At 70.9% G+C, this 57671-nt stretch carries 47 protein-coding genes, 2 tRNA genes and 1 pseudogene (1 of these 50 cut by a window edge); 27 read left to right on the top strand and 23 right to left on the bottom strand.

Annotation, left to right across the window (positions count from 1 at the left end):
- The 3 genes from BA175_RS28725 to BA175_RS28715 all read left to right on the top strand — a co-directional run.
- On the top strand, window positions 1-975 hold the 3' portion of the coding sequence (locus BA175_RS28725; RefSeq protein WP_069174489.1) for an APC family permease. 594 nt of this gene lie to the left of the window's left edge; the window shows 975 of its 1569 coding nt (coding positions 595-1569); the start codon falls outside the window, past its left edge; it ends in the stop codon at window positions 973-975.
- A gap of 100 nt (window positions 976-1075) precedes the next feature.
- Window positions 1076-1921, top strand: a complete 846-nt coding sequence (locus tag BA175_RS28720; protein WP_069174488.1) for an LLM class F420-dependent oxidoreductase — start codon at window positions 1076-1078, stop codon at window positions 1919-1921.
- Window positions 1922-2055: 134 nt separating this feature from the next.
- On the top strand, window positions 2056-3540 hold the full coding sequence (locus BA175_RS28715) for a peptidoglycan D,D-transpeptidase FtsI family protein (protein WP_069174487.1): 1485 nt from the start codon (window positions 2056-2058) through the stop codon (window positions 3538-3540).
- Between the two features lie 67 nt (window positions 3541-3607).
- Here BA175_RS28715 and BA175_RS28710 read toward each other — a convergent pair whose 3' ends face one another.
- Window positions 3608-4270 carry an HAD family hydrolase gene (locus BA175_RS28710; RefSeq protein ID WP_069174486.1) on the bottom strand — a complete coding sequence of 221 codons (663 nt, stop codon included), beginning with the start codon at window positions 4268-4270 and terminating at the stop codon, window positions 3608-3610.
- Window positions 4271-4390: 120 nt separating this feature from the next.
- On the opposite strand from BA175_RS28710, the gene BA175_RS28705 reads away from it, so the two are divergent.
- From BA175_RS28705 to BA175_RS28695, 3 genes are all read left to right on the top strand, one after another.
- Window positions 4391-6973 (top strand): bifunctional FO biosynthesis protein CofGH, encoded by a 2583-nt coding sequence (locus tag BA175_RS28705; protein WP_079159866.1) that lies wholly within the window; start codon window positions 4391-4393, stop codon window positions 6971-6973.
- Between the two features lie 296 nt (window positions 6974-7269).
- A complete protein-coding gene (locus BA175_RS28700) occupies window positions 7270-7743 on the top strand; it encodes a carboxymuconolactone decarboxylase family protein (RefSeq protein WP_069174485.1) in 474 nt (157 codons plus the stop codon).
- Window positions 7744-8003: 260 nt separating this feature from the next.
- A complete protein-coding gene (locus BA175_RS28695; protein WP_069174484.1) occupies window positions 8004-9128 on the top strand; it encodes an ADP-ribosylglycohydrolase family protein in 1125 nt (374 codons plus the stop codon).
- 199 nt (window positions 9129-9327) lie between these two features.
- On the opposite strand, the gene BA175_RS28690 is transcribed toward BA175_RS28695, so the two are convergent.
- The 4 genes from BA175_RS28690 to BA175_RS28680 all read right to left on the bottom strand — a co-directional run bounded on the left by BA175_RS28690 (window position 9328) and on the right by BA175_RS28680 (window position 13759).
- Window positions 9328-10908 carry a sodium:solute symporter family protein gene (locus BA175_RS28690; protein WP_069174483.1) on the bottom strand — a complete coding sequence of 527 codons (1581 nt, stop codon included), beginning with the start codon at window positions 10906-10908 and terminating at the stop codon, window positions 9328-9330.
- A 510-nt stretch (window positions 10909-11418) separates the two neighbouring features.
- On the bottom strand, window positions 11419-11625 hold the full coding sequence (locus BA175_RS30295) for a DUF397 domain-containing protein (RefSeq protein WP_079159865.1): 207 nt from the start codon (window positions 11623-11625) through the stop codon (window positions 11419-11421).
- Between the two features lie 339 nt (window positions 11626-11964).
- Window positions 11965-12822 (bottom strand): helix-turn-helix domain-containing protein, encoded by an 858-nt coding sequence (locus BA175_RS28685; RefSeq protein ID WP_069174482.1) that lies wholly within the window; start codon window positions 12820-12822, stop codon window positions 11965-11967.
- 217 nt (window positions 12823-13039) lie between these two features.
- Entirely contained in the window at window positions 13040-13759 is a 720-nt protein-coding gene (locus tag BA175_RS28680; protein WP_069174481.1) for a GOLPH3/VPS74 family protein, read from the bottom strand.
- Window positions 13760-13923: 164 nt separating this feature from the next.
- Here BA175_RS28680 and BA175_RS28675 point away from each other — a divergent pair, with 164 nt between their 5' ends.
- Together BA175_RS28675 and BA175_RS28670 are read left to right on the top strand one after the other, a co-directional pair.
- Complete coding sequence (locus BA175_RS28675) at window positions 13924-16737, top strand: hypothetical protein (RefSeq protein ID WP_079159864.1); 2814 nt, start codon at window positions 13924-13926, stop codon at window positions 16735-16737.
- Between the two features lie 298 nt (window positions 16738-17035).
- Window positions 17036-18886, top strand: a complete 1851-nt coding sequence (locus BA175_RS28670; RefSeq protein WP_069174480.1) for an MFS transporter — start codon at window positions 17036-17038, stop codon at window positions 18884-18886.
- A 73-nt stretch (window positions 18887-18959) separates the two neighbouring features.
- Here the strand turns inward: BA175_RS28670 and BA175_RS28665 are convergent, their stop codons facing one another.
- The 4 genes from BA175_RS28665 to BA175_RS28650 all read right to left on the bottom strand — a co-directional run bounded on the left by BA175_RS28665 (window position 18960) and on the right by BA175_RS28650 (window position 22269).
- Window positions 18960-19751: an ABC transporter permease gene (locus tag BA175_RS28665; protein ID WP_069174479.1), complete on the bottom strand. Its 792-nt coding sequence runs from the start codon at window positions 19749-19751 to the stop codon at window positions 18960-18962.
- Entirely contained in the window at window positions 19748-20749 is a 1002-nt protein-coding gene (locus BA175_RS28660; RefSeq protein ID WP_254668016.1) for an ATP-binding cassette domain-containing protein, read from the bottom strand. The genes BA175_RS28665 and BA175_RS28660 overlap by 4 nt, the downstream gene beginning before the upstream one ends.
- Window positions 20750-20820: 71 nt before the next feature.
- Entirely contained in the window at window positions 20821-21663 is an 843-nt protein-coding gene (locus BA175_RS28655) for a DUF4097 family beta strand repeat-containing protein (RefSeq protein WP_069174478.1), read from the bottom strand.
- 87 nt (window positions 21664-21750) lie between these two features.
- A complete protein-coding gene (locus BA175_RS28650) occupies window positions 21751-22269 on the bottom strand; it encodes a toxin-antitoxin system HicB family antitoxin (protein ID WP_069174477.1) in 519 nt (172 codons plus the stop codon).
- A gap of 1305 nt (window positions 22270-23574) precedes the next feature.
- Here BA175_RS28650 and BA175_RS28640 point away from each other — a divergent pair.
- Window positions 23575-24123 carry a hypothetical protein gene (locus BA175_RS28640; RefSeq protein WP_254668015.1) on the top strand — a complete coding sequence of 183 codons (549 nt, stop codon included), beginning with the start codon at window positions 23575-23577 and terminating at the stop codon, window positions 24121-24123.
- Window positions 24124-24654: 531 nt separating this feature from the next.
- Window positions 24655-24813: pseudogene (locus tag BA175_RS28635) on the top strand (site-specific integrase); the annotation flags it as partial.
- 68 nt (window positions 24814-24881) lie between these two features.
- On the opposite strand, the gene BA175_RS28630 reads toward BA175_RS28635, so the two are convergent.
- A tRNA-Arg gene (locus BA175_RS28630) sits at window positions 24882-24957 on the bottom strand.
- 623 nt (window positions 24958-25580) lie between these two features.
- Between BA175_RS28630 and BA175_RS28625 the strand changes: the two genes are divergently transcribed.
- The gene (locus BA175_RS28625; protein ID WP_438947381.1) at window positions 25581-27422 is read left to right on the top strand and encodes a class I adenylate-forming enzyme family protein; all 1842 of its coding nucleotides are present in this window, start codon (window positions 25581-25583) and stop codon (window positions 27420-27422) included.
- Between the two features lie 168 nt (window positions 27423-27590).
- On the opposite strand, the gene BA175_RS28620 is transcribed toward BA175_RS28625, so the two are convergent.
- A complete protein-coding gene (locus tag BA175_RS28620) occupies window positions 27591-28868 on the bottom strand; it encodes a M6 family metalloprotease domain-containing protein (RefSeq protein ID WP_069174475.1) in 1278 nt (425 codons plus the stop codon).
- 336 nt (window positions 28869-29204) lie between these two features.
- On the opposite strand from BA175_RS28620, the gene BA175_RS28615 reads away from it, so the two are divergent.
- Together BA175_RS28615 and BA175_RS28610 are read left to right on the top strand one after the other, a co-directional pair.
- On the top strand, window positions 29205-29822 hold the full coding sequence (locus BA175_RS28615; protein WP_438947383.1) for a TetR/AcrR family transcriptional regulator: 618 nt from the start codon (window positions 29205-29207) through the stop codon (window positions 29820-29822).
- Window positions 29823-30155: 333 nt separating this feature from the next.
- Complete coding sequence (locus tag BA175_RS28610) at window positions 30156-31688, top strand: MFS transporter (protein ID WP_069174473.1); 1533 nt, start codon at window positions 30156-30158, stop codon at window positions 31686-31688.
- 95 nt (window positions 31689-31783) lie between these two features.
- On the opposite strand, the gene BA175_RS28605 is transcribed toward BA175_RS28610, so the two are convergent.
- Window positions 31784-32296 carry a MarR family winged helix-turn-helix transcriptional regulator gene (locus BA175_RS28605; RefSeq protein ID WP_079159860.1) on the bottom strand — a complete coding sequence of 171 codons (513 nt, stop codon included), beginning with the start codon at window positions 32294-32296 and terminating at the stop codon, window positions 31784-31786.
- A gap of 162 nt (window positions 32297-32458) precedes the next feature.
- Here BA175_RS28605 and BA175_RS28600 point away from each other — a divergent pair, with 162 nt between their 5' ends.
- Window positions 32459-33241, top strand: coding sequence for a dioxygenase family protein (locus BA175_RS28600; RefSeq protein ID WP_069174551.1), 783 nt, complete (start codon window positions 32459-32461; stop codon window positions 33239-33241).
- Here BA175_RS28600 and BA175_RS28595 read toward each other — a convergent pair.
- On the bottom strand, window positions 33189-33770 hold the full coding sequence (locus BA175_RS28595) for a GNAT family N-acetyltransferase (protein ID WP_069174472.1): 582 nt from the start codon (window positions 33768-33770) through the stop codon (window positions 33189-33191). The genes BA175_RS28600 and BA175_RS28595 overlap by 53 nt on opposite strands.
- 147 nt (window positions 33771-33917) lie before the next feature.
- Here BA175_RS28595 and BA175_RS28590 point away from each other — a divergent pair, with 147 nt between their 5' ends.
- Window positions 33918-34916 carry a sigma-70 family RNA polymerase sigma factor gene (locus BA175_RS28590; RefSeq protein ID WP_069174471.1) on the top strand — a complete coding sequence of 333 codons (999 nt, stop codon included), beginning with the start codon at window positions 33918-33920 and terminating at the stop codon, window positions 34914-34916.
- A gap of 112 nt (window positions 34917-35028) precedes the next feature.
- Here BA175_RS28590 and BA175_RS28585 read toward each other — a convergent pair whose 3' ends face one another.
- Window positions 35029-36051, bottom strand: a complete 1023-nt coding sequence (locus BA175_RS28585; protein ID WP_069174470.1) for a helix-turn-helix transcriptional regulator — start codon at window positions 36049-36051, stop codon at window positions 35029-35031.
- A 61-nt stretch (window positions 36052-36112) separates the two neighbouring features.
- On the opposite strand from BA175_RS28585, the gene BA175_RS28580 reads away from it, so the two are divergent.
- Window positions 36113-37678 carry an MFS transporter gene (locus tag BA175_RS28580; protein WP_069174469.1) on the top strand — a complete coding sequence of 522 codons (1566 nt, stop codon included), beginning with the start codon at window positions 36113-36115 and terminating at the stop codon, window positions 37676-37678.
- Window positions 37679-37791: 113 nt separating this feature from the next.
- Here BA175_RS28580 and BA175_RS28575 read toward each other — a convergent pair whose 3' ends face one another.
- Window positions 37792-38538, bottom strand: a complete 747-nt coding sequence (locus BA175_RS28575; RefSeq protein WP_069174468.1) for a DUF6227 family protein — start codon at window positions 38536-38538, stop codon at window positions 37792-37794.
- A 120-nt stretch (window positions 38539-38658) separates the two neighbouring features.
- Window positions 38659-39738 carry a P1 family peptidase gene (locus BA175_RS28570; protein ID WP_069174467.1) on the bottom strand — a complete coding sequence of 360 codons (1080 nt, stop codon included), beginning with the start codon at window positions 39736-39738 and terminating at the stop codon, window positions 38659-38661.
- Between the two features lie 231 nt (window positions 39739-39969).
- Here BA175_RS28570 and BA175_RS28565 point away from each other — a divergent pair, with 231 nt between their 5' ends.
- Window positions 39970-40185 carry a hypothetical protein gene (locus BA175_RS28565; RefSeq protein WP_069174466.1) on the top strand — a complete coding sequence of 72 codons (216 nt, stop codon included), beginning with the start codon at window positions 39970-39972 and terminating at the stop codon, window positions 40183-40185.
- A 30-nt stretch (window positions 40186-40215) separates the two neighbouring features.
- Here BA175_RS28565 and BA175_RS28560 read toward each other — a convergent pair whose 3' ends face one another.
- The 5 genes from BA175_RS28560 to BA175_RS28540 all read right to left on the bottom strand — a co-directional run bounded on the left by BA175_RS28560 (window position 40216) and on the right by BA175_RS28540 (window position 45957).
- Entirely contained in the window at window positions 40216-40830 is a 615-nt protein-coding gene (locus BA175_RS28560) for an RcpC/CpaB family pilus assembly protein (RefSeq protein WP_069174465.1), read from the bottom strand.
- Between the two features lie 479 nt (window positions 40831-41309).
- Window positions 41310-42158, bottom strand: coding sequence for an S-methyl-5'-thioadenosine phosphorylase (locus BA175_RS28555; RefSeq protein ID WP_069174464.1), 849 nt, complete (start codon window positions 42156-42158; stop codon window positions 41310-41312).
- 159 nt (window positions 42159-42317) lie between these two features.
- The gene (locus tag BA175_RS30285) at window positions 42318-42656 is read right to left on the bottom strand and encodes an FmdB family zinc ribbon protein (protein ID WP_079159859.1); all 339 of its coding nucleotides are present in this window, start codon (window positions 42654-42656) and stop codon (window positions 42318-42320) included.
- A gap of 66 nt (window positions 42657-42722) precedes the next feature.
- Window positions 42723-44003, bottom strand: a complete 1281-nt coding sequence (locus BA175_RS28545; RefSeq protein WP_069174462.1) for an MFS transporter — start codon at window positions 44001-44003, stop codon at window positions 42723-42725.
- A 313-nt stretch (window positions 44004-44316) separates the two neighbouring features.
- The gene (locus BA175_RS28540) at window positions 44317-45957 is read right to left on the bottom strand and encodes a potassium/proton antiporter (protein WP_069174550.1); all 1641 of its coding nucleotides are present in this window, start codon (window positions 45955-45957) and stop codon (window positions 44317-44319) included.
- A gap of 275 nt (window positions 45958-46232) precedes the next feature.
- Here BA175_RS28540 and BA175_RS28535 point away from each other — a divergent pair, with 275 nt between their 5' ends.
- Window positions 46233-48983, top strand: a complete 2751-nt coding sequence (locus tag BA175_RS28535; RefSeq protein ID WP_069174461.1) for a penicillin acylase family protein — start codon at window positions 46233-46235, stop codon at window positions 48981-48983.
- A gap of 24 nt (window positions 48984-49007) precedes the next feature.
- Here the strand turns inward: BA175_RS28535 and BA175_RS28530 are convergent, their stop codons facing one another.
- Window positions 49008-49589, bottom strand: coding sequence for a 5-formyltetrahydrofolate cyclo-ligase (locus BA175_RS28530; protein ID WP_069174460.1), 582 nt, complete (start codon window positions 49587-49589; stop codon window positions 49008-49010).
- A 105-nt stretch (window positions 49590-49694) separates the two neighbouring features.
- Here BA175_RS28530 and galU point away from each other — a divergent pair, with 105 nt between their 5' ends.
- From galU to BA175_RS28490, 8 genes are all read left to right on the top strand, one after another.
- A complete protein-coding gene (gene galU / locus BA175_RS28525) occupies window positions 49695-50597 on the top strand; it encodes a UTP--glucose-1-phosphate uridylyltransferase GalU (RefSeq protein WP_069174459.1) in 903 nt (300 codons plus the stop codon).
- 4 nt (window positions 50598-50601) lie between these two features.
- On the top strand, window positions 50602-51912 hold the full coding sequence (gene glp, locus BA175_RS28520; RefSeq protein WP_069174458.1) for a molybdotransferase-like divisome protein Glp: 1311 nt from the start codon (window positions 50602-50604) through the stop codon (window positions 51910-51912).
- Between the two features lie 122 nt (window positions 51913-52034).
- Window positions 52035-52535 (top strand): cyclic pyranopterin monophosphate synthase MoaC, encoded by a 501-nt coding sequence (gene moaC, locus BA175_RS28515; RefSeq protein WP_069174457.1) that lies wholly within the window; start codon window positions 52035-52037, stop codon window positions 52533-52535.
- Window positions 52532-53056, top strand: a complete 525-nt coding sequence (locus tag BA175_RS28510) for a MogA/MoaB family molybdenum cofactor biosynthesis protein (protein ID WP_069174456.1) — start codon at window positions 52532-52534, stop codon at window positions 53054-53056. The genes moaC and BA175_RS28510 overlap by 4 nt, the downstream gene beginning before the upstream one ends.
- 17 nt (window positions 53057-53073) lie before the next feature.
- A complete protein-coding gene (locus tag BA175_RS28505; RefSeq protein WP_069174455.1) occupies window positions 53074-53694 on the top strand; it encodes a GNAT family N-acetyltransferase in 621 nt (206 codons plus the stop codon).
- Window positions 53695-53851: 157 nt separating this feature from the next.
- Window positions 53852-54952 carry a divisome protein SepX/GlpR gene (sepX, locus tag BA175_RS28500; RefSeq protein ID WP_438947380.1) on the top strand — a complete coding sequence of 367 codons (1101 nt, stop codon included), beginning with the start codon at window positions 53852-53854 and terminating at the stop codon, window positions 54950-54952.
- A gap of 86 nt (window positions 54953-55038) precedes the next feature.
- Window positions 55039-55112 (top strand) — tRNA-Ala (locus BA175_RS28495).
- Between the two features lie 213 nt (window positions 55113-55325).
- A complete protein-coding gene (locus tag BA175_RS28490) occupies window positions 55326-56111 on the top strand; it encodes an SAM-dependent methyltransferase (RefSeq protein ID WP_079159857.1) in 786 nt (261 codons plus the stop codon).
- Window positions 56112-56126: 15 nt separating this feature from the next.
- On the opposite strand, the gene BA175_RS28485 is transcribed toward BA175_RS28490, so the two are convergent.
- Window positions 56127-56603 (bottom strand): GNAT family N-acetyltransferase, encoded by a 477-nt coding sequence (locus tag BA175_RS28485; protein ID WP_069174452.1) that lies wholly within the window; start codon window positions 56601-56603, stop codon window positions 56127-56129.
- A gap of 50 nt (window positions 56604-56653) precedes the next feature.
- Here BA175_RS28485 and BA175_RS28480 point away from each other — a divergent pair, with 50 nt between their 5' ends.
- Entirely contained in the window at window positions 56654-57469 is an 816-nt protein-coding gene (locus BA175_RS28480; RefSeq protein WP_069174451.1) for an exodeoxyribonuclease III, read from the top strand.
- The last annotated feature ends 202 nt before the right edge of the window (window positions 57470-57671 follow it).

Raw genomic sequence — 57671 nt, 5'->3', positions numbered from 1 at the left:
GCCGTGTTCGTGGTCATGGCCGTGCGGAAGGCGGGCAGCGGCGACTTCGCCGCCACCTCGGTGGACTTCTCCTGGTCCTGGCTGAATCCGTTCGCCGTCCAGTCCTTCGCCGCCTTCACGGCCGGCCTCTCCCTCTCGATCTTCATGTTCTGGGGCTGGGACGCCTGTCTCACCGCCAACGAGGAGACCACCGGCAGCGAGAAGACCCCGGGCCGCGCCGCGCTCATCGCGATGGTCGTCCTGGTGGGCTCCTACCTCGCCACCGGCATCGCCGCCCAGATGGCCGTCGGCTCCGGGGGTTCCGGGCTCGGGCTCGCCAACCCGGACACCTCCGACAACGTCTTCGCCGCCCTCGCGGGCCCGGTCATGGGCCCCGGCCTCGGCATCCTGCTCTTCCTGGCGGTGCTGGCCTCGGCGGCGGCGAGCCTGCAGACCACGTTCATCCCGGTGGCGCGCACGGTGCTGGCGATGTCGGCCTACGAAGCCCTCCCCGCCTCCTACGCCCGCGTCCACCCGCGCTTCCGGACCCCGGGCAGGGCCACCGTCGTGGCCGGCATCGCCACGGGTGTCTTCTACACGGTGATGACCCTCGTCAGTGAGCACGTCCTGGTCGACACGATCTACGCCCTCGGCCTGATGATCTGCTTCTACTACGCGCTGACGGCTTTCGCCTGCGCCTGGTACTTCCGGGCCGAACTGACCCGCTCGGCCCGCGATCTGGTCCTCAAGGGCCTCTTCCCCGTCGTCGGCGGCATCCTGCTCACCGCCGTCTTCGGCAAGACCCTGTACGACATGTGGGACCCGGCCTACGGCTCCGGCTCCTCCGTCCTCGGCGTCGGCTCCGTCTTCGTGATCGGCGTCGGGCTGCTCCTGCTCGGTGTGGTGCTGATGGCCGCGATGCGGCGCCGCAGCCCGGCGTTCTTCCGCGGCGAGGTGCTCACGAAGGAGACCCCCGCCCTGGTCGTGCAGGACTGAATCACCCCCGGAATACGCCGAATTACCGGCAGGAGGCTCCGATCCGCCCACCTCACGGCATACGTTGGGACCGCCACGGACGACGACGGAGGTGCCTTCCATGCGGATCGCCACAACGATCTTCCTCACCGACGGGACGATCACGCCGGTACGGCTCGCGCGCGAGCTGGAACAGCGGGGCTTCGCCGGGCTGTACCTGCCCGAGCACACCCACATTCCGGTGAGCCGGGAGACCCCCTATCCGGCGGGCGGCGAGCTGCCGGAGGAGTACGGCCGCACCCTCGACCCCTTCGTCGCCCTGGGGCAGGCCGCGGCGGTCACCGAACGGCTGGAGCTCGGCACCGGCATCACGCTGGTCGCCCAGCACGACCCCATCGACCTGGCGAAGCAGGCCGCCACGCTCGACCACCTCTCGGGCGGCCGCTTCACGCTCGGCGTCGGCCTGGGGTGGAACGTGGAGGAGGCGGCGGACCACGGCGTCCACTGGCCGACCCGGCGGGCGCTCGTCCGTGAGCGGCTGGCCCTGATGCGGGCGCTGTGGGCGCAGGAGCCGACGGCGTACGAAGGCGAGTTCGGCTCCGTCCGGGCGAGCCACGCCCACCCGAAGCCGGTGCGGAAGCCGCGTGGTCCGGTGAACGGCCCGCGCACCCTCGTCGGCGGGGCGGCGGGTCCCAAGCTGTTCGAACAGATCGCCCAGGACGCCGACGGCTGGCTGCCCATCGGCGGGCGCGGACTCGCGGAGTCCGTGCCGCGGCTGCGTACCGCCTGGGAGGCGGCCGGCCGGAACCCCGACCACCTCCAGGTGGTGCCGTACGCCGTCGTGCCCAGCCCGGGCAAGCTGGCGCACTACGCCGGTCTGGGCATCTCGGAAGTCGTCCTCCAACTGCCCCCGGCCCCCGAGACGGAGGTGCTGCGGGCACTGGACGCGTATGCGGCGTATCTGTGAGGGAGCCGGGCCGGTGACCTGACGGGGGTGATCCCCGGCCGTGGGGGGCGGCGCTAAAATCGCCTCATCACCTCCGGACATCGATGGTGCGGCCCGTGTGCGTGTGTGCCCGGCTGCCTGGGAGCGGGAGCACGATGAACAGGCCGTTGCGGCACATAGCCGTCTTCTGTGGACTGCTGATGCTGGCTCTGCTGATACGGGCCAACTGGCTCCAGTACGCCGAGAGCGAGGAACTCGCGACCCACGAGCACAACCGGCGTGTCAAGATCACCCAGTTCGCCACCCCGCGCGGCGACATCATCGTCGGCGGCAAGGCGATCACCGGGTCGAAGGCGGTCGAGGGGACCGACTTCAAGTACCGGCGGACGTTCAAGCAGGGCGCGATGTACGCCCCGGTCACCGGCTACGCCTCCCAGGCGCAGGGCATGTCCCTCCTGGAGAAGACGTACGACAGCATCCTCAGCGGCCAGGACGAGCGCTTCGCCTTCCGCCACGCCAAGGACATCCTCACCGGTGAGGAGCGGCGCGGCGGTGATGTGATCACGACCATCGACCCGAAGGCCCAGGAGGCGGCCTACAAGGGCCTGACCGATCTGGGCGCCCGGGGCGCGGTCGTCGCCCTCGACCCGGCGACCGGAAAGGTCCTCGCCCTGGTCTCCACCCCCTCGTACGACCCCACGGTCTTCGCCGGCAACTCCTTCAAGGAAGGCGACAAGTTCCAGGCGCTGGTCGACGACAAGGGCAAGCCGCTGGCCAACCGCCCGCTGCGCGAGACCTTCCCGCCCGGCTCCACCTTCAAGATCCTCACCGCCGCCGCCGCCCTGGAGCACGGTGTCGTCACGGACGTCGACGCCCGGACCGACGCGGTCTCCCCGTACCCGCTGCCGCTGTCCAGCAGCCGGATCAGCAGCGAGGCGGGGGACGCGACCTGCAGCAAGGCGTCGATGAAGACGGCCATGCAGTACTCCTGCAACAACGTCTTCCTGGACGCCGCACTGAAGGTGGGCGACGAGGGGATGCGCGAGACGGCCGAGAAGTTCGGCTTCAACGCGGACGTGTACTCCGACGCCTTCGGCGACATGCTCGCCACGAAGAGCCTCTACCCCGGGCAGCTGGACAAGCCCGGCACCGCCCTCACCGGCATGGGCCAGGGCAGCCTCACGAGCACCCCGATGCAGATGGCCATGGTCACGGCGGCCCTCGCCAACGACGGCAAGCTCATGCAGCCGTACATCGTCGACGAGTTGCGCGGCCCGGACCTGTCCACCCTGGAGAAGAACGAGCCGCAGCTCAAGAGCCAGGCGGTCTCCCCGGAGACGGCCAGGAAGGTCCAGGAGATGATGGAGTTCACCGCCAAGGAGGGCAGCGCGCAGCGTGCCCTCATCGACGGCGTGACGGTGGGCGGCAAGACGGGCACGGCTCAGCGCGGTAACGACGTGAGCAAGGAGGTCCCGTACGGCTGGTTCGTCTCGTACGGGAAGAAGGCCGACGGCCAGTCGGTCGCGGTCGCGGTGTTCATCGACCCGACGGCGATGGACATCTCCCGCTCGGACATCTCCGGCGGCGGCCTCGGCGGTCCCATCGCGAAGAAGGTCATGACGGCGGTCCTCACCAAGTAACGGCCCCGGGCCCGCCGTCGTGAGGCAGGGGACGCGGGAAGCGGGCCCGGCGCCCGCGTCCCCTGCCTCACGAGGGCAGGGGGCTCCCGGCGGGGCGGGCCAGCAGGGCGGGCAGGTCCGTGAGGGAGTCGATCAGCCAGTCCGCCGTCTCCGTGACGTCCGCGTGGCCGGCCCACCAGTGACCGTACGGGCCACGGCGGATGTGGGCCGCCCGCAGCCCCGAGGACTTCGCCGGGAACAGGTCCTCGGCCGGATGGTCACCGACGTACAGGGTGGCGTGCGGGGGAGCGTGCGAGACGTCCAGCACCCTGGCGAAGAACTCCGGGTCCGGTTTGGTCACGCCCCACTCCTCGGAGGTGACCACGAGATCCGCTGGCAGGTCCAGCGCCCGCAGCAACTCCCCGGCGCGGCGGCTGCGGTCACCCGCCACGACGACCCGCAGACCGCGTGCGCGCAGCTCCGCCAGTGCCGGGCGGACGTCCGGATAGAGGTCCGTCTCGTCCAGGTACTCGCCTCGGCCGGCCGCCACGCGGGCGTGGTACGCCTCGGTCGCGTCCATGCCGGGGCGCAGGACGGCCAGTGCCTCGGTGGCGTCCCGGCCCTGGATCACCGCCGCGCCCACCAGAGCGCTCACGGTGTGCGGCGGGACGCCGAGCCAGTCGGCCCAGGAGGCCCAGTGGCGGTCGTCGCGAACGAGGGTCTCACCGATGTCGAAGACGATCGTTTCCATCACTTGTCCGACCTTACGGTGCAAACGACGCACAACGCCCGAGGCGCCGCGGCGCCCCGGCCGGCCGGGGCAGGAAGAGGTGCTGGTCCGGGAGGGGGAAGGCGCTCGTATGCTCGCTCCATGACCGATCCTCAGCGCGGACGCCCGACCACCAACTCCATGCGGCGGGCCCTCAAGCGGGCCCGTGACGGAGTCGCACTCGATGTGACCGAGGCCGCCGTCCTGCTCCAGGCGCGCGGCGAGGACCTGACGGATCTCGCCGGCTCCGCGGCCCGGGTGCGGGACGCGGGACTCGACGCCGCGGGCCGGCCGGGAGTGATCACGTACTCCCGCAAGGTCTTCATCCCCCTGACCCGGCTCTGCCGCGACACCTGCCACTACTGCACCTTCGTCACCGTCCCCGGGAAGCTCAGGAGCGCCGGGCACGGGATGTTCCTGTCACCCGACGAGGTCCTCGACATCGCCCGCAGGGGTGCGGAGACGGGCTGCAAGGAGGCGCTGTTCACACTCGGCGACCGGCCCGAGGACCGGTGGCCCGAGGCGCGCGCCTGGCTGGAGGCCGAGGGGTACGACGACACCCTGGCGTACGTACGGGCCATGGCGATCCGGGTGCTGGAGGAGACGGGTCTGCTCCCGCACCTCAACCCCGGGGTGCTGACCTGGACCGACCTTCAGCGGCTGAAGCCCGTGGCTCCGTCCATGGGCATGATGCTGGAGACGACGGCGACCCGGCTGTGGTCCACGCGGGGCGGCCCCCACTACGGGTCCCCGGACAAGGAGCCGGCCGTCCGGCTGCGCGTGCTGGAGGACGCCGGGCGGTCCAACGTCCCCTTCACCACCGGGATCCTCATCGGGATCGGCGAGTCGTACGAGGAGCGCGCCGACTCCCTGTTCGAGCTCCGGAAGACGGCCCGCGCCTATCACGGCATCCAGGAGGTCATCGTCCAGAACTTCCGCGCCAAGCCGGACACCGCGATGCGCGGGATGCCGGACGCCGAGCTGGAGGAACTGGCCGCCGCGGTCGCCGTCGCCCGTCACATCCTGGGCCCCTCGGCCCGTATCCAGGCCCCGCCCAACCTCGTCGACGCCGAGTACGCCCTGCTGATCGGCGCGGGCATCGACGACTGGGGCGGCGTCTCGCCCCTCACCCCGGACCATGTGAACCCCGAGCGGCCCTGGCCGCACATCGAGGAACTGGCCGCGCGAACCGCCGAGTCCGGCTTCGAGCTGCGGGAACGCCTCACCGTCTACCCCGAGTTCATCCGGCGCGGCGAGCCGTGGCTCGACCCGCGCCTCCTCCCGCACGTACGGGCGCTCGCCGACCCGGAGACGGGCCTCGCGAAGGAGGGCGCGATCCCTGCCGGGCTGCCCTGGCAGGAGCCCGACGAGGGCTTCAGCTCCTCCGGCCGGACCGACCTGCACCGCAGCATCGACACCGAGGGCCGCACCGGCGACCGGCGCGACGACTTCGACGAGGTGTACGGCGACTGGGAAGCCCTGCGTGAGGCCGCCGCCCCCGGCATGGTCCCCTCCCGCATCGACGCCGACGTACGGCAGGCCCTGAGCCAGGCCGCCGACGACCCCACGAAGCTCACCGACGACCAGGCCCTCGCCCTGCTCCACGCGGACGGTCCCGCGCTGGACGAGCTGTGCCGGATCGCCGACACGCTGCGCCGTGACGTGGTCGGGGACGACGTCACCTACATCGTGACCCGGAACATCAACTTCACCAACGTCTGCTACACGGGCTGCCGTTTCTGCGCCTTCGCCCAGCGGCGCACGGACGCCGACGCGTACACCCTCTCCCTGGACCAGGTCGCCGACCGTGCCGCCCAGGCCTGGGACGTCGGTGCGGTCGAGGTGTGCATGCAGGGCGGCATCCACCCGGACCTGCCCGGTACCGCGTACTTCGACATCGCCCGCGCGGTGAAGGAACGCGTCCCCGGGATGCACGTCCACGCCTTCTCGCCGATGGAGGTCGTCAACGGCGCGTCCCGCACCGGCATGTCCGTACGCGACTGGCTGGCCACCGCGAAGGAGGCCGGTCTCGACTCCGTCCCCGGCACGGCGGCGGAGATCCTCGACGACGAGGTCCGCTGGATCCTCACCAAGGGCAAACTGCCCACCGCCACCTGGCTGGACGTCATCAGGACGGCGCACGAGACGGGCCTGCGGTCGTCCTCGACGATGATGTACGGCCACGTCGACCAGCCCCGTCACTGGCTCGGCCACCTCCGGACGCTGGCCCGCCTCCAGCAGGAGACCGGCGGCTTCACGGAGTTCGTCACCCTCCCCTTCATCCACACCAACGCCCCCGTGTACCTGGCGGGCATCGCCCGCCCCGGACCCACCGACCGCGACAACCGGGCCGTCACCGCGATGGCCCGGCTCCTGCTCCACCCGCACATCACCAACATCCAGACGAGCTGGGTCAAGCTCGGCACGGAGGGCGCGGCGGAGATGTTGCGGTCGGGCGCCAACGATCTGGGCGGCACGCTCATGGAGGAGACCATCTCCCGTATGGCGGGGTCCGGTTACGGCTCGTACCGCTCGGTCCAGGACCTCGTCGCCATCGCCGAGCTCGCGGGCCGGCCGGCGAAGCCGCGTACGACGCTGTACGGCGAGGTGCCCGCGGAGCGCGTCGCGGCCGCGGCGGCCTCGGACGGGCACCTTCCGGACCTGCTGCCGGTGCTGGAGGGCTGACGCACCCGGGGCCGGCCGGGGTCGGACAGGGCGGGCGGAGGAGCTCGCGGGGGCTGTCCCGGCCCCGCCTTCTCCGGGCGGGGCCCCCTCGCCGACCCCGACCCGATCCACCGCGCAGGGGTACGGGGACGCCGGTGGCTCCGCCCGGGGGCGTACCCGAGGGACGGTGCGGGGAGACGGGCTGCGCGGACTGCCCGACCGGGGGAGAGACCGGGGTCACAATTCCCGATGTCACATCGCGGGGGGCCCGTTCCGTCGAAGAGGTGTCAGCAACGGCGACGGCACGGGAGTGCACCATGGACGCACGGATCAACCTCTTCGGCAACCGGCTCGCGGCCGAGTTCGGGAAGCACATCAACGCGGCGGGCAGGGCGGTCGGCGGCTCGACCCTGCCGGCCGCGACGCAGGAACTCGTGAAGATCCGCGCCAGCCAGATCAACGGCTGCGGTTTCTGCACCGATATGCACACCAAGGAGGCGGCCCACGCGGGCGAGACCTCGACGCGCCTCCACCTCGTCGCGGCGTGGCGCGAGGCCACCGTGTTCACGGACGCGGAGCGCGCCGCGCTGGAGCTCACGGAGCAGGGCACCCGCATCGCGGACGCGGCCGGGGGAGTCCCGGACGAGGCCTGGGCGGCCGCCGCCAAGCACTACGACGAGGACCAGCTCGCCGCTCTGGTGGCCCTCATCGCCCTCATCAACGCCTACAACCGCCTGAACGTCATCGTCCAGCAGCCCGCCGGCGACTACCAGCCCGGCCAGTTCGGCTGACGACCGTGCCGCGCCGGAGCCGCGGACGCGGTCCCGGCGCGGGCGGTCGTGCTCCGTCCAGGCGGCCCTCGGCCTGAGGAGGAATGTGCGCAATCCCTGCCGCACCTGCTCGGAAGGCCCGTCCGGAAACCGTGAGGAATGCCGTTCGGAGTGCTCTCGCACGCTAGTCCGTACATACTGTTCCGGCCCTGATCCGGCCCTTCCCGTTCGATTACAGTGCTTGCGCAGTCGTGCACGGCAGGCCGGACGGAAGGGGCACGGTGAGCACAGGGACCACAGGATCCACAGCTGTCTGGGGCCGTGCCGAGCAACAGGACTTCCGCAGCCGGGTACGCGGCTCCCTGCTCGGCGGCGCCATCGGTGACGCGCTCGGGGCCGGCGTCGCCCCGCTCACCCTGGAGGAGATACGGGCCGCCCACGGCGTGGACGGCGTCGCCGACTTCGTCGCCTCCCCCGCCGGGCGCGGGTCCGTCACCGCCGTCACCCAGCTCACCCTGTTCACCGTGGACGGGCTGATACGGGCCCAGGTGCGGCGGGACACGGGCGCCTGGCACCCGCCCACCGACGTGCACCGCGCCCATCTGCGGTGGGCGGCCACGCAGAGCGCCTGGGGCCCCGACGAGCGCCGGGCTGACAACGGCTGGCTGGCCTGCGAGGAGTGGCTGTACGCCCGGCGGGCCCCCACCCGGGAATGCCTGGTCGGCTTCGGTGACGCCACGATGGGCACCCTCGCCGTGCCCAAGAACCCGGCCGCACGCGACTCCGCCGCACTGACCCGCTCCGCGCCCTTCGGGCTCCTCGTCGGCTGGGATCCTCAGCTCGTCCTCCAGCTGGCCGTCGAATGCGCCGCCCACACCCACGGCCACGCCACCGCCCAGCTGGCGGCGGGCGCCTTCGCCCTCCTGGTGCACGGGCTCCTACGCGGCGAGAGCCTGGACGGTTCGGTGCAGCGCACCCTCGCGCTCCTCGCGGAACGCCCGGGCAACGAGCAGGTCACCGACGCGCTGCGGCAGGCCCTCGGCTCCGTACGCCAGGGCATTCCCGGGCCCGCGCTCATCGAGGCACTCGGCGACACGGATTCCGCCGAGGAGGTCCTGGCCGTGGCGCTGTACTGCGCCCTGGTCGGGGAGGACGTACGGCACGGCCTCCGGCTCGCCGTGAACCACTCGGGTCCCTCCGCGGCCACCGGGGCCGTATGCGGGACCCTGCTGGGGGCGCTGCACGGCGAGACGGCGCTGCCCCCCGCGTGGCTCGCCGAGCTGGAGGGGCGCTCCACCCTCCTCGAGCTGTCCGACGACTTCGCGATGGAGATGACCCAGGGCCCGGCCCTGCACAGCCCGACCGCGGTCGCCCCCGGCTGGCTGGCCCGCTACCCACGGGGGTGAGGGCCCTGGGGCCGGGCTCACGGTCCGGGACGGGCGGCGGACGGACAAGGGCGGCGCGGCCGACGGACACGGACGGCGGACCGACAGGGGCGGGCACCGTCGCGCCCGCCTCTGTCCGAGTCCCCCGTACCAGCCTGCCTCGCGCCCGCCGGACTCCCTCGCGCGGCGCACGGCGTGTGTCCCTCGAACGGCACGCAGGTCAGTCCTTGGCCCCCTCGGGAACCACCGTGCCCTCCGGGCCCGTCTGCTGCGCCGGGACCGCGGCGGTGGCCGCCCCCACAGGACTGCCGTCGTCCGAGTTGATCCTCTCGATGAGCGCGTCCCGCTCCGGGGTGTCCTCCGGCTTGATGTAACCGATCACGATGTACAGCACCAGGGAGATCGCCAGGGGCAGCGCCACCTGGTACTGCAGGGCCACGTCCGTCTTCACCGAACCGTCGAAGTCGTAGTTGGTGAAGTAGAAGGCGAGCAGGCCGGCCGCCCAGCTGGTGAGCGCAGCCGTCGGCCCCGACCTGCGGAACCTGCGCAGCAGGCCCAGCATGAACGGGATCGCGATGGGCCCCATCAGACCGGCCACCCACTTGATGACGACCGAGATGATGTCCTTGAACGTCGGTGAGTTGATCTGGGTCGCCAGCGCCATCGACAGCCCGAGGAAGGCGAGCGTGGACAGCCGTGCGGCCAGCAGACCGCTGCGGTTGCTCCAGGTGCGGGCCGTCTTGGAGAAGACCGGGGCGATGTCCCGGGTGAAGACGGCCGAGATCGCGTTGGCGTCGGAGGAGCACATGGCCATCGTGTGCGAGAAGAAGCCGACGACGACCAGACCCAGCAGACCGTGCGGCAGCAGCTGCTCGGTCATCAGCGCGTAACTGTCCGAGGCGTCCGGCTTCTTCGCCTCGACGAGCAGGGGGGCGACCCACATCGGGAAGAAGAGGACCGTCGGCCAGACCAGCCACAGAAGGGCGGAGAGCCGCGCCGAACGGGTGGCGGAGCGCGGGGAGTCCGTTGCCATGTAGCGCTGGGCCTGGTTCCACATGCCGCCGTTGTACTCGAAGGTCTTGATGAAGAGGTACGCGAGCAGGAAGGTCACCGTGTAGGGCCCGGCCGTCGGGCTCGTGTGGCCCTCCGGCAGCTTGTCCCACACCGTCCACAGCGAACTGAAGCCGCCCAGTTTGCTCATCGCGATGAACAACATGGCGAGGCCCGCGAAGAGCTGGATGACGAACTGCCCCAACTCGGTGAGCGCGTCGGCCCACAGCCCGCCGACCGTGCAGTACACCGCGGTGATGGCGCCCGTGATGAAGATGCCCTGGGTGAGGGTGATGCCCGTGAAGACGGAGAGCAACGTGGCGATGGCCGCCCACTTGGCGCCGACGTCCACGATCTTCAACAGCAGTCCGGACCAGGCCAGCGCCTGCTGCGTCTGGATGTTGTAGCGGTTCTTCAGGTACTCGAGCGGTGAGGCGACGTGCAACCGCGAGCGCAGCCGGTTGAGCCGGGGCGCGAAGAGCTTCGCACCGATACCGATGCCGATGGCGATCGGCAGCGACCAGGTCACGAAGGACGTGACGCCGTACTGGTACGCGATACCGGCGTAGCCGGTGAACATCACCGCGCTGTAGCCGGACATGTGGTGCGAGATGCCCGACAGCCACCACGGCATCTTGCCGCCGGCCGTGAAGAAGTCGCTGACGTCGTCCACGCGTCTGTGCGACCAGAGTCCGATCGCGACCATCACACCGAAGTAGCCGATGAGCACGGCCCAGTCGAGACTGTTCATGCCCCCTCCAGGGGTCCGCCTTGTGAACGGGAACGCACTTCGCCTGTACGGCCGTTCAGCGGCGCCCCGCGCGGGAACGGGACGTGGGGATTGAACCGCCTGTCCGGTCCGCCGGTCAAGGTTTTCTCGGTCAGGGATGTGAACGCAGATCAGCAAGGCGAACGATTTTACGCTTTCTTGACCTGGGTGGGCGTTGTCGTGAACGTGACCGCGGCCACACGATGAGCGGGCACTTCGTCAGGCTGTGCAGAGCTGGAAGCAACTCAGGACATGCCCGAGAACGCAGAACGACCGCACGGGATGCGGGTCCCGTGCGGTCGAGGACAAGGGGGGAGCTGAGCAACTGGAGTCCGGGATGCCGGACTGCTGTCCGGCCTCCGGTGAGCGGGGCGGACGTCGTGTTGCTGGATCCCGCGGCGGGCCGGGCCCCCTCGGCCAGGACGGCGGACCGGTCGAGAGGGCTCCTGCTGCGGTGCGCGGCGGCCGGCGTGCGCGGCCGGGGTCCGTGGGTCAGGCCGTGGCGGTGCCCGTTGCCACATCCCGCACGAAAGCGTTCCACGCCCCGGGTACGAAGGTGAGCGAAGGGCCTTCGGGGGCCTTCGAGTCGCGTACGGCGATGGCCTGCGTGACGGGGGACTTGACCTCGACGCACGCCCCGTTGCCGCCGGAGTACGACGACTTCGTCCAGTTATCCGTCGCGCCCTGAAGAATAGCCATGTTCACTCCGGTTCAGAGAGGTGTGTGGATCGGCGCCAACCTCGTTCCCGTCGGCGTGATCGACGCTACTCGCCAACCTCACAGCGTGGGTGCGTCGTTCACTCGACCGGATGGCATATCCCATGGGCCTCTTCCGTCCCGAGATGGTGACGGTGTATCTTCCTGCCCCGCATTGCTGACATCACGGCAAAGCGCGCAGAAGTACCCCTTTCCGAACCCGTACTTCCTGTGGCGGTCACCCCGGGCGTCCGGCGGCCGTCCGGGTGTACTGCCCCCTGCTGCACGGGCGCTGCCCCGGCTGCTCCCGCATCGATGTTCCGGGGCTCCCCGGCGGACGTCTCACCGTGTGTAGCTCTTGGCGATCTCACCGATGAAGAGACGGGTCTGGTCCGCGTTCAGTGCCTGCGCCCGGAGATGCTCGTACATGACGCTGTACCGCTGCACGTCGTTCGCCTTCTCGAGATAGAGGTCGCTGGTGACGCCCTCGATGTACACCACGCTGGAATCCGCGGCGTCGGGGAACTCGAGGACCGCGTACTGGCCGTTGATGCCCGGGTGCGCGCCCATCTCGAACGGCAGTACCTGCACGGTCACGTGGGGCAGCAGCGACTGCTCGACGAGGTGCTCGAGCTGTTCGCGCATGACCTGCTTGCCGCCGACCAGCCGGCGCAGGGCGGACTCGTCGATGACGGCCCACAGCCGCAGGGGGTGGTCGGGTGCGTTGACGCGGTCCTGGCGGCGTGCCCGGACGTTGACGCGCTTCTCGATCTCGGACGGCGGCGCCTCCGGCAGTGCGCCGGTGATCAGCGCCTCCGCGTAACTCCGCGTCTGGAGCAGGCCCGGAACCATCTGGGGCTCGTACACGCGCAGGGACTCCGCGTCCGTCTCCAGTCCGATGTAGACGCTGTACGGGATGTCCCCGAAGGCGTGCCACCAGCCCTGCTGGCGGGAGTCCTTCGCCATCTGCATGAGCGAGTCGACGATCCGGTGGTCCTCGACCTCGTACACCCCGCACAGATCGCGGACGTCGCGCTGGCTGATGGACCGCCGGCCGTTCTCCAGGCGGCTGATCTTCGACTGGGAGACCAGCAGGCGCTCCGCCACCTCCTCCGCCGTCATGCCCTTGATCTCGCGCAGGCGGCGCAGTTCCTGGCCCAGCCGGCGTCGTCGGACGGTGGGGTTGACGTTGGTCGGCACGGAAACGGCACCTCCGGCTATGCAGCTGTGGTAGCTGTGCGTATCTACTGCTCAGCAGATTGCCACCCCTTGCCCCGGGCGCGCTGGGAAACGGCCACACGCAAGCGCGCGGGGCAGTCGGTGGATCCGGCTGCCCCGCGCGTGGTGCGGCTCCCGAACCGGGTCATGGGGACGTCGGTGCGGCGGTGTGCGGTGTTCCGCGCAGGGGTGCGCGCGGTCAGTGGACGGAGGTGTGCGCCATGCTGCCGCGACGCGACTGAGGTTGCGGCTGCAACGGCACGCCTGCCGTCTGCTGGTTACGGCGCGGCTGGACGGCCACACCGTTCTGGACGTCCATCACGGCATGTGCCACGAGGCCGCCCATCGGGTCGTGCCTGATCAGATCCCGGAGCCGGGAGCGCGATGAACGCCCCTCGTTGCCGGGGTACAGGTGCTTGCCGAGTCCGACCGCGTGGGCCAGTGCGGCGAGCGCCGCGGTCCGCGGGTCCGGCGGTACGCCGGTGCGGATCGCACTGTCCAGCCGGGCTCTGATGTCCCGGCTGATCGCCGTGTCCGTCGCCTGGTAGCGAGTCGTCGGCAGCACTCCGCACATCTGGCCCGCCACGGCATGCACCATGCCGCACCGCTCCAGATGGGCGAGGTAGATCTGGCGAAGTCCCAGTCGGGGCCCGCCGATCCAGTGGACGGCCCGAACCGGGCTGCCGCGACGGCGCAGCAGTTCCAGTGCGGAGTCCAGAGTCGGATCTCCTGTCGGCCGTGGCATCACCACGGCGATACGATCCCCGTCAGGGGCTATCCGTCCTGCCAGAGCCAGCTCCACTAGCTGTGCCCCGGCCAGGCCGAGGTCGAGCGACTGCGGCTGCGCTGTGGTACCCGTGGTCGGGTCCAGAGCGAGCAGCAGAAGCTCCTCCGGAATTGTTCTGCGGCTCCTGCCCATCCATGCCTCCCCGCGTGGATGAGTGACAGGGTGACCCCTCTCACATTGGTCTGTCGAGAGTGCCTGGGTGCTTTGTGAGGGAACCGTTAGGTATGTCGTTCTCGTCTAGCAGCCCGGCCAAGGGTTCACACAGGACACTGGTAGATGGTTCGGACAGTGCGGGCATGTCCCCGCGGCGCATGAAGGAGGCATCGGTGGCGGGCGAGTCCCCCGACAGGTCGGAGCAGCGGAAGTCGTCGGGGACGGCTGAGGAACGCGATCCGCGTTTCGCCGTGTTCCGCGAACCGGCCACCGCTGCGGACAGCGGGAGCGGGAGTACGACGGGCAGGACGCCGGACACCGCGACGGATACGGCGACGGCGGTCTTCCGCACGCCGCATCCCGCGGACGCCGCGGGCGACACTCCGGACGGCGGGGTGGCCGGGGAGAGCGGAGCGGAGAGCGCCTCGCGTCCTGCGGCCGACACCGCGGACGGCGTGGAGGCCCGCAAGGGCTCCTCCGCGGGCCGTACGGAGGACGGGGTGCCCGCGGATGCCTCCGAGGCTTCGGCGGACGCCTCCGGGGCGCCTGCTGCCGCATCCGGGGCGTCCGGCGACGCTTCCGGGGCGAAGGGGCCGGACGTCGACGAGCGCGCGGACGGTGGCGAGCGCGCGGACGGTGGCGAGCGCGCGGACGGTGGTGCGGACGACGCGGAGTCGGGCACGAGCGCATCCCGTTCCGCGGAGCCGGCGGTGGACGGCGCTCCGGTGGACAGCGCGCCGGCCGGGAAGCCCGGGCCCGTTTCCGGGCCCGGGTCGGAGCGTACGGCGGGCTCCGAACCCGAGCCCGAGCCCGTTGCAGGTTCCGTGCCCGGTGGGAAGCCGGACGCGGAGACCGCGGCGGACGACGCCCGGACCGCTCCGGGCTCCGCGACGGACACCCGGACCGAGCCCGTGTCCGAGGCCGGCTCCGGGGATGACACCGGCGTCGGGACGGGCACGTCGACCGCGCCGACCGATGCCCGGCTGCGTGCCGCCGTGGCCGCCTGGGTCGCGGAGGACGACGGCAAGGACGCCGCCGCGCCGCAGGCCGCCACGGCCACGGACGAGGACGCCGACCGGGCGGACGCGGAGGACTCCGCAGCGCGTCCGGACGCGGCGGAGAGCCCGAAGAGCGACGCGAAGGCCGAGGGCCCGAAGGCCGCCGGCGCCGCCCGGGTGCCGAAGACCCGCGGTGAGGCCGCCGTCGAGGCCGGTGCCGCGGCGAGGACCGGGACCGAGGCCGGTACCGGGGCGAAGACGAAGCCCGAGGCGAAGCCCGGGGGGCAGGCGAAGCCCGAGCAGCAGGCGAAGCCCGAGGCGGAGGACGCTCCTGGGGCCGAGGAGCCGGCCGGGTCCGCCGGGGACGAGCGAGGTATCGATCAGCCGACGGCCGTCTTCAAGGCGCTGCGTACGGAGCGGGTCGACCAGCCGACGACCGCGCTGAAACTCCCCGTCTCCCAGGGCGAGAAGTCCGAGCCGGCCCCCGAGGCTCCCGCGGAGCGGACGAGTACGTTCGTACCGCTGCGTTCGGACGACGCGAAACCGGCCCCCGCGCCCCGCCGGCCGGGATCGGGCCTGCCCCCGGCCACCCCGGACCTCACCGCCGGGCCCGGCACCCCGGCAGGACCGGCGGCCGGGCTCACCGAGGCCGAGCGGACCAGGCAGCAGCCCATGCCGCCCAAGCCGCCCCTCGACCTGCTCGCCGAGCTGACCAACACACCGCCGCCCCCGGAGACTCCGGTCCGTACGGCGGTGCGGCGGGTCAAGATCTGGACGCCCCTGGTCCTGCTCGTGCTGGTCATCTTTGCGATCGCGCAGGCCGTCCGGCCGCTTCCGGAACCCGTGCTCTCGCTCACCGCGAAGTCGTCGTACGCCTTCGAGGGGGCCAAGCCCACGCTGCCGTGGCCCGACGAGGGCCAGGGCTACATGGCGGCCACGGGCCTCGGCACGGTCGACTCGTTCGGCGAGCAGAAGCCGGTGCCGATCGGCAGCGTCGCCAAGGCGATGACGGCCTACCTCGTGCTCAAGAGCCATCCCATGAAGAAGGGCGAGGACGGGGCGGACATCCCGGTCGACGCCAAGGCGGAGCAGGAGGGCGGACTGAGCTCCGTCGGCGAGTCCACGCTCGACACGGTGAAGGCCGGTGACACCCTCACCGAGCAGGAGGCCATCGCCGCCGTCATGATCCCCTCCGCGAACAACATCGCGAGGCTGCTGGCCCGCTGGGAAGCCGGTTCGGAGAAGGCGTTCGTCGCGAAGATGAACGACACCGCCGAGGAACTCGGCATGAAGAACACCACGTACACCGACCCGTCCGGCCTCGACGCGACGACGGTCAGCACGGCCGAGGACCAGGTGAAGCTGGGCCAGAAGCTCGTCGAGATCCCCGCGCTGATGGAGATCACCAAGCTGTCCTCGTGGACGGACCCGTCCGGGAAGCAGTGGCGCAACTACAACACCCTCGTCCCGTACGACGGCGCCCTCGGCATCAAGACCGGCACCACGACCAAGGCCGGCGGCAACCTGCTCTTCGCCGCGCACAAGATGGTCGGCGACACCGACCAGCTGATCGTCGGCGCGGTGCTCGGGCAGCACAAGCCGCCGATCATCGACACGGTCAACGCGGTGAGCAAGGAGGTCATGGTCGCCACGCAGGGGCTGCTGGAGAGCCGGGCGATCGTGAAGAAGGGGCAGGTCGTCGGTACCGTCGACGACGGCTTCGGCCACACCACGGACGTGGTCGCGGCCGAGGACGTGAAGGCGGTCGGGTGGCCGGGTCTCACGGTCGAGCTCGAACTGACCGACGACGGCAGGACGATCCCGAATGCGGCAGCCGCCGGCACCCGCGTCGGCACCATGACGGTCGGTGAGGGAGCCAGTCAGGTGAAGGTCCCGGTGGTGCTCGACGGCGCACTCTCCGACCCGACCTTCGGCGACAAGCTGACGCGGATCAACTGACGCGGATCAGCCGACGGGCACCCGTCACGTCCCGCACCCCCGCCGCGCCCGCCGCGCGGCGGGGGTGTCCCCTTTCCGAGGGGCACGGGACCGGGGTGTCCGGTCCCGCGAAGGAGCGCGCGGTCCGGGCGCCGTCGGCGCGGGCGGCGAGGAACAGCGCGGAGGGACGGGTGATACAGCGCGTGCTAGCGTCCCGGGAACAACGTGTGGACGCTCGGAGGCGTCCTTTCGAGGTACGTGAGCCCGTGCAGCACATCGTCGGTTCGGCAGGGCCCGGGCGAGGACGGGGAGAGTCGAAGTGACCACCGCTGAGCCGACGCGGGCGAACGGGGACGTCGTTCCCGCGACCGTGTCCGGCAGGATGCCGGCACCCCGTGACGGCAACGAGGAAAGGCCGCCCGGCCCCGTCGGACCTGACGGGACACGCCGCACCGCCCGCCACCGCCCGTGGCGCCGCACCGTCCTGGTGACGGCCGCGGTGGCGGCGGCCGTGCACCTGTTGTGGTTCTTCTTCTTCGCCAACAGCGGCGGTGACATCGCCGCCCAGGACGCCTGGGCGGAGTTCGTCGGCCGGCACCCCGGGACGGCGTACAACCTCGCCTGGTACGGCGGGATGCACCCCGTCTCGTACAGCGTGGTGTCGCCCTATCTGATGTCGCTGCTCGGCGTCCGCACGACGATGATGGTCGTCGGCACGGTCTCGTCCGTGCTCACCGCGCTGATCCTGGTCAGGGTGCCCGCCGTCCGGAACCCCCTCGCCTGCTCGCTGGCCGGCGTCTTCGCCTACCTCTGCAACGCCCTGTCCGGGCGGGTGACCTTCGGCCTCGGCATGATGTTCGCCCTGGGGGCCGTCGCGGCGGTCTTCTGCTGGCCGTACCGCTGGCGCTACAAACGGTGGGCGAAGGCGGCGGTCGCCGCACCGCTGGCCGGGCTCGCGACTGCGGGGAGCCCGGTCGCGGGGCTCTTCCTCGGCGTGGTCGCGGCGGCGCTCTTCCTGAACAAACGACGCCCCGGGGCGTACGCCCTCGGTCTCGCGCCGGTCGCGGTCGTGGTCCTGTCCGCATGGCTGTTCCCCTTCTCGGGTACGCAGCCGATGTCGCTCGGGACCTTGTCGATGCCGTTCCTCTTCTCCGTCCTGATCTTCTTCCTGGTGCCCCGGGACTGGCGCACCGTGCGCACGGCCGCCGCGGTGTACGGGGTCGGGACGCTGCTGACGTACGTCGTCGACTCGCAGATCGGGTCGAACGTCTCCCGGATGGCGATGCTGTTCGCCGGGGTCGTCCTGCTGGCTGCCTTGCCGTACACGGCCCCCCGCACCCGCCGCTGGTACGCGCTCGTCATCGCGTTCGCCGGGCTGAACTTCTGGATCTGCTACAAGGGCGTCGACGACATAGTGCGCACCGCCCCCACCGCGTCCTGGAACCGTGAGCTGGCCCCCTTGGTCCACCAGCTCCAGAAGGCCGGGGCGCAGCGGGGCCGCGTCGAGGTCGTGCCCGCCAGCAGCCACCGGGAGGCCTCGGCCCTCGCGCCGTACGTGAATCTGGCCCGCGGCTGGAACCGGCAGGCGGACATGAAGCGCAACCCGCTGTTCTACGACGACACCCTGAACGCCGTGAACTACCGCGAGTGGCTCGACCGCTGGGCCGTGCACTACGTGGTGCTGCCGACCGGGAAGCCGGACTCCAGCGGGGCGGTGCAGGAGGCGGCGCTCGTCGAGAAGGGCCAGCCGTACCTGAGGGCCGTCTGGAGCAACGCCAACTGGAAGCTCTTCCGGGTACTGGACCCGGTGCCGCTCGCCGACCCGCCGGCGACCGTGGAGCGGGCCGGTGCGGACGAACTGACGATCCGGGTGCGGTCGGCGGGCAGGGTGCTGATCCGGATTCCGTACTCGCGGTGGCTCGCCCTCGTGGACGACGAGGGCAAGAGCGTGGAGCGGCCGCAGGAGACGGAGGCCTCCAGGAAGCGTGCGGAGGAGGACGCCGACGCCCCGAAGGACTTCACCAACGAGCACGGCTGCCTGATCAAGGTGGAGGAGGACCCCGACGGCGACGAGTGGACGGAACTGCTCGCCCCGCGCCCGGGCGTCTACCGGCTCGCGGCGCCGTACCAGTTGCAGCCGGGGACTCCGTGTCCCGAGGAACTGCGCTGAGGAGGGCGGCGTACGCCGACGGCAGCCGGGGTACGCCGCCCTGGGGCGGAGTGTGCGGGGGCGGGCCCCACTCCTACTTCGGGTCGCTGTTGAACCTCGCGGTGGACCAGAGGTAGCCGAGCACCGCCAGGCCCAGGCACCAGATGACGGTGAGCCAGCCGTTGTGACCGATCTCGCTGCCGAGCAGCAGGCCGCGCAGGGTTTCGATGGCGGGGGTGAACGGCTGGTAGGCGGCGACCGGCTGGAACCAGCCCGGCATGGAGTCGACGGGGACGAAGGCGCTGGAGAGAAGCGGCAGGAGGATCAGGGGCAGCGCGTTGTTGCTGGCGGCTTCGGCGTTGGGGCTGACCAGGCCCATGCCGACCGCGATCCAGGTGAGTGCCGTCGCGAAGAGGACGAGGAGCGCGAGGGCCGCGAGCCATTCCAGGGGGGTGGCGCCGGTGGAGCGGAAACCGATGGCCACGGCGACGGCGCCGACGAGGACGACGCTGAGGACGGACTGGAGCACGCTGCCGATGACATGTCCGACGATCACGGAGCCACGGTGGATGGCCATGGTGCGGAAGCGGGCGGTGATCCCTTCGGTCATGTCGTTGGAGACGGAGACCGCGGTGCCGACCACGGTGCTGCCGACGGTCATCAGGAGCAGGCCGGGGACGATGTAGGCGATGTAGTCGGAGCGGTCGGCAGGGCCGTCCCCGAGCCCGGCGGCCATGGTGTCGCCGAAGATGTAGACGAAGAGCAGGAGCAGCATGACGGGGGTGAGCAGCAGGTTGAGGGTGAGCGACGGGTAGCGGCGGGCGTGCAGGAGATTACGCCGCAGCATGGTGGTGGAGTCGCGTACGGCGAGGGGGAGGGAGCTCATCGTGCGGTCTCCTCGGGCTGGGAGGGGAGGGCGGGGGCGCTGGTCAGGGCGAAGAAGACGTCGTCGAGGTCGGGGGTGTGGACGGTGAGTTCGTCGGCTTCGACGCCCGCGCTGTCCAACCGGTCGAGGAGGCGCCGCAGGTCGCGTGAGGTACCGGAGCTCGGGACCTGGAGCGTGAGGGTCTCGTCGTTCGCGGAGGCGCCGTGCAGCGCGGAGGCTGCGGCGCGGTAGGCGGTGGGGTCGGTGAAGCGGAGTCGGACGTGCCCGCCCGGGACGAGCCGCTTGAGTTCTTCGGCGGTGCCGTGGGCGGCGATCCTGCCGTTGTGGAGTACGGCGATGCGGTCGGCGAGTTCGTCGGCCTCCTCCAGGTACTGGGTGGTGAGGAAGACGGTGACGCCGTCGGAGACGAGTTCCCGGACGATCTGCCACATGGCGTGCCGCGAGCGTGGGTCGAGGCCGGTGGTGGGTTCGTCGAGGAAGATGACGCGCGGGTTGCCGACCAGGGTCATCGCGATGTCGAGGCGGCGCTTCATCCCGCCGGAGTAGGTGGAGGCCGGCTTCTTCGCCGCCTGTGTGAGGTCGAAGCGCTCCAGCAGTTCGGCGGTGACCCGACGCCCCTCGCGCTTGGAGAGGTGGTGCAGGTCGGCCATGAGGAGCATGTTCTCCTCGCCGGTGATCAGCCCGTCGACCGCCGAGAACTGGCCGGTGACACCGATCGCGGCACGCACGGCCTGCGGGGCGGCGGCGAGGTCGTGGCCCGCGACCTGGGCCTGCCCGCCGTCGGCGGTGAGGAGGGTGGACAGGATCTGCACGGTGGTGGTCTTGCCGGCGCCGTTGGGTCCGAGGAGCGCGAAGACGGACCCGGCCGGGATGTGCAGGTCGATGCCGTCGAGGACGGTCCTGTCGCCGTAGGACTTGCGCAGGCCGAGGGCGGAGACGGCCGCAGGCGAGGTGCGATCACGAGCAGTACTGGACGTGGGCATGACAGGTATCGGCATGGGTGCTTCCTGTTCGAAGGGTGAGGTGACCGGGGCGGGCCGGCTGGAGGACGTTCGGTGCCGGAGGGCGTTCAGGCCTTGGCGCGGAAGATGTTGATGTTGCCCCAGTTGGTCCGTGCGCGGACCTTCACGGTGTCCTCGGTCCGCTCGGGAGCTTCGGAGGCGGCGAGCGTATTGCGTACCTGCCCGCGGTTGGAGCTGACGTCGAGCCAGGCGGCGGTGCCTTCGCGGACACCGACCTCGACGGGCCCGTTGGACGTCTCCAGTTGGACGTCGCCGCGGACGACCTCGGCGATGCGGAGACCCCCGTTGGTCGTGGTACCCGAGACCGAGGACTCGGCCCGCGCGACGTCGACGGCGCCGTTGGCGCCGCTCACCCGGAGGTCGCCGGTCACGGCTCCGACGGTCGTGGCACCGTGCGAGTTCTTCAGGACGGCGGGACCGTCGACGAGGCCGACGCGGACGTTGCCGGTGTTGGTGGTGATCTCGGCCAGGCCCTGGACCCGGTCCACGGTGATGGAGCCGTGCGACGCCTTCAGGTGGAGCGGGCCGGTGGTGTCGAGGCGGACGTCACCGGCCGACGTCTTCACCCGGACCTCGCCGAGCCGGCCCTCGCCGATCACGTTGGCCGCGGCCCCGGTCGTGTCGATGCGTGAGCCCGTGGGCAGTTCGACCGTCACGTCCACGGTGCCGCCACGCCCGAGCAGGCCGGCCTTGGGCGTACTGACCGTCAGGACACCGTGGGTGAAGGCGACTTCGGTCTGGTCGGCCGCACGCGCGTCCATGTCCTTCTTCGGGTCGCGGGGCCGCACCTCGACGACGGTCCCGGAGCGCTCGCCCGCGGTGAACTGGATGGAACCGGAGTACACGTACGCGATGACCGAGATCGCGTCAGGAGTCTCGAAAGAAGGCATGGCTGTCCCGTCCTCTTGGCTCGTCAGGACGTCCCGGCTGAGGGGACGCGTCATAGGTGAAGTGGGGGTGGGCGGGGCGAGGTGCGGTTAACGCACCCACCCCCTGAAGCTCTGTCCGAGGGTCTGACTCTTCTCGGTCGCACGCGGCCGGGTGCCGCCCTCGACCGCCCCCGCCACGGCGCGCACCAGCCACGCGTTGACCGACAGACCCTCACGGGCCGCGGCCTCCTCGGCCCGCGCCTTGAGGTGGGCCGGCAGGCGTAGGTTGACGCGGGCGGTGCCGCCCTCGTCGCCGTCGGCCGGGGGCGGGGACCTGAACGGCTCGGCGGCCGGGGCCGGTTCGGCGGGGGCGCCGGCCTCGGTGGGCGGCGGGGTCACCACGAAGTCGGGGTCGAGCCCCCGCAGCCGAACGTCGACCGAGCCCGGGGCGAGATCACGGGTGACCTCGTCCATCGCGGCGGAGAGCACGTTCAGCATGGTCAGCCGCGCCGCCGACTCCAGGGGAGCGGTGAGCCTCTCGGCCAGCTCACGTGCTTCGTCACCGCCGGCTTCGGCGGCCACCGCGAGTTCGCGGCGGAGGGTGTCGACATACGGGGTGAGATCCATGACGCCATAGTGGCACCAAGATGGCGCCATGCGCAAGTCCGTGGAGCGTCTTTTCCGGTCGGGCGCGGTAGGGGCGTCCGTCGCCTGCGGAAATGCGGTGCGTGGGTGGCGCTTTCCGTCGGGGCGGGCGCGGGGAGGGGCTCGTATGGGGCCGTTGCGGCACTGGGTGGCACCATTTTGGCGCACGGCTGTGTCAGGTGGTGCCGGGTGGCGCCATGTGGGGCCCATGGGTGGCGGGCTCGCACCGGGTGGTGCACGAGTGGGTCGGTCGGGGCGCGACCGTACTCCTGGGTCGCCGCCCTGGTACCCGTCAGTGCTCGATCACCGGATCGCGACCGTGTACCGGGCCGATCGTGCGATGTGCCGAACCGCACGTGACAGGGAGACGCCGAACCGGGGCATGCTCGCCCGGGTCGGACGGGGCATGCGAAAGGGCCGGATCGGAGAGGGTGAAGCCGCCCCGAGCTGGCCCCTTGTGTGGTGCCCTCGGCAGGATTCGAATCTGCGACACCCGCTTCGGAAGTTCGGTCCGGCCGCTTGTCCACCAGTCCCGTGCGGGGCGGCTGTGGCCGCGTCAGAACGCACCGTGCCGCCGCTGTCCGCTGGCGTTGATGCCAGCGATGGACGTCACCTCACATCCTCCGGGGTCACTTGCGACGCTTGCGTGTTTTCGCCTTGCGTTCGGCTTCCTTGCGCTTCTTGATGGTGTACGACGACCACTCGCCACGGTGCAGGTTGCATCGTGACGCGCCGATCATCGCCAGGCGCTCACACCGAGTGCCCTTCTCCGTGAGCGCTCCACACCTGGACTGCGTACGAGCCACGTCTCCCACCCCCGGTCTCGACCGTCGTACGGACCAGTGCAGGATCGCCGGGCACCTCTTCTTCGCGGAAGGCGCACTGCGGCGCGCAGCGGGGCACGACGGACCGAGGAGGTTGCTCGGGGGCGCACGCTTTCCGACTGTGGTGGTGGCGCAGAGGTCCTCGTACGGGGCCGTGCACCTGCGTTCATGGGTGGCCGCTTGAGCTACCGGCTACTGGCTCCGGTCTCATCCGAACGTCCGCGAACGACACTGAAGGAGACGGAGACTGAGACGGGAGAGTGCCGAAACTCGCTCCTGACGCCGTGACTGTCCCGCGTGCCATCATCTGCACGTGCTCAAGATCCCCGGATACGAAGGCGGCCCCCTGGTCCGGGGCGACGCCTACCTGGACGACCCGTTGTTCTGGCCTGTGCACCTCGGCTCTTGTCTGGGCGGGGAGGACGCATAACGAGCCGCGTTCGGCGCCGACTGGGATGCCGCCATGGAGCTGTACCGCACACTGTCCTCGGAGCATGAGTGGCCCGTGTTCAGCGTGCCGCTGCGCTCAGGTCACATCATCTACGTCGTCTACCGCAACTTCGTGGACGAATGGGGCGTGGACTATTTGATCCATCAGTCGGCCTGGCCCGCAGCGGAAACCCTTGCTGTGGACGACGGGCACTTCATGGGGCCCGGCATGGCCTGGCCTGAGCTGCTGTCCGCTGCTCGGCAGTCGGCAACAGAAGGCGTTGGTGATGCTGACGCCCGTCTGTTGCTCCTTTTTCCCACACTCGGCGACGCGCTGCTTCCCGACGATGCAGCACCGGCTCTCACCAATGCGCTCGATGCTCTCACCCTGATCGAGGAGCCCGCCGAGGTAGCAAGGATGCTCCTTGCAAACCAAGGCCAATGGGCTCCCGCCCGGTGGAGGCCGGCAGGCGGCGTCTGGATCAACGACGGTGAGCACTCCTACCGAAACCCGGGCAACGCATTCGCTTTGCCCGAGGGGCGCCTTCTGGAGATCAGTAACGCACTGAACGGCATGAGATGAGCACCAGCAGGAGCGAGGTGGGCGTGTTGCCGCCTGACCTGCAGGATGCAGATGCGGCGGCTGCTGGTTGTGGTCCCCGCCCTCAGCCGCAGTCCCGTGATTCCCCCATGAATTGGAAAGCCAGCGCTTCGGCTGCGCTGCTTGCCAGGAGGGGCCATGAGCAGAGGAGCAGTGGGAATGCGAGAAGTACGCGGAACCGGACCACGTCCATACGTTTGTGGGCCGCGACCGCTCGGCGTCGAAGGTGGTCGGGATGGGAGCCCAGAACGCTCACCACGAATCCGCCAGCACCCGCGAAGGGCGCCCCTCCCACCCCGGAGCCTGAGCGCCCCCGCCGGAAGCAAGTCTTGAAGCCGCGGGCTTGGTACTCGTCTCATGCCCCGTGGGCCCATCCGTCGCGGACGCGCGTCGGTGGCGGCAGCGCCGAGCGGGCCGAAGGCAGGAGCGCAGGCGCAGCCAGAGCCGGGTGCCTTGATGAGGTAGTGAAACGGGTAGCAGCTCTCGATGGCCGGAAACGGCACCTTGGCACCTACGTCGGCCGGCGCGGCTCCTCGCGTCGTGATGGAGATCCTCGGGCACAGCCAGATCAGCATCACGATGGACGTCTGCACGCACGTTGTCCAGGACACGCAGCGTGAGGCGATCAGCAACATGGACCGGCTGCTCAAGAGGCGGCCAGGCCGTGAGTGACCGTGGCCGTTGATGCCAGGCGTGGATGTCAAAGACCCCGGACCATGATCGGTCCGGGGCCTTTTGGCTGGTGCCCCCGGCAGGATTCGAACCTGCGACACCCGCTTTAGGAGAGCGGTGCTCTATCCCCTGAGCTACGAAGGCGGGGCGGGCCCGTGACGAGCTGATCCGTCGATGCATTGTGGCGATCTTCGGGTCTGCTGGACAAACGCCCTGGTCACACCAGTTCCGGGAGAGCTATCGGCGGGACTCCGTGAGGGGAGCTTCCGTCGCGTGCCGTTCCGTGGCTGTGCGGCCAACGACAGGGTACCGGATCGAGTGGGGCGGAGCCCTGGGGATGGACGGTCGCTCGACGTGGATCTTGAGGAGTGCGGCTCCAGGTCACCTTCTGTGATCTGGATCGCAGGAGCCGGCCGGCGTGGGCGGGTGCGTCGGAAGGTGAAGTACTCGATGCATACCCGCACCCGTGCAGGGAACCCGGAGGCGGCCCGGGAGTTGGTCCGTGACCGTCCTCAGCTTGTCCGCCGGCATGCTGTGCGGACGACTGAGATCGGGGACGCGGCACGCATCCGGACAGGGGAAGCAGGGGAGCGATCCGGACAGGGCCGGGAAGCGGGGGAGCACCAAGGCGATGATCGAGCCCACGAGTCCGGACAGCCGAGGAGAGCCATGGGGCCGGAGCATCGGCCGGATACCGGTTCTTGACCGGGGCCAGGCTCGGGCATAGCGTCGCCGGGTTGCTGAGCCAGCGCTTGGAGAGGTCGTTCGTGCCCCCCACCGATTCCGACCCCGTACCTTCCCCTTCGTCGTCTTCGTCGTCCTCTTCCTCGACGGAGGACGCCGCTTCCCCTGAGGCCTCCGCCGCCGATCAGGCCGTCACGGCGCGCATCGAGGCGGTGCTGACCGCGCCGGGTGCTCCGTTCGCCGTGGTCCGCGCCGATCACGGTCCGCTGGTGTACGCGAACGGCCCGCGCACGCTCCGCGAGTTCGTGGAGGCGACCTGGGCGTTCGGGGACCAGCCGTTCCTCGTCGCGGGAGAACGCGTCTGCTCGTACGGGGAGTTCTTCGCCGCGGCGTCCGCGCTGGCGCGTCGGCTCACCGGGACGTACGGGCTGCGGCCGGGGGACCGGGCGGTGGTGGCGATGCGTAACTGCCCTGAGTGGCAGATCGCCTTCTGGGCAGCCCAGTTGGCCGGCCTGATCGCCGTACCGCTCAACACCTGGTGGACGGAGGCCGAGTGCAGCTTCGCTCTCGACGACTGCGCGCCCCGCGTCCTGCTGGTCGACGGGGAGCAGTTGCCGAAGGTGGAGGCGTGGGGGGTGAATGCCGGGGCACGCTTCGTCATCTTCGAGGACGCTGCAACCGGGGCGGAGCGACCCGGGGACGGAGCAGCCGGGGGAGTGGGTGGCGACGTCCGCCTTCCGGAGAAGGCCGAGCGGTACGCGGACTTCCCGGAACCCGATCCGCTGGAAGCTCCTCCCGAGGTCGACGTACGCCCGGAGGACGACGCGACGATCATCTACACCTCCGGCACCACGGGGCGGCCCAAGGGGGCCGTGGCCACTCAGCTCGCTCAGACGGGCGCGGCTCTGAATCCCCGTTTCCAGGCAGCGGCCTCCGCCCTCGGCCGGGGCGTCGTCCCGGGTCAGGGGCCGGCCCCGGTCACGTTGATGACCTTCCCGTTCTTCCATGTCGCGGCGTTCACCGGCCTCTACGGGGCCATGGCGACGGGAGGCACTCTCGTCCTGATGCGCGAATGGGATGCCGACCAGGCCGTGCGGCTCATTCGCGAGCACCAGGTCACCCACTACGCCGGTGTGCCGGCCACCGCGCTTCAGCTACTGGCCTCAGCTGACCGGGCGGGTGACGGGTTGGAGAGCCTGACCAGCCTGAGCACAGGCGGGGCGGCGGCTCCCCCGCACCTCGTCGCCCGGCTCACCGACAGGCACGGCGAGCGGATCGAGCCGCGCAACGGTTACGGCCTCACGGAGACCAGCGGCGGGGTCCTGGCCAACTTCGGTGCCGCGTACCGGGCCCACCCGGAGTGTGTCGGTACCCCGACGCCCGTCACGGAGGTGCGGATCGCCGGAGCGGAGGGGGAGCCGCTTCCGGAGGGGGAGGTCGGGGAGCTGTGGCTGCGGGGCCAGTCCCTGGTGCGTGGGTACTGGCGTGACGAGGCGGCGACAGCGGCGGCGTTCGTCGGAGGGTGGTTCCGCACGGGGGACCTCGCCGTGGTCCGGGACGGGCGGGTAGCCGTGGTGGACCGGATCAAGGACGTGGTGATCAGGGGCGGCGAGAACGTCTACTGCATGGAGGTCGAGGCCGCTCTGCAGGAGCACCCGGACGTCGAGGAGGCGACGGTGCTCGGTATTCCGCATCCGGTCCTGGGCGAGGAGGTCGCGGCGGTCGTGAGGCGGCGCCCGGAGGCCGGGGTCACGGCGGAAGAACTGCAGGCGCACGTGGGCAGGACGCTGGCCGCGTTCAAGGTTCCGGAGCACGTGCTGCTCACTCACGAACCGCTGCCTCGCAACCCGACGGGGAAGGTCCTCAAGCGGACTCTGCGCGGTCCGCTGCGGGAGCACCTGGGGGGCGGGGGCACGGGCGGGTGACGCGTTGTGTTCCCGACCGGGGCCGGGACGCGTTGTGTCCCCGACCGGGGCCGCGCGGAACGCAGCCGAGAGGTACGCAGTCGGAAGGGGCACGTAGCCGGGCGGCGCCGGGCGGAACGCGGCCGGGCAGAAGGGGGCGGCCGTGGCCGGTGCGGGGATGGGGAGCGCTCACGGCCGGGTGATCCGGACCCGGTAGTTTCCGTCCGCGTCCTGCGACAGTACGGATATGCGTATGCCGCTGGACCGGTCCGTGAACGTCTCGCCGGGCTCGAAGGGTGCGTCGGAAAGTTCGGCGTGGACGTTGGGCCGCCGGGTGCAGCCGCCGCTGTCCTCGGTGCTGTCCGCGACGGATATCGGCCCCTGGCCGGTGTCGACGTCGCTGCTCACCTTGTATATGAGGACTCCGGGCCGGCAGATCGCGTCGTCGTTGCCCGCTGCGGTCCGCACCTCGACCGCGTAGCCGGACTGGCCGCTCAGCGGTACGAAGGCGAGTTTCGGGCCCCCTGGGGTGGCCAGCGGGCCGATCGTGTGTTCGCTGGTGCCGGGCATGGCGGCACAGCTGATCTGGTCGTCGTCGAGCCAGCCGAGCTTCCACTTGTGCCAGCCCAGGAGGTCGTTGTTGGCCCCCCAGTCCTCGGACATGATGTCCCAGTGGCCCACGGAGCCGCCGCCCTCCAGCGTGTAGAGGTCCGGCAGCCCGAAGACGTGGCCGTTCTCGTGGGGCAGGACCCGGTAGCCGGTCTCCGCGTACGACCCCGACCCGTCGTCCTGGCGGCTGTAGATGAAGGACGTGTTGGAGAGTGGTACCCCGTCGGCGAAGGGGGCGTCTTCGTTGCCGGAGAAGGTCACCGAGAGCACCGTGTCCAGAGCCGACGGGCCGGCGTTCGGAGTGACCAAGACGTTGACCAGGTCGTACCCGGAGAAGTCGACCTTCGGGTCGGCGACCCGCACGAGGTCCTTGACGAGCTTGCGGTAGCCGGGTTCGTACGGGGAGCCGCGTTCTATCCCGTACTCGGAGAACGGCAGCGGCATCCGCAGCCAGTCCTTCAGGGGTGCCTGGGGCTCGTAGGTGAGACGGCCGTAGGAGCTGGTGCGGAACCATTCGGCGGTCTGGGGGAAGAATTCGGCGAACCGGTCCGCAGCCGGTTCGGTCGCCTCCGCGTCCGGGAAGTCGATCATCAGGTTGAGCGCTTTGAGCTTGCCGGTCGAGCGCGCGTACCCGGGTGGTGTCGGCAGGCCCTCCGACATCTGCACGCCCATGGTCGCGGGGATCCGGCACGGGCCGAGGCCGGTTCCCTGAGGTGCGGCCACGGGGCCGGCGGCGGCGCGGCCGGGCAGGTGCAGCGTGGAGCTGGCCGACGCCATGGTCGCGACGACCAGGGCCGTCGCCCCGGCGAGTGCGAGGGGGCGACGGCATCGGCGTATCCGGTGGCGGGGTTTCTCCATGGGCGTCGCCTTCGGGTCCGCGGCAGCCGGCCGGCCCTGGCTGCTCTCTGGCGATCAGCCTGTGCCGGACGGTGGAGGTCCGCTCGCTGGGTGCGCCGATGGAGGGGTTCCACCCCGGAGAATATGTGACTCAGGTCACAATTGAGCGGGAAATAACCGGGGATCCTTTCCCCGTTTGAACCTGTGTCCCCGGAAGCGGGGAAACGGTCCCCGGTTGTACCGGCCGAGGGGTCGTCCGTAGTCAGCAAGCCGGCAAGTCAGTCAGCAACTCAGCAACGAAAGGTCGCAGTCGTGGAGACCGTCGCCGACACCGTCGCCTGTGCCGCGCACCGCCGTATGCCCCGTCCGCGGGCCGACGCGCTGCGCAACCGCGAGCGCATCGTGACGGCTGCCCGCGAGATGTTCGTCGAGTTCGGGCCGGACGTGCCGCTCGACGAGGTCGCCCGCCGGGCGGGAGTCGGCAATGCCACGCTGTACCGGAACTTTCCCGACCGGGCGGCCCTGACCCACGAGGTCGTCCTCGCGGTGACCTCCCGCACCACGGAACGTGCGGAGGAGGCCGTGGCCGCGGAGTCCGATCCTTTCGCCGCTCTCAGTCGCTTCGTGCACGCCGCGGCCGACGAGCGGATCGGCGCCCTGTGCCCGATGCTGTCGGGCGGCTTCGACAAGGACCATCCCGACCTGCTCGCCGAGCGCCGACGCCTCGAAGAGGCCGTCGAGGGGCTCGTGGAGCGCGCCATGTCCGCGGGGCGTCTGCGTACCGACATCGCCGTCGGTGACGTGCTCGTCGCCCTCTCCCAGCTCACCCGGCCGCTGCCCGGCATCGCCTGCCCGGACATCGACCAGTTCACCCACCGTCATCTGCAGCTCTTCCTGGACGGCCTGGAAACCCCGGCCCGCTCGAGGCTGCCCGGATCGGCGGCGACTTTGGAGGTTCTGCGCCGCGGGCACTGACGCCCGTAGCACCGGATACCCGACACCTCACCGGCCCGAAGCGGCCCGCAATCCCTTGTGAACGACAGGCCCGTACCTGACCGGCAGGTGCGGCCACGAACCCGTACGCCCTGTGCCGGGACGGCCCGGTACCGGTGCGTCCGTTCGAGGCCGGATGCGTCGGCTCGCCGACGAAGCCGAGCTCACGACCTCTCCGGGTCCGTCCCGTCCCGTCTCGCGAAGCAGACCCCCTGTCCCACGGTCTGCTCGATCACCTCGACCTCTCCGCACTGCTCCCGACTCCGACTCCTCGCGGCTCTTCACGCCCACGCGCGCCCTTAGGTGGCTACTTCCATGTCGAAAACAGCCGACACCCGGCTTCCGGACCCCAGTCGCTGGAAAGCGCTGGCCTTCATAGCCCTCGCTCAGCTGATGGTCGTGCTCGACGCGACCATCGTGAACATCGCCCTGCCCTCGGCCCAGACGGACCTCGGTATCTCCGAGGGCAACAAGCAGTGGGTCATCACCGCCTACGCGCTCGCGTTCGGCGGACTCCTGCTCTTCGGTGGACGCATCGCCGACCTCTGGGGCCGTAAGCGCACCTTCGTGGTCGGCCTGCTCGGCTTCGCGGCGGCCTCCGCGCTCGGTGGTGCCGCGCAGGGCGAGGCGATGATGTTCGGTTCCCGGGCTCTGCAGGGTGCCTTCGGCGCACTGCTCGCCCCGGCCGCCCTGTCGCTGCTCGCGGTGATGTTCACCGACGCCAAGGAGCGGGCCAAGGCCTTCGGTATCTACGGGGCCATCGCCGGTGGAGGGGGTGCGGTCGGCCTGATCCTGGGCGGCTTCCTCACCGAGTACCTGAACTGGCGCTGGACGTTCTTCGTCAACATCCCGTTCGCCGTCGTCGCGGCCGCGGGTGCCTACTTCGTCATCCGTGAGCCGGCCGGTGGCCGTAACCGTTCGCCGCTCGACGTGCCCGGCGTCGTCCTCTCCACGCTCGGCCTGGTCGCGCTGGTCTACGGCTTCACCCGCGCCGAATCGGCCGGCTGGTCCGACGCGCTGACCGTCGGCATGTTCATCGCCGCCGCCGTGCTGCTCCTGGCCTTCGTCGTGACCGAGTCACGCGTGTCCTCGCCGCTGCTGCCCCTGCGCGTCCTGACCGAGCGCAATCGTGGAGGCGTGTACCTGTCACTGGGCTTCGCCATCATCGCGATGTTCGGGCTCTTCCTCTTCCTGACGTACTACCTGCAGGTCGCCAAGGGCTACTCGCCGGTCAAGACCGGCTTCGCCTTCCTCCCGATGATCGCGGGAATGATCACCGGGTCCACGCAGATCGGCGCCCGGCTGATGACCCGCGTTCCGCCGCGGCTGCTGATGGGCCCCGGTTTCCTGGTGGCCGCGATCGGCATGCTGCTCCTGACCCAGCTGGAGGTCGACACCTCGTACGCGAGCGTCATCCTGCCGGGGCAGCTGCTGCTCGGTCTGGGCATGGGCACGGCGTTCATGCCGGCCATGTCGCTGGCCACGCACGGCATCGAACCGCGTGACGCGGGCGTGGCCTCCGCGATGGTGAACACCTCGCAGCAGGTCGGTGGCGCCATCGGCACGGCTCTGCTCAACACCATCGCCGCCGGTGCCACCACCGCCTACATCGCCGACCACGCCGCCGGCGCCACCGACCCGAAGCTGCTCCAGCTCCAGGCCATGGTCAGCGGCTTCGCCAGCGCCATCTGGTGGGCCGTCGGCATCCTCGTCGCCGCCTCGGTGATCGCGGCCACGCTGATCAACACCGGACGTCCGGGTACCGGAGCGACCGGCCGGTCCGACGGCTCCGGCGATCACGCGGACGGCGTCGAGGACGAGTTCATGATCCCTGTCGTCGCGCACTGAGCCGCGCCTCGTGTGAAGCCTGACCGCGGTAACGGGCGTGAAGCCCGACCGCGGTGCCGGGCGTGAAGCCTGACCGCGATCTGCCCTGGTTCCGCTCAGCGGAGCCAGGGCAGATCCGCGTCCGCGCCCTCCGGCTGCAGCCCGCCCGCGATGACCTGCATGATCTCGCCGAGGCTGCGCACCTGTTCGGGGGTGAGCCGGGAGAACATCACCTGGCGGACCGCGGCGACGTGCCCCGGCGCCGACCGTGCGAGGACATCGAAGCCCTCGTCGGTGAGGACCGCGTTCTGGCCGCGCTTGTCCGAGGGGCAGTCCTCGCGCCGGACCCAGCCGTTCTTCTCCAGCCGGGCGACGGCGTGCGAGAGCCGCGACCGGGTGATCTTGGCGTCCCTGGCGAGCGCGGTCATCCGTTTCCGGCGCCGGGGTGCCCGGGAGAGCTGGACGAGCAGCCCGTAATAGATGTGCGGCATGCCGGCGTCACGCTGCAACTGGCGGTCGAGGTGATCCTCCATGAGGGTCGTGGCGTGCAGGTACGACCGCCAGACGCTCTGCTCTTCGTCGGTGAGCCATCGCGTCTCACCGGTGGGTGCCGTGGTCATGGACTCCACTGTACGACCTTTCCTTGAAAGTTGAACTAGATGGAGCTAAGGTCTCTGGAAGTAGGAACTTGAAGGTTCAAAGAGATGATCTGCCGCATCCCGGTGCTCGCCTCGCTCCCCCAGGTGCCCGTGAAGAACACGTACCTCGATCGGCAGAGGAATGGGAGTGCCATGACCGCCGCCACCGAGCGCATGCCGGCCCTCTACCTGTCCCACGGGGCCCCGCCCCTGGCCGACGACCCGGTCTGGCCCGGAGAGCTCGCCGCCTGGTCCGCCGGCCTGCCCCGCCCGAAGGCCGTCCTGATGGTCTCCGCGCACTGGGAGGAGGCCCCGCTCGCACTCGGCGCCACCGGGCCCGTGCCGCTCGTGTACGACTTCTGGGGCTTCCCCGAGCACTACTACCAGGTGCGGTACGCCGCCCCGGGTGCCCCGAAGCTCGCGGAGGACGTCCGTAAACTCCTGCGTGGCGCCGGTACGCCGGTCCAGGACATCCCGGACCGCGGCCTCGACCACGGGGCGTACGTCCCCCTGGTCGAGATGTTCCCGGCCGCCGACATCCCCGTCCTCCAGATCTCGATGCCCACGCTCGACCCGCAGAAGCTCATGGACATCGGCCGCAAGCTCGCTCCGCTCCGTGACGAGGGCGTGCTGATCGTCGGCAGCGGCTTCTTCACGCACAACCTGGCCGCGCTGCGCCACGCCGGCGGCGGAACCCCCGGCTGGTCGGCGGAGTTCGACGACTGGGGGAACCGCGCCCTGCAGGCGCAGGACATCGACTCCCTGCTGGATTTCGAGCACACCTCGCCCGCCGGCCGGCTGGCCCACCCCCGTACCGAGCACTTCGCACCGCTCTTCGTGACCCTGGGAGCGGCCGAGGGGGAGCTCGGTCAGGGGCGCAGTGTCATCGAGGGCTTCTGGATGGGCCTGGCCAAGCGGTCGCTCCAGTTCGGCTGAGCATCGGCTTCTCGTACCAGGCGACGTCCCGGTACCGGCCGAACTTGCGGCCGACCTCCCCGTACGTACCGACGTGGCGGAAGCCGAAGGCCTCGTGCAGCCGGGCCGACGCCTCGTTGGGCTGCGCGATCGCGGCGTAGGCGCGGTGGACGTCCTCGTCGGCCAGGGCCTCGAAGAGCTCTTTGTGGAGAAGCGTGCCGACGCCGAGGCCGGTGGCGCCCGGCGCGCAGTAGACGCTCACCTCCACCGACGTGCTGTACGCCGCCTTGGGGCGGTACGGGCTGCTGGTGGCGTAACCGAGGATCGTGGGCGCGTGGCGGGGGGTGGGCGTGCCCTGGGCAACCAGAAGGCGGTGCGGACCGTCTACCGGGTGGGAGCGCAACCAGGGCAGGCGCTCCCGGGTGGTGAAGCAGGCCGTGTCGAATGTGAGCGCTGTCTCACGGACGTCATGGTTGTAGATGTCCGTCAGCGCCTCCAGATCGGCCTCGGTGCCAGGCCTGACCTGCGCTTCTGTGGGTATCCGCACCATCTGTCCTCCCGCTGGGGCGGACAGGGTACTGCATGATCTCGGAAGTGACCGGCCGTCGCGGGAATTCTGTCCGGATTCCAGTCGTTGTTTCCATCGGATGCAGGGCACCCGGAAGGGTGTCGCAACCTACTCAGCAAGGGAGCACGCATGGCAACCCGTGCCGTCGCCCGTCGTTCGTCCGCCACCGGCGGGACCGACCGGGCCAGCAGTGTTCGCGCCGGGGGCGGGGAGATCGCCGACCGCGACCTGGTCGGCATGTACCTGGACGAGATCGCTCGCACACCGCTGCTCGACGCCGCCAAGGAGGTCGAGCTGTCGCAGACGATCGAGGCGGGTGTCTACGCCCAGCAGATCCTCGACGGTGAGGTGGAGAGCGAGGCCGGTGGAGCGACGCGTGAGGAGCTGGAGGCGCTGGTCGCCGAGAGCGAGCGCGCGAAGGACGTCTTCATCCGTTCCAACCTCCGGCTCGTCGTCGCCGTGGCCCGGCGCTACCCGCGGGCGGGGCTGCCGCTGCTCGACCTGATCCAGGAGGGCAACGCCGGCCTGGTGCGCGCGGTCGAGAAGTTCGACTACGCCAAGGGGTTCAAGTTCTCCACGTACGCGACGTGGTGGATCCGTCAGGCCATCACCCGTTCCATCGCCGACCAGTCCCGCACCATCCGGCTCCCCGTCCACCTGGTGGAGGAGCTGGGCCGGATCCGGCGTGTGCAGCGCGAGTTCAACCGTGAGCACGGGCGCGACCCGGAGCACGCGGAGATCGCCGCCGAGCTGGACTCCAACCCGGAGCGCGTCGGCAACGTCCTGGACTGGGCGCGTGACCCCGTCAGCCTCAACATGTCGGTGGACGACGACGGCGACACGCAGTTCGGTGATCTGCTGGAGGACACCTCCGCCGTATCCCCCGAGCAGTCCGTGATGACGCTGCTGCGCAGCGAGGAGCTCGAGGACCTGATCGGCAAGCTCGACAACCGGACCGCCTCCATCATCCGCATGCGTTACGGCATCGAGGACGGGCGCGAGCGGACCCTCACCGAGGTGGGCAAGCAGCACGGTCTGACGCGGGAGCGGATCCGCCAGATCGAGAAGCACGCACTGCTCGAATTGAAGCGAATGGCTCACGACACGGGCTTTGACGCTGCGGCGTGAGCCGATAACCCGTAATCTCCACATCAGGCCGGTTCGCACCGGTCCCACGACCGGTCTCCTTCCGGTCCCCTGAGCTGAGTCCCGGCGCCCACCCCCCCCCCGGCGCCGGGGCTCATTCATTTCCGCGCGGCCCCGTCGCGGCAGGCGGGGCGGCAGCAGGCCCGGAAGGGGAGGAAGCGGCACGGGTCAGGCGGGCGCCCAGGTCGCGCAGGTGCTCCACCAACCGGGCGGGGCCGTGTACCTCGAACTCGCAGTCCAGGAGGGCCAGCCGCAGCGCCACCCATTCCAGCGAGTCGGAGGAGGCCGCGCGCAGCCGGCAGCTCTGCTCGCCGGTGGGCTCCACGGTGCCGAGAATCGAGGGCAGCCGTGCGGCCACGAAGCCCGCGGGCGCCCGGAACGTCACGTCGAGGTGGAACTCGGGCTGTGCGCGCGACATCGACCGGGCGAAGAACTCCGCCGCGTCCCCGCTCTCGGCCGGCAGGTCACGCGGGGTGAAGCGGGACCCCGTGGCGAAGGGCTCGCTCACCCGGTCCACCCGGAACGTGCGCCAGTCCTCACGGTCCATGTCGTACGCCACGAGATACCAGCGGCTCCCCGTGCTCACCAGCCGGTACGGCTCGGTCTGCCGTCTGGAGGCGGTGCCGTCCCCCGAGCGGTAGGCGAAGCGGAGCCGTTCCCGGCCGGTGACCGCCGAGGCGATCGCCGTGAGCGTACGGGGATCGATGGTCGAGCCGTCCCCACGGGTGAGCGGCACAGTGGCTCTCTGGAGGGTCGAGACCCGGCGGCGCAGCCGGGCCGGAAGGACCTGTTCCAGCTTGGCCAGAGCCCTTACGGACGCCTCGTCGACACCCTCGATGGCATGACCGGCCCCGGCTCGCAGTCCCACGGCGATGGCCACCGCCTCCTCGTCGTCCAGGAGGAGCGGCGGCATGGCGCTGCCCGCGACCAGGCGGTAGCCGCCGATCGAACCGCGCGTGGCCTCGACCGGATAGCCCAGGTCGCGGAGCCGGCCGATGTCGCGGCGGATGGTGCGCGGGGTGACGCCGAGCCGCTCGGCGAGTTCGCTGCCCGGCCACTCGCGCGGTGTCTGGAGGAGCGACAGCAGATTCAGCAGCCGTGCCGGGGTATCGGTCATGGCCCAAGGATGCCCGTCCATCAGGTCAATATCTGACCTGTTGCCCCTCTAGCTTCACCGCATGACTTCTTCCCCACCTTCGCCGGCCTCGGCAGCCGACCGCACTCCTTCGCCAGGGACGGCCGCCTCGCAGGGCCCGGCGGACCGGCGCCGCTGGTTCGCGCTCGCGATCGTGATGACCGCGGCCTTCATGGACCTGGTCGACGTCACGATCGTCAACATCGCCATCCCGAGCATCACGCGGGACACCGGAGCCTCGTTCACGTCGATCCAGTGGATCACCGCCGGATACGCGTTGGCCTTCGCGGCCGGTCTGATCACAGGCGGCCGGCTCGGTGACATCTACGGTCGCAAGCGGCTCTTCCTGATCGGCATCGGCGGCTTCACGATCGCCTCCGCCCTCTGCGGCTTCGCCGTGAACCCGGAGATGCTGGTCGCCTCGCGCATCCTCCAGGGCGGCATGGCCGCGCTGATGGTGCCGCAGGTGCTGTCGATCGTGCACGCGACCTTCCCGGCGCACGAGCGAGGCAAGGTCTTCGGCCTCTTCGGCGCGATCGTGGGGCTCGGCGCGGTGTCCGGGCCGCTGCTGGGCGCCCTGCTCACCGAGTGGAACCTCTTCGGTCTCGAGTGGCGGCCGATCTTTCTGATCAACCTGCCGGTCGGCATCGCCGGGCTGCTCCTCGGGCGCGCGTTCATCAGCGAGTCCAAGGCGCCGAAGGCCCTGCGGCTGGACCTCGCCGGAGTGGCACTGGTGACCCTCGGCCTCCTCATGCTGCTCTACCCGCTGACCCGGGGGCGCGAGCTGGGCTGGCCGCTGTGGGGACACGTGTCGATGGCTGCCAGTCTCCTGGTGTTCGCGGCTCTGGTCGTGTTCGAGCGCCGCAAGGCACAGCGGGACGGCTCGCCGCTCATCGAACTGTCACTGTTCCGGGTGAAGAGCTTCGCGGCGGGCACCGCGGTGCAGTTGACGTTCGGGGTCGCTCTAGGGATCTTCTTCCTGGTCTGGACGCTGTACCTGCAGATGGGACTCGGCTGGAGCCCCTTGCGAGCCGGGTCGACGGGGATCCCGTTCTCGGTCGCGGTCTCGTGCGCCGCCGGTGTCTCCGTACAGAAGCTGGTGCCCCGTTTCGGCCGCAAGGTACTGCAGGCGGGCGCGCTGCTGATGATCACCGGGCTGCTCCTCTACATCGGGGAGGCCGGGCGTCACGGATTGGACATCACCCCGTGGCAGATGACTCCTCCGCTCGTCGTCATGGGCGTGGGCATGGGGCTGATCGTGGCCCCGCTGACGGACGCGGTGCTCTCGGAGGTGCCGAAGCAGCACTCCGGGTCGGCGTCGGGGCTCATCAACACCGTCCAGCAGATGGGTACGGCGCTGGGGCTCGGCCTCGTGTCGGTCATCTTCTTCGGTTCGGTCGGCGACAGCCTTCCGCCGGAAGCGGCCGGTCCGGCGTTCGTGGACGCGTTCCAGCGGTCGTTGTGGTGGGTGGCCGGGGTACTCGCGGTGATCTTCCTCGTCATGTTCGCGCTGCCGGCCAGACCCCGGACGCACCTGGAGGGCGGAGAGGACGACGCCGCTCCGGCCGTGGCCGGGAAGACCGCGAAGGAGCTGTCGCCGGCGGGCTGAAGGGCGCCGCGCGCGGACGTCACGCCCCCGGCTCGGCCTGCTCACCGTGCGGCCCGCCTCGTCCCTGAACCTCGGGACGAGGCGGGCCGCACGGTTCGTGTGCGCCTGGACGGTCAGCAGATCCGGGTGCGGTTCTCCATGGCCCGGCGGGCGGTCTGCTCGTCGCCGTAGACCTCGCACATGTGGCGGCCGTCGGGCGTCGCCGTGTGCTCGACCTCCCACAGGCTCGTCTCGCTGCCGTCCAGGAGGAGGAAGGCGTGCTCGTAGAGCGTGAATCCCGCGTCCCGGCCGTCGATACGGCACTGGCGCCCGAAGACCTGGGTGATGTGGTGGGCGAAGGCGGCTCTCAGCAGCCGTGCCGTCTCCGCACCCGGCCGGTCGCCGTTCTCCGCCCGGCGCAGGACCCGGCGGGCGTGGTCCGCGGACTTGTCCTGGGCGTACATGCGGGGCACCGGGGCCGGGGGGAAGGCGCTCAGCAGCGTGAGGACCTCCAGGTCCGCCTGAGAGGCGTCCTCGGAGAGCGCCCGGGTCTCCAGGAAGCCGCCGGCCAGCCGGGCCGCGGCGATCTGGGCATCGCCCTCGATGTCGTACAGCTCGTGGCGGCGGGGCGCGTCGGCGTCCCGGCCGCTGCCGTGCACCAACTCCCACAGGGTCAGGGCGGAACCGTCGGCCAGCAGGAAGGTGTGCCGGTACGTCTCGCGGTGGAGCGCGGAGCTGTGGTGGGAGGAGTGCAGCGAGCTGCTGTGCGTCAGTGCCGTCCCCAGCCGCTCCATGGTGGTGTCGGACAGATCGAAGGAGTTGAGGGCGCATCGCAGGAGTCGCTCGAGGTGCTGCTCGGTTGTCTCGTACGGATCGCTCAAGGTGCTGTCTCCAGGCCGTCGCCGCGCGTTACTCGATGCGTGCATAACGTAGTCCCTGGGTCGGACATCGTGACCGGGGTTCGCGAAAAACGAACCGCCCGGGTGAAAAGTTCCGGGACCTCAGGACGCCCCGCCGTGATCCTTGTCCGGGGTGCCGTAGAGGTCGCCGTACGAGGGAAAGGTGCCGCCGGGGCCGTCGACCCCCCGGGCGGCCCTGACGGCTTTCACGACGGCCCGGGCCAGCGCGTCCGCTCCGGCGGCCAGAATGCCGTTCAGCGCGGCGGTGGGCTCGGGCGGCAACGGCAGCCGGCCGGTGGCCAGGGTGAAGACCGTGTCGCCGTCGGTCAGTAGATGCACCGGCCGGACGGCGCGCGCCAGACCGTCGTGCGCCGTGCCCGCGAGCTTCTGCGCCTGGGCGCGCGTGAGGGCGGCGTCGGTGGCGACGACGGCGATCGTGGTGTTGAAGGGCCCCGCACCGCGCCTCCGCCGGATCTCCGTCAGGCGCCTGCGGGCCGCCTCGTGCGTCGCGGGTGAGGGCCGGAGGGGCGGCTCGGCGGCCCCGTACTCGCCGTACAGGATCCCGGTCCGCGGGTCGAGGACGGAGCCGGCCGCGTTCACGACGGCCAGTGCGGCGACCGTGGTCCCGGACCGCAGCCGTACGCTCGCCGTGCCCACTCCGCCCTTGAGTTCCCCGGCGACGGCGCCCGTGCCCGCGCCCACCGAGCCCTGGGCGACCGGCGAGCCGGGCTCGGTGGCGGCGGCGGCCTCGACCGCGGCCCGGCCGGTCGAGGAGTCGGGGCGGGCCCGCCAGTCACCGCCCCGCCCGAGATCGAAGAGGCAGGCCGCCGGCACCACCGGCACCACCTGGCCGGGACCGGTGCCGACCACGACGCCGCGGCCCCGCTCCTCCAGCCAGGCCATCACACCGGAAGCGGCGTCCAGCCCGTACGCGCTGCCACCGGTGAGGACGATCGCGTCGACCCGCTGCACGAGATTGCGCGGATCGAGGGCGTCCGTCTCCCTGGTACCGGGCCCGCCACCCCGGACGTCGACGGCTGCCACGGCGCCACCGGTGGGTGAGAGGACGACGGTGGTTCCGCTCAGGCTCCCCTCCCCGTGCACGCGGGCATGGCCGACGCGGATTCCGGCCACGTCCGTCAACGCGTCCAGCGGCCCGGGAAGGGGCTCGTCCTCGGACATGGGGTTCCTCCGGGTGTGGGGCGGTCCGGCGGACCGGGGGTGGCGCGTGCCGTCTCCCGGCGAACGTACAGCGGACCGTGCCGGGACCGGGAGGCTGCCGGCGCCGTCGCCTGGCTCCGGCACCGGTCACCCCGGCCCGCCTCACCGCGGTCTCGGGGGTCGCTGTACCGCTGGGCCGACGGCGCCCGGAGCACGGCCCTGCCCGTGCGGCCGCCGCCGTACCCTGGAAGTATGAGTACCGCCCCCGCCCCCGGACCGCGAGAATCGAAGCCGCCGCAGCCGCAGCAGCAGCCGCGGGAGCCGAGGCCGGCTCTGGTCTTCGACGATCCGCTGGACCGGCAGTCCGCGGACGATACGGACCAGGGGTGGGGCGAGCGGGCTCCGGGCGGCGGTGGCGCAGCCGACCTGGCACGCTTCCTCGACGAGAAGCCGCCGCACCACATCTGACCTGATCCGGACCGGTCGGCGCGGTACGGGCTACCGGGCACGGGACACCGCCACGACGAGCCTTCCCGACGCACCCGCGCCCGCCAGTGCCGCCGCCGTGTCGCGCCCCACGGCCAGGACGACCAGAGCGCCGCTCCCCGGGTCCGTCAAGCCGCCGAATGCTGCGGCCCGGTCCGGTCCCGGGCGGTCCTGACCACCGGGACCACCCGGCACGTCCGTGACCCGTACGTCCTTCGCCACCAGCCGCGCCTTCGTGCCGGTCCCGTCCTCGTGCGCGGCGATCACGTCGACCCGGTCTCCCGGCCGCAGCAGCCCGACCGTGGCCGCGTCGGCGATCCGCACGGGCGCGGACACCAGCCGCACGGGCCGCCCGTCCTGCTTGGAGGCCGGCCGTACGTCACCCCGGACGCCGGCTCTTCCCTCGCTCCCTGCCTGGACCTCACCGCCCGGGCCGGAACCGCCGAGCCCCGACACGGCGAGCACCGCCGAGGACACGGCGAAACCGGCCGCCATCGCGCGGCGGTGTCCTCGCAGCATGCGGCGCAGCCGTCCGGAACCGCCACCGCGCACCCGCAGAGGGGCGAAGGACGGGATCCCGCAGGGCGCGGGAGGCGCGGGACGTGTTTCGGGCACCGACGGGAACATGGCCAACACCACCAACCGTGAGGGCGTGCGCAACGGACTCCGTCACCCTGCCCCGGCGGAGGAGATCGCGCTGGGACCTGTGGACGGCCGACGCGTTGTGGACAACTCGGCCACCCGTAAGGGGCGCCCCTGCCGGAGTTGCCCCTGCCCGAGACGTCATCGCGCGAGCCGCCCGGCCGAGTCGCCGCTGCCCTCGTCCTCGCGCGAGTTTTCCCCGCGCGAGCTGGCCCCGTCCGAGTCGCCTCCGCCCGAGTCGGCTCCCGCGCGGGACGACTCGATGCGACCTGACCGGCCGACCTGACCGGCCGACCTGACCGGCCGACCTGACCGGCCGACCTGACCCGGCCGCCCCGAGCGACCGACCAACTCGGCGGACCCGACCAACCCGACCAACCCGGCCGACCGCCCCGGCCGCCCCCACGACTCCAGTGGCGTGTCCACGGGGCCCGGACTTCCCCCCGGACGTGGCCCCCCGGGCCTTAAGGGAGCTCGAGCCCCGTATCGATTCCGTCCAGGCCGTGGGCGCACACGCAGTCGCGGTCCTCCCCGGAGGGCAGCGCGGCCACGGCGTCGAACAGCACCGACCGCAGCCGGTCCACATTGGCCGCGAACACCTTCAGGACGTCCCCGTGATTGACACCCTCGCCCGCCTCGGCCCCCGCGTCGAGGTCCGTCACCAGGGTCAGCGTCGTGTAGCACAGGCTCAGTTCGCGGGCGAGCACGGCTTCCGGATGTCCTGTCATCCCGACCACCGACCATCCCATGGCCGCATGCCAGCGTGACTCCGCGCGGGTCGAGAAGCGAGGCCCTTCGACCACGACCAGCGTTCCGCCGTCCACCGGCTCCCAACCCCGTCCGCGGGCCGCTGAGAGGGAGACCTTGCGCCCCACGGGGCAGTACGGGTCGCCGAATCCGAGGTGCACGACGTTCGGCTGCACTCCGTCGCTCCGTGTCTCGCCGTCGTAGAACGTCTGGACACGGGCCTTCGTGCGGTCCACCAACTGGTCCGGTACGAGCAGGGTGCCCGGTCCGTACTCCGGACGCAGGCCGCCGACGGCGCACGGGCCCAGCACCTGGCGAACGCCCACGGAACGCAGGGCCCAGAGGTTGGCCCGGTAGTTGATGCGGTGGGGCGGCAGATGGTGGCCGCGCCCGTGACGCGGGAGGAAGGCCACCCGGCGCCCCGCGAGCTCGCCCAGGAAGAGGGAGTCGCTCGGCGGCCCGTAGGGGGTCTCCACCCGGATCTCGGTCACGTCCTCCAGGAAGGAGTAGAAGCCCGATCCACCGATGACACCGATTTCCGCTGCAGCTGCTTCTGCGTTCACCATGCGGTCACACTAACCGGGCGACGGAAACCGTCCGGCGGGTGAGCGGCACCCCGGCCGGCAGGCCCCGTCCGAGCGGTCGGGCCTACCGGGTGGCGGCACGCCAGGGACCCCGCCGAGTGGATCGACGGGGTCCCGGTGAAGCGTGTGAGGTGTGCGGTCTCAGGCGGCCGACGTGCTGCTCGTCGACGAAGCCGAGGACGACGAAGACGTCGTGGACGAGGTGGAAGCCGAAGCCGCAGGCTTCGAGTCCGACCCCGACGAGGACGGCGTGGTGGACGAACCGGACGCCTTCGGGGTCGACGGCGTACTGCTCGAAGACGAGCCGCGGCTGTCGTTCCGGTAGAAACCGGAACCCTTGAAGACGATGCCGACCGCCGAGAACACCTTCTTGAGGCGTCCCTCGCAGTTCGGGCACACGGTCAGGGCATCATCGGTGAACTTCTGCACCGCCTCGAGGCCCTCGCCGCACTCGGTGCACTGGTACTGATAGGTCGGCACTTGCTCCTCCTGGCACTCTCACTCAATGAGTGCTAACGACGCTCCATACTGACGTATTCCGAGCCGTCAGTCCACTGTGACCGGCTCGCGGTGACCGATCCCACGCGCCACCGTCCGTCCCCGGTACCGCGGTGCCAGCCGTGAGCGCAGGGTCAGAAGGGTCGCCAGGGCCATCGCGGTCCCGGCCAGGGGGACCAGGAATCCGGTGCTCGCCCCGTGGGCGTCCGCGAGCTGTCCGGCCACGGTGACGGCAACCGCCTGGCCGAGTGCCACCGCGCCCGTCAGCCAGGTGAAGGCCTCGGTCCGGGCGGACGCCGGGACCAGGGCCTCCACCAGTGTGTAGCCGCTGATCAGCGCGGGAGCGATGCAGAGGCCGACCAGTAGCCCGAGTCCGGCCAGGAGCGGTACGGAGTGGACCGCCCAGAGCCCGGACGCCGTCAGGGTCAGGGCCACGTAGCCGACGATCAGCCGGCGGCGCGGGCTGCTCTTCCAGGCGATGGCGCCACAGGCGATCCCGGCCAGCATGTTGCCCGCCGCGAAGACGCCGTACAGCACGCCGTTCACGCCCGGGCGGCCGACCTCTTCGGAGAACGCGGTCAGGGAGACCTGCATGCCCCCGAAGACGGCGCCGATGCCCAGGAAGGTGACCGCCAGGACGCGGACGCCCGGCACGGAGAGCGCCGAACGGTGCGGCCCGGCGGTGGCCACCGTGCCCCGGACGGCGGGTTCGGTGGAGCGCCGGGCGGCGAACAGGACGCCGCCGGCGAGCGTCAGCCCCGCCTCCGCGATCAGTCCGGCCGCCGGGTGCACGCCGGTGCACAGCGCGGTGGCGAGAACGGGGCCGATGACGAAGGTGAACTCGTCCGTCACGGACTCGAAGGCGGCGGCCGTGGCCATCAGAGGGGAGGCCGGGCGCCCCTCGGTGGCGCCGAGCCGGGCCGCCCAGCGTGCGCGGACCATCGGCCCTATCTGCGGGATGGAGGCCCCCGTCGGCACGGCCGCCAGGAACAGCGCCCACAGCGGCGCGTGAGCCAGGGCGAGCGCCGTCAGCGTGACGACGGAGACGGCGTGCACCAGGACGCCCGGCAGCAGCACCGCGCGCTGGCCGAACCGGTCGGCGAGCCTGCCGGTCTGCGGGGCGAACAGGGCCATCGAGACGCCGGAGACGGCGGCCACGGCGCCCGCACTGCCGTACGAGCCGGTGGTGTGCTGCACGAGGAGCACGATGCTGATGGTCAGCATCGCGAAGGGCTGCCGGGCGGCGAAGCCCGGGAGGAGGAAGGTCCACGCACCCGGGGTGCGCAGCAACTGCCCGTAACCGGGGCGGTCGGAGACCGTGGACGCCACGGTCCTTGCCTTTCTGCCGCCTGGTGGCCGTGCTCCCTGCCGGGGCCGGCACCGGGGTGCGAGGGCCTGCGGGAACTGCCGAGAGCTGTCCTCTTCGCGCGGGACTGCGGTAGATGCCGGGCGCTCGCTCCAGAGGCGAAAGGACGCCACGACCGCCATACGGTCGCGCCAGCTCTGCATCAGGCAGAGTTGGTCGATCAGATTGAATCGGGTGGATCAGGGGGGGTAGCAGTCCTTCATGGTACAGGCCGGGTGCCCTGTGTACCTGTGGTGTCGTGCACGAGGGCCCCGTCCGTCCCCGGTTCACCGGCGGTCAGTGAGGGGCCTTCGTGTCGTCCGCGGCCCTGCCCGACCCGTCCGCAGTCCTGTCCGCCCCGCCCGCCCCGCCGACCGGGACGCCGCTGCCCGGCGAGCGCACCGCCGCCGCACCGCCGCCCCGGCGGCCCTCACCGCTCTTTCCCAGTCTCCTGGCCCGCTGCACGACGTGCGGCAGATCCAGGGAGCCGTCCTCCTGCCGGGTGGTCCCGCCGGTTCCGAGCCAGCCGGCCAGCTTGCCTCCGCGGCCGACCGCCCGCAGGCGCGCCTCGGCGGCGTCGCGCACCGGGTCGGTGGCGACGACCAGGAGTTCGTCCCCGTGCCGCAGCACGGTGGACGGTGCGGGGACGAAGCTCGTGCCGTCCCGGACGACCAGAGTGACGGCGGCCCCGGCCGGGAGCCGCAGCTCGCCGACCTCCACGCCGTGCATCTTCGACTTGCCGGGGACCGCGACGGACAGCAGGTGCCCGCGCAGTCGCTCCAGGGGTGCCGACTCTATGCCCAGATCCGCGGTCTCCGAGGGGTCGTCGGCGATCTTCAGGGCTTTGGCGAGCCAGGGCAGGGTGGGCCCCTGGATCAGCGTGTAGACGATGACGAGCACGAAGACGATGTTGAAGACCCGGGTGCTGCCGTCGATCCCGGACACCATCGGAATGGTCGCGAGGATGATGGGGACGGCCCCGCGCAGCCCCGCCCAGGACATGAGGGCCTTCTCGCGCCGGGGCAGCCGGAAGGGCACCAGGCTGAGGAAGACCGACAGCGGCCGTGCCACGGCGGTCAGCACCAGGCCCACCACGACGGCGGGCCAGAAGTCGTCGATCAGGTCGTGCGGGGTGACCAGCAGACCGAGAAGGACGAACATGCCGATCTGGGCCAGCCAGCCGAGCCCGTCCGCGAAGCCCCGGGTGGCCGGCCAGTGCGGCAGCTTGGAGTTGCCGAGGATCATCGCGGCCAGGTAGACGGCGAGGAATCCGCTGCCGTGGGCCATGGCGCCCGCCGCGTACGCGGACACGGCGATGGCCATGACGGCGATCGGGTAGAGCCCGGACGCGGGCAGTGCCACATGGCGCAGCCCGAAGGATCCGAGCCAGCCCACGGCGAGACCGATGGCCGTGCCGATGGCCAGCTCCAGGGCTATCTCGCCGATGAGCACGTACCAGTGCTCCACGGGGCCGACCGTGGAGAACGCGACCACCAGGATGACCACGGGGGCGTCGTTGAACCCGGACTCCGCCTCCAGCACGCCCGTGATCCGGGACGGGAGAGGGACCTTGCGCAGGACGGAGAAGACGGCTGCCGCGTCGGTGGACGAGACGACGGCGCCGATGATCAGGGCCTGCCGCCAATCGAGGCCGACGAGATAGTGCGCCGCGCTCGCGGTGACGCCCACGCTGACACCCACGCCGACGGTCGAGAGGACGGCCGCCGCAGGGAGGGCGGGCCGGACCTCTTTCCACTTCGTGCCCAGGCCGCCCTCGGCGAGGATGACGACCAGGGCGGCGTAGCCGATCACCTGGGTCAGCTCGGCGTTGTCGAACTTGACGTCGAAGAAGCCGTCCTGCCCCATGGCGATACCGATGCCGAGGTACAGGAGCAGGCTGGGGAGCCCGCTGCGGGACGAGATGCGGACGGCCGCCACGGCCACCAGCAGGACGAGTGAGCAGACGAGCAGAAGTTCGTTGAGCGCGTGGACAGTCAGGGTCCGTTCCTTCCCTGCGTACGCCTTCCGGATCGGCCTCCGGCGGCCAGTACTTCGTTACCTTACCTAATCTTTAACGTTTTCTTGACGCTTCGAGTGTTCATGCGAGTGCTGCGCAAATGGAGGCATCTCCGTACCGCGTCCGAGTGGCTTCGGCGGGGCGCCTATGGTTGCTCCTGCACTCCCAGGACCACCCTGCCCCTCGAAGGACAGCGATGCCCGCCAATACAACCGCCCCTTCCGGTTCTTCCGATGCGAAGAAGTCCGGCAGGAAGAAGGGGCGACGTGCCCGCCTGCTCGTGATCGTCCTGGTGCTGGCGCTCGTCGCGGGTATCGGGTACGGCGCGTTCTGGTCCGTATCCACGGTGCGGGCCTCGTATCCGCAGACCACCGGCTCGATCGAGGTCAAGGGCCTCACCGGCAACGTTGACGTCGCACGTGACGCCTACGGGATCCCGCAGATCTACGCCGACTCCGACAGCGACCTCTTCCGGGCCCAGGGCTTCGTCCAGGCCCAGGACCGCTTCTGGGAGATGGACGTCCGCCGTCACATGACGTCGGGCCGCCTCTCCGAGATGTTCGGCTCCGATCAGGTGGCGACCGACGCCTTCCTGCGGACGCTGGGCTGGCGTCAGGTCGCGCAGAAGGAGTACGACGAGGTCCTGGACGAGGACACCAGGAAGAACCTCCAGGCTTACGCGGAGGGGGTGAACGCGTACCTGGACGGCAAGGACGGCAAGGACATCTCCGTCGAGTACGCGGCACTCGGCCTGACCAACGACTACAAGCCCGCCGAGTGGACCCCGGTCGACTCGGTCGCCTGGCTCAAGGCGATGGCCTGGGACCTGCGCGGCAACATGCAGGACGAGATCGACCGCTCGCTCATGACCAGCAGGCTCGACGAGAAGCAGATCGAGGACCTGTACCCGGCCTACCCGTACAAGAAGAACAAGCCGATCGTCGAGAAGGGCGCGGTCGACGCCGCGACCGGGAAGTTCGCCCAGGACGCCGAGCCCTCGGACGGCATCGGATCCGGAACCGTCCAGGGGGCGACCGAGGGCGTGACCACACAGCTCTCCGCGCTCTCCGACACCCTCGACGAGATCCCCGCACTGCTGGGCCCCAACGGCAACGGCATCGGCTCGAACTCCTGGGTCGTCTCCGGCGACTACACGACCACGGGCAAGCCGCTGCTCGCCAACGACCCGCACCTGGCACCGCAGTTGCCCTCGCTCTGGTACCAGATGGGGCTGCACTGCCGTCAGCTCTCGGACACCTGCCGGTACGACACGGCCGGTTACACGTTCTCCGGGATGCCCGGTGTGATCATCGGTCACAACCAGGACATCGCCTGGGGCTTCACCAACCTCGGCGCCGACGTCACTGACCTCTTCCTGGAGAAGGTCTCGGCCGACGGCTACCAGTACGACGGCAAGACCGAGCCCTTCGTCACCCGCGAGGAGACCATCAAGATCGCGGGTGGCGGGAGCCGCAAGATCACCGTGCGCGAGACCAACAACGGTCCGCTGGTCTCCGACCGCAGCGACGAACTGGAGAAGGTGGGCAAGAAGGCCCCCGTCACCAACTCGGCACCCGACCGCGCGGACGGCTACGCGGTCGCGCTGAAGTGGACCGCACTGGAGCCCGGCAAGTCGATGGACGCGGTCTTCGAGCTCAACCGGGCCAAGGACTTCACGTCCTTCCGGGCGGCGGCCGAGCACTTCGAGGTGCCCTCCCAGAACCTCGTCTACGCGGACACCGAGGGCCACATCGGCTACCAGGCCCCGGGGAAGATCCCGGTCCGTCTCAAGGGCGACGGAACCCTGCCGAGTCCCGGCTGGACCTCCGACTACGGGTGGAAGAAGGACCCGGTCCCGTTCGACAAGCTGCCGTACGAGTACGACCCGGAGCGCGGCTACATCGTCACCGCCAACCAGGCCGTCATCGACGAGAAGAACTACGGCCCGCTGTTGACCAAGGACTGGGGCTACGGCACCCGCAGCCAGCGGATCAACGACCTCATCGAGTCGAAGATCAAGGGCGGCGGCAAGGTCTCGACCGACGACATGCAGCAGCTGCAGATGGACAACCACAGCGCGATCGCCGCCGAACTGGTGCCCAAGCTGCTGAAGATCGGGATCTCCGACAAGAGCGTCCGTGAGGCGCAGAAGCTGCTGGAGGGCTGGGACTACACCCAGGAGCCCGACTCGGCCGCGGCCGCGTACTTCAACGGCGTCTGGCGCAACATCCTCAAGCTCGCCTTCGGCAACAAGCTGCCCAAGGAGATGCGCGCCAAGGGCGACTGCCTGTACGTGCGGCGCGCCGCCGGCACCGGTCCGGTGGACGAGCAGCACAAGCTCGTACGGGAGTGCGGCCAGCGCGACCCCGACACGGCCCAGCCGGACGGTGGCGACCGCTGGTACGAGGTGGTCGACAGCATCCTCGACGACACGGACAACGAGTGGTGGAAGGTTCCGGCCAAGGGGCGTGAGGAGTCGATCGACAGCCGTGACGAACTCTTCGGCCGCGCCATGGAGGACGCCCGCTGGGAGCTCACCGCCGAGCTCGGCAAGGACATCAGCACCTGGAGCTGGGGGCGGCTGCACCAGCTGACCCTGCGCAACCAGACCCTCGGCACCGAGGGCCCCGACCTCCTGCAGCGGGCCCTCAACCGGGGCCCCTGGCACCTCGGCGGCGGCGAGGCCGCGGTCAACGCGACCGGCTGGAACGCGGCGGGCGGCTACGACGTCATCTGGGTCCCGTCGATGCGGATGGTCGTCAACGTGGGGGACTGGGACAAGTCCCGCTGGATCAACCTCACCGGGGCCTCCGGGCACGCCTTCAGCGCGCACTACACGGATCAGACCGACAAGTGGGTCGACGGTGAGCTCCTCGACTGGTCCTTCGGGACCGAGGCGGTGCGGCGGTCCACGGTCGACACCCTGACGCTGAAGAAACCGTCCTGACGCCCGACAGGCCGGAGTCCGGCGTCAGCGCGTGAAGCGCACCACCCGGACCGGCGTGATCACGGCATCCACGGGGTGGTCGTGCGGTTCCTCGGGAACCCGCGCGACCACCTCGTCGTCGTACAGCAGGACGACCAGGGCCGGACGGGCGCCGGCCGCCGCCAGTCTGGCCAGCACCCGGTCGTAGCTGCCCCCGCCGCGGCCGAGCCGCATACCGCGCCGGTCCACGGAGAGTCCGGGCAGCAGGACCACGTCCGCCGCGAGGACCGCGTCCGGCCCCAGCCGGGCGCCGTCCGGCTCCAGCAGGCCCCGCCCCGCGGGTATGAGGTGGCCCGCTCCCCGGTACGCGGCCCAGTCCAGGTCGTTGTCCGCCAGCAGTACCGGAAGCAGCACCCGGACGCCCCGGGTGTGCAGGGCGTCCAGGAGTGCGTGCGTTCCCGGCTCACGCCCCACGGAGACGTACGCGGCCACCGTCCGGGCGGCGGCCAGCTCGGGGAGGGCCGTCGCGGAGGCGGCGAGGAGTTCCGCGGCGTCCGTGACGTCCCGGGAGGTCAGGAGGCGTCGACCGGCCAGCAGTTCGCGCCGCAGAAGTGCCTTTCGGGACATGTCATCGTTCAACGGGTTCTCACCTACCTCGTGCGGTGGCTCATATGAGGACGAAGTTAACCGGACGCTCATCTTCCGCCCATGCTGACCGGTTAGAGTTCGCGCATGACTCAGTCGCGCCCCAGGATCAGCAAAGCTGTCATCCCAGCTGCGGGTCTTGGCACCCGGTTCCTGCCGGCGACCAAGGCCACTCCCAAGGAGATGCTGCCTGTCGTCGACAAGCCCGCCATCCAGTATGTCGTCGAAGAGGCGGTCACAGCAGGCCTGTCCGACGTGCTGATGATCACCGGGCGCAACAAGCGTCCCCTGGAGGACCACTTCGACCGGAACTACGAGCTGGAGTCGGCCCTGACCCGCAAGGGGGACGACGAGCGGCTCTCCAGGGTGCAGGAGTCGAGCGACCTGGCCACCATGCACTACGTCCGCCAGGGCGACCCGCGCGGCCTGGGGCACGCCGTCCTCTGCGCGGCACCCCACGTGGGGGACCAGCCCTTCGCCGTCCTCCTCGGTGACGACCTGATCGACCCGCGCGACCCGCTGCTCGCCCGGATGGTCGACGTCCAGGAGCGCGAGGGCGGCAGCGTCGTCGCGCTCATGGAGGTCGACCCGTCGCAGATCCACCTCTACGGCTGCGCGGCCACCGACGCCACGACGGACGGCGACGTCGTACGGGTCACGGGGCTGGTGGAGAAGCCCGACCCGGCCGAGGCGCCCAGCAACCTGGCCATCATCGGCCGCTACGTCCTGGATCCCGCGATCTTCGGCATACTGCGCCGGACCGAGCCCGGCCGGGGCGGCGAGATCCAGCTCACCGACGCGCTGCAACTGCTGGCCGAGGACGAGGAGATCGGCGGCCCCGTGCACGGTGTCGTCTTCAAGGGCCGCCGCTACGACACCGGGGACCGCGGCGACTATCTGCGCGCCATTGTCAGACTCGCGTGCGAACGTGAGGACCTGGGACCGGACTTCCGTACCTGGCTGCGCAGGTACGTCAACGAGGAGTTGTAACAGCTTGAGCGGCACGATCTGGTCGGTTGACGAGCACCTGGACGACATCCTCGCGGCGGTGAGGCCACTCGAGCCGATCGAGCTGCAACTGTCCGAGGCCCAGGGCTGCGTCCTCGTCGAGGACATCGTGGCGGAGATCGCCCTGCCGCCGTTCGACAACAGCTCGATGGACGGATACGCCGTCCGGGTCTCCGATCTCGAGGGCGCCGACGAGGAGTTCCCCGCCGTCCTCACCGTCGTCGGAGACGTGGCGGCGGGCGACGGAGGACTGGCCGGCGGCCGGTCCGTCGGCCCGGGCGAGGCGGCCCGCATCATGACCGGTGCGCCGCTGCCCGCAGGTGCCGAGGCGATCGTCCCGGTGGAGTGGACGGACGGCGGTACGGGCGGCGGTCCGGCGGCCGCGATGCGGGCCCACAGCGAAGCGCCGGAAGGCGCGGGCGGTGAGGTGCGCGTCCACCGTTCCGTCGAGGCCCGCGCCCATGTCCGGGCGCGGGGCAGCGACGTCCGGCCCGGGGACCTCGCGCTCCGCGCGGGCGCGGTCGTCGGACCGGCGCAGATCGGCCTGCTCGCCGCCATCGGGCGCTCCACGGTGAAGGTGCGGCCCCGTCCGCGGGTCGTCGTGGTCTCGACCGGCAGCGAGCTGGCGCAGCCCGGCGAGGAGCTGACCGGCGGCCGGATCTACGACTCCAACAGCTTCGCGCTGACGGCCGCCGCCCGGGACGCCGGGGCCATCGCCTACCGGGTCCCGGCCGTGGCCGACGACGCGGCCACGCTGCGCGCCACGATCGAGGACCAGCTGATCCGCGCCGACATCGTCGTCACGACCGGGGGCGTGAGCGTCGGCGCGTACGACGTGGTCAAGGAGGCACTGTCCTACGCCGACGACGCGGCCGAGCCGGGCAGCGGCATCGAGTTCCGGAAGCTCGCCATGCAGCCGGGCAAGCCGCAGGGCTTCGGGTCGATCGGCCCGGACCACACACCGCTGCTGGCCCTGCCGGGCAATCCGGTCTCCTCGTACGTCTCCTTCGAACTCTTCGTACGGCCGGCCATCCGGGCCCTGATGGGTCTCCCGGATGTCCACCGGCCGACGGTCCGGGCGAAGCTGAGCGCCGGCAAGGCGCTGACGTCACCGGCCGGCAAGCGGCAGTTCCTGCGGGGCACGTACGACGCGGCGGCGGGCGTCGTCACCCCGGTGGGCGGCGCCGGCTCGCATCTGATCGCCGCTCTCGCGCAGGCGGACGCGCTGATCGTGCTGCCCGAGGACGTCACCTCCGCCGAGCCCGGCACGGAGACCGAGGTGATCCTCCTCCGCTGACTTGCGCCCCGTGGCGGTACGGTATCTGGCGCTGTGCCTTACCGGGGGAGGCCCCCGGACCCCCGGCCCACCCCGTGTGCGGGCCGAGCGGGCATCGGCGCCCTACCGCTAGGCGGAGTGAGTTGAGTACGCAGAACAGACTGACGCACATCGACGAGGCGGGCGCGGCCCGCATGGTCGACGTGTCGGACAAGGACGTGACGGCACGCGTCGCCCGGGCGAGCGGCCGGGTCCTGGTGTCGCCGCGTGTCGTCGAGCTCCTCAGGGGCGAGGGCGTCCCCAAGGGCGACGCCCTGGCCACCGCGCGGATCGCCGGGATCATGGGGGCCAAGCGGACCCCGGAGCTGATCCCGCTCTGCCATCCGCTCGCCGTGTCGGGAGTGAAGGTCGACCTGAGCGTCGCCGACGACGCGGTGGAGATCCTGGCCACCGTGAAGACCACGGACCGTACCGGGGTCGAGATGGAGGCCCTGACCGCTGTCTCGGTCGCCGCCCTGACGGTGATCGACATGGTCAAGGCCGTCGACAAGGGTGCCGTCATCACGGACGTCCGGGTCGAGGCGAAGTCCGGCGGCGCCTCCGGGGACTACCGGCGCCCGGCGCCGGAGGGGGCGGAGGCATGAGCGCGCCCGGCAGTACACCGGCGCCGGGCGGATACCGCGCCCTCGTCGTGACCGCCTCGAACCGCGCGTCGGCCGGCGTCTACGCGGACCGGGGTGGTCCGGTCATCGCCGAGGCGCTCACCGGCCTCGGGTTCGCGGTCGACGGTCCCCAGGTCGTGCCCGACGGAGACCCCGTGCAGGCGGCGCTGCGGGCGGGCGTGGCCGCCGGGTACGACGTGATCGTCACCACCGGCGGTACGGGCATCTCACCCACCGACCGCACCCCGGAGGCCACGCGCCGCGTCCTGGACCGGGAGATTCCGGGCATCGCCGAGGCGATCCGCGCCGAGGGCCGGGACAAGGTGCCCACCGCGGCGCTCTCCCGTGGCCTCGCGGGTGTCGCGGACCGCACCCTCCTCGTGAACCTGCCCGGGTCCACCGGCGGCGTACGCGACGGTCTGGCGGTCCTGAGCAGGCTCCTGGTGCACGCCGTCGACCAGCTCCGCGGCGGCGACCACCCCCGACCCGGGAGCCCGAGCTGAACGTCCCGACCTGGCCGGTGATCCTGACGGACGGCGAAGTCACCCTCCGCCCGATAAAGCTGCGGGACCAGCGCGCCTGGCGTGAGGTCAACCGGCGCAACCGCGACTGGCTCCGCCCCTGGGAGGCGACCGTCCCGCCACCCGCGCCCGGCGGTCCGCCGGTCCAGCGTCCCACCTACCGTCAGATGGTCAGGCACCTGCGCGCCGAGGCGAACGCGGGCCGGATGCTGCCCTTCGCCATCGAGTACGAGGGGCGTCTCGTCGGACAGTTGACGGTCGCCGGGATCACCTGGGGTTCGATGTGCTCCGGCCATATCGGGTACTGGGTCGACCGCGGCGTGGCAGGCCGCGGGGTCGTTCCCACGGCGGTGGCGCTCGCCGTCGACCACTGTTTCCGTACGGTAGGGCTGCACCGGATCGAGGTGTGCATCCGGCCCGAGAACGGCCCGAGCCGGAGGGTCGTGGAGAAACTCGGATTCCGTGAGGAAGGACTCCGCCCGCGCTATCTGCACATCGACGGCGCGTGGCGCGACCATCTGATCTACGCCCTCACCGCCGAGGAAGTGCCGGACGGACTTCTGCGGCGTTGGCGCAGGGTGCGGCCGGGTGCACCCCCGGCATCCGGTGAAATGACATAGGTGTTCGAATTTGATCGCTCTCCGACCGTTGAACCACTCACTCGTGTCACGTGCTGATCCGATCAAGCACAAAAAAAGTCCGTGATATCAGCTGGATCGTGCGACACACCGGGCCAATTGGCGGATGCTGCCGTGCAAACCCCTCTACGGTGTGAGCGTGAGCAGCAGCGGCCTCATCTACGCAGTCATCGTCGGGGCTTGGGCCGCCTACCTGGTGCCGATGTGGCTCCGCAGGCAGGACGAGCTCAATGAGGCCCGTCCGACGGAACGCTTCAGTACCGCCATCCGGCTGCTGTCCGGACGGGCGGCCATGGAGCGCCGATACGCCAGGGAGTTGCAGGAGCGCGGTGCCGAGGAGGCGTCCGCCGACGTGGACCCGGAAGCCGTCACGGACCGATTGGACTCCGTGGACGTCCGGGCCTTCGCCGCGCCTCCGGCGCATACGGAAGCCCGGTTGCGCGACCCGGCCCAGGAGCGTCCGCCGACGCAGCCCGAGCGACCCGCGCCCGTCCGGCGGTCGCGGGTGCCCGGCGGGGAGGCGGAGCGCGAGCGCCGCGCCCGGCGCTCCCAGGTCCTGGCGCGTCGACGGCGCACGACCACCGTCCTCTTCCTGGCCTTCACGCTGGGCGCCGTCGTCGCGGCGGTCGGCGGTCTGCGTTTCCTGTGGGCGCCCGCCGTGCCGGCCGTGCTGCTGAGCGCGTACATCGTCCACCTGCGCTCGCAGGAGCGGCGTCGCTTCGTGTTCACCATGGACCGGCGCCGGGCCGAGGACGCCGCGCAGCGGCTCCGCGAGAACCGCCCGCGCAGGCACCAGCCCACCGCGACGGCTCCCGCCGAGCCCGACGAGGAGCCCGAAGCACCGGCCCCCACTCCCACGGTCTCCCCGCAGGAGGCCGGCCGCCGCGCCCTGGTCGAGCAGACGGACCACGCCGAGTGGGTCGACCAGCAGCGCGAGCGCGGCCCGGCCCAGGGCGACAGCTGGGAGCCGGTCCCGGTCCCGCTGCCGACCTACGTCACCGCACCCGTCGCCCCGCGCGCCACGGGCGGGGTGGAGGTCGGCGACCCGGAGACCTGGAGCGCGGCCCGCTCCAGCACGGCCGAGCCCACCCAGACGGGCACCTCGCACCCCACGGCCCCCGAAGCGGAACCGGCGCCACGCCGGCGCGTCAACCAGCCCCGGCGCACCCGCGAACGCGGCCGCACTCCGCTCTTCGACCAGTACGACGAAGAGGACCGGCCGCGCGCGGCCAACGAGTGACACGTCGGCGGGGTCGGCTCGGCTGACCTGCGGGGTACGGATTTCCGAGCACCCCGATGAGGATGCTAGAGTTTCACTCGTTGCAAGGGCCTGTGGCGCAGTCTGGTAGCGCACCTCGTTCGCATCGAGGGGGTCTGGGGTTCAAATCCCCACAGGTCCACCGCACACACGAGATCCCGTCCGATCGCAAGATCGGGCGGGATCTCGTCGTTTCGCTCGGCCGACGTCCGCGTCGGCCCCGGTGTGGTACGGACCAGGGTGAGCACCCGGTAATCTGGGCCGTCCTCGCTCACCCGCCCTTCCGGTGAACGCCGTTGAGGCGTGCGCAGGTCGGTGCCGGGTCGCCTGCTCGTGGCTTCGTATGGAGGGCCCTGTGACAGCCGGTATACCCAGCGTCCGTATCGACACCAGCAAGCCCCATCCGGCGCGCGTGTACGACTGGCTGCTCGGCGGCAAGGACAACTACCCGGTCGACCAGGAGGTCGCGGAGAGACTGCCCGCCGAGGCGCGGGCCAACGCGGCGCGCAACCGGGCGTTCATGCATCGGGCGTCCGCCTGGCTGGCCCGTCAGGGCGTGGATCAGTTCCTCGACATCGGAACGGGCATCCCCACGTCGCCGAATCTCCATCAGGTCGTACAGGGCGTCCTGCCGCAGGCCCGGGTCGTCTACGCGGACAACGATCCGATCGTGCTGCGCCACGCGGAAGCGCTGCTGGTGAGCCGTCCCGAGGGGGCGACCGACTACATCCACGCGGATGTGCGGCAGCCGGAGATGATTCTCGAACGCGCGGCGGAGCTGCTGGACTTCGCGCGGCCCGTCGCGCTGTCCCTCATCGCGCTCATGCATTTCCTGCCCGACGAGCAGGACCCGTACGGCATCACCCGCGCCCTGGTCGACGCGCTGCCCTCGGGCAGCTATCTCGTGCTGTCGCACGGGACCGCCGATCAGCACCCCGAGCTGAAGCAGGAGACGGAGTCCGCTTACAAGGACGGCCGCATAGGGCTCCGCATGCGTACGCGCGCGGAGGTCGAGCCGTTCTTCGAGGGCCTGGAGCTCGTCAGCCCCGGGCTGGTGACGGCACCCGAGTGGTACCGGGAAGAGCCTGCGCCGGTGTACGAGCGGAGCGGGTTCTACGTGGGGGTGGCGCGGGTTCCGTAGGGTCGGGCGCCGGCCCTACAGCCGCTTGGCCATGCAGATGCTGCTCTCGTACTCGCGGTAGTGGCCGAACTTGGAGCAGACCGTGTAGCCGCTGGAGGTGTACAGCGCGATGGCCTCGGGCTGCCGGTCGCCCGTCTCCAGGACCATGCGGGTGCGGCCGGCCGCCCGGGCGTCGGCCTCCAGGGCGGCGAGGATGCGGCGGGCCAGACCCCGCCCACGGCCCTCGGGGATCACGAACATGCGCTTTATCTCGGCGTCGCCGTCGGAGTAGCCCTCGGCGTTCTGCTCCTGGCTGCGCCAGCCGCCGGTGGCCAGGGGCCTGCCCTGCTCGTCGTAGGCGAGCAGATACAGTCCGCGAGGCGGGTCGAACATGGTGGCGTCGAGGGGTGTGACATCGCCCTCGTCCCCGTAACGCTCGGCGTATTCGAGCTGCACCTGGTCGTTGAGTTTCACGGCATCGGGGTGGTCGAACGGCCGAGGTTGAATAAGCATGCGTGACATAGTACAGGTATGCAGTGGGTGGGTGTAGGTACTGTGCCCGCATGCTGACCGTTACCACCGTAAACGTGAATGGGCTCCGTGCCGCCGCGAAGAAGGGCTTCGTCGAGTGGCTGGCGCAGACCGACGCGGATGTCGTCTGCCTCCAGGAGGTCCGCGCCGAACCGCATCAGCTCCCCGAGCAGGTGCGGGACCCCGAGGGCTGGCACGCCGTGCACGCCCCGGCCTCGGCCAAGGGGCGTGCGGGGGTGTCCGTCTACACGCGGCACGCGCCGGAGCGCGTGCAGATCGGGTTCGGTGGATTCGGCGTCGTCGGGAGCGAGGAGTTCGACACGAGCGGGCGTTACGCCGAGGTCGACCTCCCCGGGGTGACGGTCGCCAGCCTGTACCTGCCTTCCGGTGAGGTCGGCACGGAGCGGCAGGAGGAGAAGGAGCGCTTCATGGCGGCCTTCCTCCCCTATCTGGTGGGTCTGAAGGTGCGGGCCGCCGCCGAGGGGCGGGAGGTGGTGGTGTGCGGTGACTGGAACATCGCCCACGCCGAGGCCGACCTCAAGAACTGGAAGGCCAACAGGAGGAGTTCCGGCTTCCTCCCCGAGGAGCGGCAGTGGCTCACCCGGGTGTTCGACGAGGCGGCCTACGTGGACGTGGTCCGCGCGCTCCACCCGGACCAGGAGGGCCCGTACTCCTGGTGGTCCTACCGCGGGAGGGCCTTCGACAACGACTCGGGCTGGCGGATCGACTACCACGTGGCGACCGCGGGACTGGCGGCCCGTGCGGTGAAGGGCTGGGTGGAGCGGGCTGCCACCCACGGGGAGCGGTGGAGCGACCACGCGCCCGTGACGGTCACCTACGAGCGGTAGGGCGCCGCCTCCGACTGGGGCATGCCGGACCGGGTTTCCCGTCGGGCCCACCGGGGAGCGGGGTGCGGGCCGGGCTTCTACGGGCGGTGCCTTTCGCGGCCGGGCCCGTCTCCTTGGGGTCCGTTCCCCCGGGGCTCGTCTCCTTGGGTCCCGTCCTCCTGGGGTCCGTTCCCCCGGGGCTCGTCTCCTTGGGTCCCGTCCT

The sequence above is a fragment of the Streptomyces griseus genome, from assembly GCF_001715295.1.
Taxonomy (GTDB): domain Bacteria; phylum Actinomycetota; class Actinomycetes; order Streptomycetales; family Streptomycetaceae; genus Streptomyces; species Streptomyces griseus_G.
Note: the sequence above shows the minus strand (reverse complement) of the source record. Positions and strands in the feature narration are given on the sequence as shown.

What these genes read in the sequence shown, in the direction of transcription:
- BA175_RS28665 (WP_069174479.1), bottom strand. Translation starts at nt 19,751, where the DNA reads ATGAGCTCCCTCCCCCTCGCCGTACGCGACTCCACCACCATGCTGCGG.
- BA175_RS28690 (WP_069174483.1), bottom strand. Translation starts at nt 10,908, where the DNA reads ATGAACAGTCTCGACTGGGCCGTGCTCATCGGCTACTTCGGTGTGATG.
- BA175_RS28655 (WP_069174478.1), bottom strand. Translation starts at nt 21,663, where the DNA reads ATGCCTTCTTTCGAGACTCCTGACGCGATCTCGGTCATCGCGTACGTG.
- BA175_RS28560 (WP_069174465.1), bottom strand. Translation starts at nt 40,830, where the DNA reads ATGTTCCCGTCGGTGCCCGAAACACGTCCCGCGCCTCCCGCGCCCTGC.
- BA175_RS28530 (WP_069174460.1), bottom strand. Translation starts at nt 49,589, where the DNA reads ATGTCCCGAAAGGCACTTCTGCGGCGCGAACTGCTGGCCGGTCGACGC.
- BA175_RS28715 (WP_069174487.1), top strand. Translation starts at nt 2,056, where the DNA reads ATGAACAGGCCGTTGCGGCACATAGCCGTCTTCTGTGGACTGCTGATG.
- BA175_RS28675 (WP_079159864.1), top strand. Translation starts at nt 13,924, where the DNA reads ATGTCCCCGCGGCGCATGAAGGAGGCATCGGTGGCGGGCGAGTCCCCC.
- BA175_RS28590 (WP_069174471.1), top strand. Translation starts at nt 33,918, where the DNA reads ATGGCAACCCGTGCCGTCGCCCGTCGTTCGTCCGCCACCGGCGGGACC.
- BA175_RS28710 (WP_069174486.1), bottom strand. Translation starts at nt 4,270, where the DNA reads ATGGAAACGATCGTCTTCGACATCGGTGAGACCCTCGTTCGCGACGAC.
- BA175_RS28480 (WP_069174451.1), top strand. Translation starts at nt 56,654, where the DNA reads ATGCTGACCGTTACCACCGTAAACGTGAATGGGCTCCGTGCCGCCGCG.
- galU (WP_069174459.1), top strand. Translation starts at nt 49,695, where the DNA reads ATGACTCAGTCGCGCCCCAGGATCAGCAAAGCTGTCATCCCAGCTGCG.
- BA175_RS28485 (WP_069174452.1), bottom strand. Translation starts at nt 56,603, where the DNA reads ATGCTTATTCAACCTCGGCCGTTCGACCACCCCGATGCCGTGAAACTC.
- BA175_RS28600 (WP_069174551.1), top strand. Translation starts at nt 32,459, where the DNA reads ATGACCGCCGCCACCGAGCGCATGCCGGCCCTCTACCTGTCCCACGGG.
- BA175_RS28570 (WP_069174467.1), bottom strand. Translation starts at nt 39,738, where the DNA reads ATGTCCGAGGACGAGCCCCTTCCCGGGCCGCTGGACGCGTTGACGGAC.
- BA175_RS28705 (WP_079159866.1), top strand. Translation starts at nt 4,391, where the DNA reads ATGACCGATCCTCAGCGCGGACGCCCGACCACCAACTCCATGCGGCGG.
- BA175_RS28615 (WP_438947383.1), top strand. Translation starts at nt 29,205, where the DNA reads ATGCCCCGTCCGCGGGCCGACGCGCTGCGCAACCGCGAGCGCATCGTG.
- BA175_RS28640 (WP_254668015.1), top strand. Translation starts at nt 23,575, where the DNA reads ATGGAGCTGTACCGCACACTGTCCTCGGAGCATGAGTGGCCCGTGTTC.
- BA175_RS28720 (WP_069174488.1), top strand. Translation starts at nt 1,076, where the DNA reads ATGCGGATCGCCACAACGATCTTCCTCACCGACGGGACGATCACGCCG.
- BA175_RS28585 (WP_069174470.1), bottom strand. Translation starts at nt 36,051, where the DNA reads ATGACCGATACCCCGGCACGGCTGCTGAATCTGCTGTCGCTCCTCCAG.
- BA175_RS28565 (WP_069174466.1), top strand. Translation starts at nt 39,970, where the DNA reads ATGAGTACCGCCCCCGCCCCCGGACCGCGAGAATCGAAGCCGCCGCAG.
- BA175_RS28680 (WP_069174481.1), bottom strand. Translation starts at nt 13,759, where the DNA reads ATGGGCAGGAGCCGCAGAACAATTCCGGAGGAGCTTCTGCTGCTCGCT.
- BA175_RS28650 (WP_069174477.1), bottom strand. Translation starts at nt 22,269, where the DNA reads ATGGATCTCACCCCGTATGTCGACACCCTCCGCCGCGAACTCGCGGTG.
- BA175_RS28610 (WP_069174473.1), top strand. Translation starts at nt 30,156, where the DNA reads ATGTCGAAAACAGCCGACACCCGGCTTCCGGACCCCAGTCGCTGGAAA.
- BA175_RS28700 (WP_069174485.1), top strand. Translation starts at nt 7,270, where the DNA reads ATGGACGCACGGATCAACCTCTTCGGCAACCGGCTCGCGGCCGAGTTC.
- BA175_RS28510 (WP_069174456.1), top strand. Translation starts at nt 52,532, where the DNA reads ATGAGCGCGCCCGGCAGTACACCGGCGCCGGGCGGATACCGCGCCCTC.
- BA175_RS28580 (WP_069174469.1), top strand. Translation starts at nt 36,113, where the DNA reads ATGACTTCTTCCCCACCTTCGCCGGCCTCGGCAGCCGACCGCACTCCT.
- BA175_RS28555 (WP_069174464.1), bottom strand. Translation starts at nt 42,158, where the DNA reads ATGGTGAACGCAGAAGCAGCTGCAGCGGAAATCGGTGTCATCGGTGGA.
- BA175_RS28620 (WP_069174475.1), bottom strand. Translation starts at nt 28,868, where the DNA reads ATGGAGAAACCCCGCCACCGGATACGCCGATGCCGTCGCCCCCTCGCA.
- BA175_RS28660 (WP_254668016.1), bottom strand. Translation starts at nt 20,749, where the DNA reads ATGCCGATACCTGTCATGCCCACGTCCAGTACTGCTCGTGATCGCACC.
- BA175_RS28595 (WP_069174472.1), bottom strand. Translation starts at nt 33,770, where the DNA reads ATGGTGCGGATACCCACAGAAGCGCAGGTCAGGCCTGGCACCGAGGCC.
- BA175_RS30295 (WP_079159865.1), bottom strand. Translation starts at nt 11,625, where the DNA reads ATGGCTATTCTTCAGGGCGCGACGGATAACTGGACGAAGTCGTCGTAC.
- BA175_RS28535 (WP_069174461.1), top strand. Translation starts at nt 46,233, where the DNA reads ATGCCCGCCAATACAACCGCCCCTTCCGGTTCTTCCGATGCGAAGAAG.